Here is a 55529-nt window from a genome sequence, read left to right as displayed (position 1 = left end):
CGAGCTGCTGCGGGTCCGCCGCCGCAGCCGGGCGGCCCTGCAGGCGCGCCAGTTCGGTCTCCACGTACGCGCGCCGCGCGTCTCCCGCCGGCAGGTCCGCGATCAGGGCCTGGAGCTCGGCCGCGGCCTGGGACGCCTGGCCGGCCTCGGCCTTGGCGCGGGCGAGGTAGAAGCGGGCCCCGGCGTCGCCGGGCGCAAGCGCCAGCACCTGCCGGAAGGTCGCCTGGGCGTCGGCCTCGACCTTGCCGCCGGCGGCGATGACCTGGGCCTCGCCGAGCTGGCGCCAGGTGTCGACGTCGCCGGGCTCAAGCACCGTCGCCCGGCGCAGCGCGCTGACGGCGCCGGCGGGGTTGCCCGCGGCGTTCTCCACCATGCCCAGGAAGCGGAAGCCCTGCGCCTCGTTCGGACGCTTGGCGGTCGCCTCGCGCAGCACCGCCGCGAGTTCGGGCGGCGGCAAGGTCCGAAGGTCGCTGGCCTTCCACTCGGCGAGGCGGCGGGCGAAGGGCTGGTCGCCGAACCCTGGCGCGCCGAGCTGCAGATAGAGCCCCAGGGCCAGCGCCGGCGCGGCGCACACCACCGCAAGCAGCACGCCGCGGCTCTTCGGATCGGCGGTCCAGGGCGCCGTCGGCGCGTCGGTCGCGGCCAGGAGACGGCGCGCGGCCTCGGCCTCCGCGCCCTTGCGCTCGCCCTCGCCCATCAGCCCGCGCTCGACGAGGTCTCCGATCTCGGCGAGCTGGCGGCGATAGAGGACAGGAGCGGGGTCCGCGGCGGCCGCCGCGTCGGCGGCGCCTGCGGCGCGCATCAGGATCAGGCCCGCCGCGGCGGCGGCCAGGACGCCCGCCACGACCCAGAAGAGCAACATGGCAGCAGCGTCTAGCCGAAACCGCTCGCGTGCGCGAGCCGTCCGAACGCCGCGGGCCGTGCGATCGCGCCCGGTCGAGGCCGGTCGGGACGGGCCTAGCCCTGCGCGACCGCGGGTTCGGGATGTATGGTCGCGTGGATCCGACGGTGGATGAGCTCGGCGGCGGGGGCGCCCCGGATCAGGCGATCGAATGCGGCCGCGTGCTCCAGGAAGGCCTGGGCCTGGTGCAGGTTCTCGACCTCGTGGGTGCGGACCAGGTCCAGCACCTCCTCCACGTAGTAGTCGATGTGCTCGCCCAGCGTCTCGATCAGGCGGTTCCGCGTGGCGGAGAAGCCTCCGTAGTTGGCCGTGGCGCGCAGGTCTTCGGAGAACGACAGCAGCGTGATGGCGCGGTTCACCAGGCGCTCCTGCGGCGGGTCGGCCAGTTGCGGAACCGCCCGTCGCGCGCGCTGCCGCGGCACGTGCATGGGCAGCGCCTCGACGACCGCCTTCTCGGCCTCGTGCAGGCGGCCCTCAACCACGCTGGCGAGGCTGGCGCGCTGCTGGTGGATCCGGCGCCCCCAGCCCGTGTCGCGCGTCAGGTCGATGCAGGTCTCGAGCTCGACGATCTGCTGCACGATCAGCTCGGCCCGTCGCGCGGCGTCACGGCCGGCGGCCGGCCCATCGTCGGCCTTCAGGCCCGCGATATGGCCGAGGCCCGCGTCGATCTCGTCCAGCAGGGTCTCGGCGAAGCCCGCCAGTTCGGAATCGCGCAGGTACCGCTCGGTGGGCTTGTCCATCACCGCCGAGATCACCCGCAGCACCATCCACGGCTGCGCCATCTGGGCCGCCAGCATCTCGAAGAACAGCGGGCCCGCGTCGTCCGACACGGCCACCGCGTCCCGGTAGGCCAGCCGGGCGGCGGCCGAGGCGTCGGCGCCCGGGTGCGTCAGCCATCCATGCAGGCGCTCGGTGGCCCGCCGCACGACCGGGGCCACGTCGAGGCAGGTGGCGAGGGTGTCGCGGCCGCCGGGTCGGGCCTGCTCGCAGGCGTCGCCGGCCGCGGCGAACTCCGGCAGATCCGCAGCGCGCAGGCCGGCCGCCGCCGCCGCGGTGAGCGCGTCGGTGAGCTTCTGGACCTCATGCGGCGCGAGCTGTTCCTCGAACGCCGCGCGCACCTCGTCGATGGTCGGGCCGTGGTGCAGCCGCAGGCCGCGCCAGAGCTGCGCCAGCGCCCGCGCCGGGAAGGTGAGCTTCTTGGGGTCTTGGCCGGATCCCACGCACATCGGCGCGACCGGCTGCAGGATCAGGTTCCGCAGCGCGCGCTCGCGGTACTCGGACTCGACGAGCCGACGCACGGTGCCGAGCGCGCTGTCGGCGGCCGTCTCGGAAAGGGCCGCCTGCAGGCTGCCCACCACCGAGTCCGGCGCGGTCTCGACCAGCGTGCGGACGATCTGGATTTTGCGCTCGGACAGCCCGGGCATCGTCAACGGCCTCCGACGGAAGCGTCTTGCCGCGAGACTGGCCCGACCTCAGTTAAGGCTTTACGAAAACAGGATTTTCACGCTTCCGCCCGCGGGAGGTCGACGCTCACCAGCAGGCCGCCCAGGCGCGATTCCCCCAGCATGAGCTCGCCCCGGTACGCCCTCGCCAGCTCGTCGATGATGGAAAGGCCGAGGCCGGACCCCGGGGCGTTCTCGTCCAGGCGCGCGCCGCGCTGGACCATCGCCTCGCGCTGTTCGGGCGTGAGGCCGGGCCCGTCGTCCTCCACCGTGAGGCGCATGCGCTCCGGACCGGCGGCCTCGGCGCGCACCCGCACGCGGCGGCGGCCGAACTTGCCGGCGTTCTCCATGGCGTTGCCGGCGATCTCCATGAAGTCCTGCCGCTCGCCCAGGAAGCAGAGGTCGTCCGGCGCGTCCCAGTCGATCTCCACGCCCTTGGACCGGAAGATCTTCTCCAGGGTGCGCGAGAGCTCGTCCAGCACCTCGGCCACGGGGGTCCGCTCGCCCTGCCCCTGGCTGCGGGCGGCGGCGCGGGCGCGGCGAAGATGGTGGTCCACCTGCTGGCGCATCACGTCGGCCTGCCGCGTCACCACATCGGCGAGCGCCCCGGGGCGCTGGCTCGCCTCGGTGATCATCACCGAGATCGGCGTCTTCAGCGCGTGCGCCAGATTGCCCACGTGGGTCCGCTGGCGCTCCACGGTCTCCTGGTTGTGCGCCACCAGGGCGTTCAGCTCGTCGGTCAGCGGCGCCAGCTCGGTGGGATAGGCGCCCTGCAGCCGCTCGGCCTTGCCCCGGCGCACCTCGGCGACCTCGCTGCGCAGCCGGAACAGCGGCTCCAGCCCCACCCGGACCTGCACGAACACCGCCACGATCAGGCCGCCCGAGAGCAGGGCGAAGAAGATGGCCGTGGCCGTGAGGAAGTTGCGCACCTCGCGGTCGATGGGCAGCCGGTTCTCGGCCGCCACGAAGATGAGCGGCGTCTCGCGTCCCGGGATGGTCGTCCAGCGCGCCACCAGGCGCAGCCGTTCGCCCGGCTGCGGCCCCGGGCCGTCGAACGCGATGGGCTTCGAAGGCTGGGCCCTCAGGCGCGCGGGCAGGTCCGACGGCACGGTGAGCTCGGAGTCCCAGAGCGACCGCGAAGGCACCAGCGTCCGCACCCCGCCGCCGGGCTTGGGCTCGGTGATCGCCCAGTACCGTCCTGAATAGGCCCGCAGCGCCCGCAGGTCCGTCAGCGCCGGCGCCAGCACCTCGCCGCCCTCGACCGTCGAGCCCGAGATCAGGTTGTCGATCAGGTCCGAGAGCTGGGCGTCGAAGCGGCGCAGGGCCGCCTGCTGGAAGAGCAGCGCCAGCACGACGGCCGAGATCACCAGGGCGGCGAAGCTCCAGCCGACGGCCAGGATCACCAGCCGGCGTGCGAGGGACGGGCGCCCGAGGCGCGCCATCACGCCCCCGGCGGCGGTCACGTTCTCGCGGTCTCCGCGTCGACCTCGTCGGCCGGGCAGATCAGGCGATAGCCCAGCCCGCGGACCGTCTCGATGCGGTCGGCGCCGATCTTCTTGCGGACCCGCCCGATGAACACCTCGATGGTGTTGGAGTCGCGGTCGAAGTCCTGGTCGTACAGGTGCTCGACCAGCTCGGTGCGGCTGATCACGCGGCCCTGGTGCATCATCAGGTAGTGCAGCAGCCGGTACTCCAGCGACGTCAGGCGCAGCGGCTCGCCGTTCACGCTGGCGCGCGCGGCGCGGGGATCCAGCCGCAGGCCGCCGCACGAGAGGTTCGGCGTGGCGTGGCCGGCCGAGCGCCGCAGCAGCGCGCGCAGCCGCGCCAGCAGTTCCTCGGTATGGAACGGCTTGGTCAGGTAGTCGTCTGCGCCGGCGTCGAAGCCCGCCACCTTCTCGCTCCAGGCGCCCCGCGCGGTCAGGATCAGCACCGGCGTGGTCATGTTGTCCCGCCGCCAGCGCTCGAGGACCGACACCCCGTCCACCTTGGGCAGGCCAAGGTCGAGGATGACGGCGTCGTAGGGCTCGGTCTCGCCCAGGAACTGGGCCTCCTCGCCGTCCGGCGCGTGATCCACCGCATAGCCGGCGTCGGCCAGCGCCAGCTTCAGCTGCCGCGACAGGTCCGGATCGTCTTCAACAAGCAGGATGCGCACGTCGGCGTCCCTCTCCTCTGGGTTTTTGAGCCCCGGTCCCTACCCGCCCTGCCGGGCGATGACCTGCCCGGACTCGGCGTCCACGACGAAAACCACCACCCGACCGCTCTCCATCTGCCACTGGACGAAGTAGGCGGCTCGCCCGCCCGCCTCGCCCCGGGTGGTGTTCAGGTGACGGCCCGGATAGCGGGCGCTCAGCATGGCCAGAACGCGCGAAAGCGGCGCTTGGCGCCCGCGGGCCTCGCGGCCCTGGTCCTCGGCCCCCAGCACGGGCCGGCCGTAGTCCTGCCCGAGGGCGACGGACGGGACCGTCGTCGTGACCGCGCCCAGGAGGGCAAGGGCGAAGAGGCGTTTCATGCGACCCCTGTTACGGGAGCCGGACTGAACCCGGCCTGAACGCACCTCTAACCCCCTGTTAGGTGGAAGCCTAGCCGTCGAGGCGCTGCCGCGTCCCGAGATAGGCCCGCCCGACGCTTCAGCGCCGGCGGGGCGAATAGGGCCGCTTGGCCTGGATCTCCTCGGCGGCCTTCTCCAGCGCGGGATCCGGGGTCTCGGGCAGCATGACCACGAGGCGCGCGAAGAGGTCGCCGCGCTGGCCCTTCGAGTCGGACAGGCCTTTCCCCTTCAGGCGCAGGCGGGCCCCGGTGTTGGAGCCCTTCGGCACCGAGATGTTCACCGGCCCGTCCGGCGTGGGCGCCTCGACCTTGCCGCCGAGCACGGCGTCGTAGACGGTCACGGGCAGGTCCATGACGAGCACGTCCCCCTCGCGCCGGTAGATCGGATGGGGCGCGATGGCGATCTCGATGAAGGCGTCGCCGGGCCCGCTGCGCCCCGGCTGGCCCTGGCCCTTCAGCCGCAGCGTCTGGCCGTCCTGGGCGCCCTTGGGGATGGTGACGTCGATGGTGCGTCCGTCCGAGAACGCGATGCGCTGCTTGCCACCACGGATGGCGTCCACAAGGTCGATCTCCAGCCGGGCGCGGGTGTCGGCGCCGCGCTGGGAGAAGCCGCCGAAGCCGCCGCCCATGCCCCCGGGCCGACCCTGGCGGGCGCCGCCGAACATCTCGCCCAGGATGTCGCCGAGGTCGGCGCCCTCGAACGTCTCGGTCCGGAAGCCGCCCTGCCGGCCGCCGAACCCGCCGCCGGGCTGGCCGCCGCCCCACGGGCCGCCCGCGCCGAAGCCGCCCATGTGGACCTCGCGGCCGTCGGCGTCGATCTCGCCGCGGTCAAACTTCTTGCGCTTTTCGGGATCGCCCACGATGTCGAAGGCCGCCGAGACCTTCTTGAACCGCTCCTCGGCCGCCTTGTTGCCGGGGTTCTGGTCGGGGTGGTTTTCCTTGGCGAGCTTGCGGAACGCCTTGCGGATCTCGTCCGCACTCGCGGTGCGGGCCACGCCCAGTTCCTGATAGGGGTCGCGCGCCAAGCTCGTCAGAATCCCTGCTGAAAGTCCACGCTCACGGTGTGAGTACTAGATTGGGCTGTGGGTTCCAGCCCGCAAGGGTGACTGTGGCGGATTTGCCACAGGGCTATTCGTCGCCCCGCTCCACCACGAGGTCCCAGGCGGCGAAGTCCAGCGCGTCCTCCGGGTCCGCCAGCGCGGTCTCGTTGACGGTCTGCCCGCGCACCGAGATGCCGGCGCGGTGCACGCTCTCGGGATCGCCCGAGATCAGCGGATGCCAGTCGGCGAGGTCGCGCCCCTCGTGCAGCCGACGGTAGGCGCAGCTCTTCGGCATCCACTCCAGCGCCTCGATGTTGTGCGGCGTCAGCTTGATGCAGTCGGGCACCGTCCTGTGGCGGTGGGCGTAGTCGGAGCAGCGGCAGATCTGCGCGTCGAAGAGCTTGCAGTGCACGCGCGTTGGGATGACCTCGCCCGTCTCCTCGTCCTCGAAGCGCACGAGGCAGCAGAGACCGCAGCCGTCGCAGAGGCTCTCCCACTCCGCGACCGTCATCTGTTCGAGCGTCTTGCGCCGCCAGAAGGGTTCGCCGGCCATCCGCAGGGGTTTAGGCCGCACGCGCCGGCAACAGAAGCGCGAACTTCGCGCCTTCGGCCACGCGCGCCGGGCCTTCGCGCGCTTTGGGGTGGCCTCCCTGGCCCGGCCCCGCTATCTCCCGCCCCCCATGAGCCGCGCGCCCATCCTGGCCCTGAAGGACGTCCGTCTCGCCGACGGGCCGGCGATGCTGTTCGACGGCGTCGACCTGGGCCTGGAGCCGCGGGTCCGGGCCTGCCTGGTCGGCCGCAACGGCGCGGGCAAGTCGACGCTGCTGCGGATCCTGGCCGGCGAGGTCCAGGCCGACGCCGGGGAGCGCACGGTCACGCCCGGGACGCGCATCGCCTTCGTCGCCCAGGAGCCGGCCATCGTCGGCGCAACCGTTCTGGACTACGCGATCTCCGGCGGCGCGCCGGCGCACCAGGCCGAGGCGGCGCTGACGGACTTCGGCCTCGACCCCGCGAAGTCCACCCAGGGGCTGTCGGGCGGCGAGATCCGGCGCGCGGCGCTGGCCAAGGCCTTCGCCGAGGACCCGGATGTCCTGCTGCTGGACGAGCCCACCAACCACCTCGATATCCTGGCCATCGAGGTGCTCGAGGCCGAGATCGCCGCCGCCCGGGCCGCGACGCTGATCGTCAGCCATGACCGCGCCTTCCTGGACCGCGTGACCGGCCGCTGCTTCTGGCTCGAGCACCGCAAGGTGCGCCGGCTCGACCAGGGCTTTTTCGCCTTCGACGCCTGGGCCGAGAAGATCGAGGCGCAGGAGGCCGAGGAGGCCCGCCGCCTCGCCGTCACCATCAAGCAGGAGATGCACTGGCTGGCCCGCGGCGTCACCGCCCGGCGCACCCGCAACGAGGGCCGCCTGCGCCGCCTGAACGCCATGCGCGAGGCCAAGGCCCAGTGGATGAAGGACCAGCGCGGCCAGCTCAACATGGGCCTCGCCAGTTCGGGCGTCTCGGGCCAGCGCGTCGCCGAGGTGAAGGGGATCTCAAAGGCGTTCGGCGACCGGGTCGTCCTGAAGCCCTTCTCGACCCGCATCCTGCGCGGCGACCGGATCGCCATCGTCGGCCCCAACGGCGCCGGCAAGACCACGCTGGTGAAGCTGCTCCTGGGCGAGCTTCCGCCCGACGCCGGGGAGGTGAAGCTCGGGACCAACCTGGAGGTCACCTACATCGACCAGAGCCGCGCGGCGCTGGACCCCGAGATGACCCTGAAGGACGTGCTGACGCCCGGCGGCGGCGACCAGGTCATGGTGCGCGGCCGGCCCATGCACTACGCCGGCTACGCCAAGGACTTCCTGTTCCGCGAGAGCCAGTTCCGCCAGCCGGTCCGCACGCTGTCCGGCGGCGAGCGCAACCGCCTGCTGCTGGCCCGCGCGCTGGCCAACGCCGCCAACGTCATGGTGCTGGACGAGCCCACCAACGACCTCGACATGGACACGCTGGACCTGCTCGAGGACCTCCTGGCCGACTACGAGGGCACGCTGATCCTGGTGAGCCACGACCGCGACTTCGTGGACCGGCTCGCCACCTCCACCATCGGGCTCGACGGAACGGGCCGCGCGGTGGAGACGCCGGGCGGGTGGCAGGACTTCGTGGCCCAGAATCCCGGCTTCTTCGGCGCGCCGCGGGTGACCGCCCCCAAGGCCGCGCCGGCCGCGCCCCGCCCAGCCGCGCCCAAGCCGGCCGCCAAGCTGTCGTTCAAGGACCAGCGCCGGCTGCAGGAGCTCGACGGGCTCATCCACGACCTGCCGGGCAAGATCGCGACGCTGGAGACCGCGCTGGCCGACCCGGACCTCTATTCGCGCGACCCCGGGGCCTTCGACCGGTTCACCCGCGCCCTGCAGGCGGCCCAGGCGCAACTCGCCGCCGCCGAGGAGGAATGGCTCGAGCTGGAGGAGCGCCGGGAGGCCCTGGAAGCCGGCCGCTGAGCGCTTTCCTGTGGACGACCCGGAGCGACTGATTTCGCTGCGGAAACCGCGGGTCGTCGAACGGTTGTCCACCGGTTAGTCACCGGTTTCCGACAGTGCGGCGACACATCGGTGACGACGCCCGCTTGCGGGCGCCCGGGATCGGGCGCACCGTCCTCTTGCCGACAGGAACTGCGGCGCGGCGGAGGGAAGAGCTGGCGACAGCAGGACCCCGAGCAAGCGGGCGGAGCGGCAGGTCGAAGGGACAAGGAACCGGGGCGACCCGGAACCGGAACCGGAAGGTCTGGCGCCGGCGGCCAGGGAAAACCGCGGGGCGACCCGCAACCGAACTGGCGGTTGGCCTGAGGCGCAGATCCCCCAACGGATCTGTATGAGAGGGCGACGCTCCGGGCGACCGAAGCGCCGCCCTCTTGCTATGCGGGGCCGGCACTCGCCCCTTGGAACCTCCGCCGCAGCGCCCTACCCTTTCGACGGTCAGTCGAGGGGACTTCATGAAAGCGTTGCGTAGCCTGGTCCTGGCGGCCGCCGCCCTGATCGCCGCCTGTTCGCCCGCGAAGAAGGACGAGGCCGCGCCCGCCGCCGGAGCGCCGGTCACAATCCGGTTCGCCACCGACTGGCGCGCCCAGGCCGAGCACGGCGGCTTCTACCAGGCGTTGGCCTCCGGCGAGTACGCCCGGCGAGGTCTCAATGTGCAGATCGTGCAGGGCGGGCCGGGCGTGAACGTGCCTCAGCTGCTCGCCGCCGGCGCCGTCGACCTCGGCATGGGCTCCAACAGCTTCATCGTCATGAACCTCGCCCAGGAGGGCGTGCCGGTGAAGGCCGTCGCCGCCTTCATGCAGAAGGATCCCCAGGTCCTGATCGCCCACCCGGACACCGGCGTGGAGAAGATCGCGGACCTGAAGGGCCGCCCGATCCTCCTTTCGGACGCCTCCATCACGGCCTTCTGGGTCTGGCTGAAGGCGAAGTACGGCTTCTCCGACGACCAGGTGCGCAAGTACACGTTCAACGCCGCGCCGTTCCTGGCCGACAAGCGCTCCGCGCAGCAGGGCTATGTGACCTCCGAGCCCTACACGATCGAGAAGCAGGCCGGCCTGAAGCCCAAGGTCTTCCTGCTCGCCGACGAGGGCTACCCCGGCTACGCGACGATGGTCCTCGCGCCCGACAGTCTGATCGCGAAGAACCCCAAGGCGGTGCAGGCCTTCGTCGAGGCCTCGGCCAAGGGCTGGCGCGATTACCTCGGCGGCGATCCGTCCGCCGCCGATGCGCTGATCCGCAAGGACAATCCGGAAATGACCCAGGACGTCCTCGACCAGGCCCGCGAGAAGCTGAAGAGCTACAGGATCGTCGACGGGGACGAGGGCGCGCCCGTCGGGGCCATGAGCGACGCCCGCTGGAAGGCCTTCTTCGACGTCGCCTCGGCCCAGGGCGTGTATCCCGGGACCCTGGACTACAAGCGCGCCTACACCCTGCAGTTCGTCCCGAAGTGAGTGTCGCAAGGCGAGGTCGCGGTCTCCTCTGCCCCGCGCGCCGCGGGCGCGGCGAGAGGGAGAGGGCCGGGCGAGGGTGGCTCGGCCGATCCCATGGCGCCGGGAGCGACCCGATACCCCGCGGGGGGAGAGGATGAGTGTCGTCGCCCTCACCGCTGTCGAGGTCGACTACGACCGGGGGCGAGCGCTCGGACCGCTCGATCTGGCCGTCGGCGCGGGCGAGACTGTGGCGATCGTGGGCCCGTCCGGCTGCGGCAAGTCCACGGCGCTGCGGCTGCTCGCCGGGCTGGAGGCGCCCACGCGCGGACAGGTCGTCCGCGCCGCCGGCCGGGGCGAAACCGCGGTCGTGTTCCAGGCGCCCACCCTCGCCCCCTGGCTGTCGGCGCGCGCCAACGTCGCTCTGCCGCTCGAGCTGGCCGGCGTCCGCCGCGACGAGGCCTGCGCGCGCGCCGACGAGGCCCTCGGCCGCGTCGGGCTGGCCGGCGCGGAGGCCGCACGGCCGGTCCAGCTCTCCGGAGGCATGGCGATGCGCGTCAGCCTCGCACGCGCGCTCGTCACCGCGCCCAGGCTGCTGCTGCTCGACGAGCCCTTCGCCGCGCTCGACGAGATCACGCGGCGCACGCTGGCCGACGACGTCCTGGCCCTCTGGGCGGCCACCCGGCCCGCCATCGTGTTCGTCACCCACAACGTGGAAGAGGCCGTCTACATGGCCTCCCGCGTGGTGGTGCTGACCCGCGGCCCCGGCCGCATCGCCGCGGACGTCGAGGTGGAGGGACCCCTGCCCCGACCGCCGGGCTTCCGCACCGGGGCGGCGTTCCGCGCCACCGTCGAGACGGTTTCGGCCGCGCTGGCGGAGGGGAGCACCGGATGAACCGCGCCGTGAACCTGCTGGCGCCCTGGCTGCTGATCGCGGTGCTGCTGGCCGTCTGGGAGGCCGCCTGTCGTCTGCGGGACATCCCCGTCTATTTCCTGCCGCCGCCCAGCGCGATCGCCGACAGCCTCGTCACGGATCTGCCCAGCCTCGCCGCCGCGGCCTGGTACACCCTCTCCAAGGCGCTGGTCGCCCTGGTCATCGCCTCGGTCGTCGCCCAGATCCTCGCCCTGGCCGTCGTGGTCAGCGGGGTCCTGGAGCGCACCGTCCAGCCCATCGCGGTGGTCCTGCAGGTGACGCCGGTCATCGCCATCGCCCCGATCGTCAACATCTGGGCCGGCGTGGACCATCCCGAGCGGGCGCTGATCGGGCTGGCCAGCATCGTGGCGTTCTTCCCCGTCTACTCGGGCGCCGTCACCGGCCTGCGCTCTGCCGACCCCGACCTCGTGCGCCTGTTCGACCTCTACGACGCCGGCCGGCTGCAGAAGCTGCTTCGCCTGCGGCTCCCCTCGGCCGTGCCGTTCCTGCTGGAAGGCCACAAGGTGGCGGCCGGCCTTGCGATCGTGGGGGCCGTGGTCGCCGAGTTCGTTTCCGGCTCGGGCAAGGTCCAGGGCCTCGCCTGGCGGATCCTGGACGCCGGCAACCGCCTGCAGACGGCCAAGATGTTCGCCGCCCTCGTCGTCCTGGGGGCCATGGGCGTCGCGCTCTATGCCCTCCTGCAGGCCGCGGAGCGCGCCGGTCTCCGCTGGTGGCGGGGCCGCTGACCGCGCCCCGCGGGTCTAGTTGGTCGCCTGCTGCACCGGCTTGAGGTCGAAACGCACCGGCACCCGGACCTTGCCGCCCACGGTCGGCATTCCCTCCGCGCTCATCAGCGCCACGCGGAACTTCGGCGCGAGCGCCAGGATCGCCGGGCCGAACCCCTGTCCCGCGGGCTCCTCGCGGTCCACGACGCAGCCCGTCAGCACGCCGCCGGCCTGCACCTCGCAGACGAGCGTGACGCGGATGTTGTTGGGGCCGCCGGCGTCGCCTTTCGGCGCGGCCGCCTGCATGTCCTCGACGCTCGGCAGGGCGGTCCACCGAGGCGTCTTCACGTTGTGGCTCGTGGCCCTCGCCAGCTCGGCCGGGAAGGACATCGAGACGCGCACTTCGGTGTCCTTGCGCAGGCCCTCGGCGCGCATCCCGTGCGCGAGCTTCCGCGCCGCGGCGCCGAAGCCGTAGCCCCTCGGGGTCTCGCCCAGCACGTCGCAGTCCGTCATCTCGCCCGAGCGGTTGGACGTGCAGACCAGTTCGACCCCGCCGCCGACGCCCGCCGCCCTGGCCTTCTCGGGGAAGACCGCGGCCATCTGCTGGGCGGTCGGCGCGGCGATCCAGTTGGTCTCGGCGCGCGCCGCACCCCCGGCGGCCGTCGCGAGGGTGACGAGGAATGCAAGCTTGCGGGACATGGCGCGGATCCTCCGGGCGGAAGGATGCGCCCGACCGCCGCGCCTGTGAAGCCGGGCTAGCCGCGGCGCGGGGGTTCCCCGAGCCGCTCCATGGCGTCGTTCGCCAGCACCGAGAGCGAGCGCAGGCCATGGTCGCCGAACACGTCGAGGGCCGCGTCGAGGGCCATCATCGCGGCCGCCCGCTCTCCGGCGTCGCGGCCGGTCATGCCCATGCGGGCCTCGTAGAGCCGCGCCAGGTGAAGCTGCGCCAGCGCCCAGCCCACCGGATCGCGCCGCGGCGAGAGGTTCGAGAGCTCGATCTTCATCGCCGCCTCTGCGGCGTCCAGCACCGCGGCGTCGCCGGTCAGCTCCGCCTGCCGGGCCAGGCAGACGGCCCGCGATCCGGCGGCGACCCCGCGGAGGGGCAGCGTCGGCGCCTCGCGGAGCACGAGGCCGGCGCGGTCGTAGCAGGAGACGGCGTGCTCGAAGGCCCGAGGATCGCTGGAGGCTTCGCCCAGCGCCTGCAGCGCCTGGGCGAGGGCGATCTGGGTGCGGGCCCAGTCGAGGGGGCTGTGCTCACGCGTCAGGTTGTCGAGCGCCAGGGCCAGCGCCCCCGCGCCTGCGGCCAAGGCGTCGACGTCGCCGACCGCTTCGCCCTTCAGGGCCAGCGCCTGACCGTGCGCGATCTTCGCGCGGGCCCAGGTGAGCGGCTCGTAGGCGGGATCCAGGCGCTCGCCGGCGATGGCCGCCTCGCCCGCCGCAGCGTCCAGCAGGTCGGCGTCCTTCAGCCGCGCGCCGAACCCGCAGAGCAGGTCGGCGCGGATCAGGCGCGCCTCGGCGGCCAGCGCCCGGGCGGCGGTCACCCGCTTGGCGATGTTGTCGAGGGCCGAGATCGGCATCGTGAACCGCTGCGAGAACGCGGCGGCCCCGCGCGCGTCGAGCTTGTCCAGCACCCGGCGGCCTTCGATGGCGAGCAGTCCCACATCGGCCAGCGGCGCGGCGAGCCCGCCCTTCACGCTCGTGCGCGCCTCGCGGAAAGCCACCTCGGCGGCGGCGTTCAGCCCGGGGTCGCCGAAGATCTCTGCGCCCAGGAGGGCGGCGAAGGCCTGCTCGCAACGCGCCCGGGCCCAGCCGTCGCGGCGATGGGCCTGCTCGAAGCCGGCGGCGGCGGTCTCCGCGCCCGCGGCGGCCTTGCGCAACGCCACCGCGTCGCCGGTGCGCCGGGCGACCTCGCGCCAGACGATCGCGGCTTCCAGGCGGCGGCGCGGCTTGTCCTTGGCGCTGATGCGGCCGGCGGCCACGTCGCAGGCCTTGGCTTCCTGCGCCAGCAACTGGCAGTCCAGCAGTTCCAGGAGCGAGGAGTCGCCGCCCGTCAGCCCGTCCTGGGGCGCGCCCTTGGCGCGGTCGGACGCGAAGAAGCGTCGAAGCTCTCGACCCAGCTCGAACATTGACCCGCTCCGGCCCCCCGGCGTCCCACGATGGAACGCCCCTCACAGGCTTCGTCAGGTCTCAAGCAAAGCCGGAGCCGAAGGGTTTAACAAGCCGTTAATTCCGCAGATATGGTTAATGTGGCTTCAAAGAAACGTCAGAAAAACAAAGCCCTGATGCTTTGGGATCGTTAATTTCTGGCACGCTTCTTGCTTTGGCGCGGGGCGCGGCGCGGCCCGCAATCCTTCACGCGAGGATCGCCGCCTGTTCGGACGCCGTGACGGGGCGCCACGCGCCCGGGGCGAGGTCCTCGGGCAGCGCCAGGCCGCCGATGCGGTCGCGGTGCAGGGCGACGACGTGGTTGCCCACGGCGGCGAACATCCGGCGGACCTGGTGATAGCGGCCCTCGGTGATCGTCAGGTAGGCCTCCTGCGGGCCAATGGGCTCCAGGATCGCCGGCGCCAGCGGATCGGTGTCGCCGTCCAGCACCAGCCGCCCGCCTGCGAACGTCTCGGCCTCCCAGCCTTCCAGCGGCCGGTCCAGGGTGGCGCGGTAGCGCTTGGCCACGTGGCTCCTGGGCGAGATCACCCGGTGCAGGAACGCGCCGTCGTCGGTGATCAGCAGCAGCCCGGTGGTGTCCTTGTCCAGTCGCCCGATGGTGGACAGGCCCGGCATCCGCGCCCGCCAGCGGCGCGGCAGGAGCTCGTAGACGCTGCGCCCGGGCTCCTTGTGCGAGCAGACCACGTCCAGCGGCTTGTGCATGACCAGTGTCAGCGGCGCCGGCGGATCGACCGGGCGGTCCACGACCGTCATCCGCTGCGGGAGGTCGGCGGTCACGGGCACTTTCGCGCCGGGGTCCTTCAGCACCTCGCCGTCCAGGACCACCTGCCTGTGCCGCACGAGGTCGGCGATCTCCCGCCGGGAGCCGTAGCCCAGGTTGGCGAGCAGCCGGTCCAGCCTGGCCATGGGCGTCTTGCTCATCGGCGCGCCTCGAAGACCTTGTAGCCGCCGCCCTCGGCGCGCACGTCCACCGACGCGAACGCCTCGCGCAGCGGCGCTTCGTACGGCAGGTGCCGGTTGGCCACCAGCCAGCAGGTCCCGCCCTTGCGCAGCATGGCCGCTGCGGCGCGGACGAAGGCCACGCCCAGGTCGCGGTCCTCGGCGCCGCCGTCGTGGAACGGCGGGTTCATCACCACGAAGTCCAGTCCCTCCAGCCCGGCCTGACGCGCATCGGCCCATCGCAGCGTCACCCGCGGATCGTCCAGGTTGCGCCGTGCGCACTCCACCGCGCGGCGATCCAGCTCCACCCCCGTCAGCCGCGTGACGGCCGGCGAAGCCAGCACCCGCGCGGCAAGCACGCCCACACCACAGCCCAGGTCCGCGCCCTCCCCGGCCAGCGGCGGCAGCGCCTGGAGCAGAAGCGCCGAGCCCGGATCGAGGCGGTCCCAGCTGAAGACCCCCGGCTGCGACCAGAACCCCAGGGCCGGCACGATCCGCGGAGCCCCGGCGGCGATCGCCGCCTCCAGGCCCACCACCGCCTGCGGGCGCACGACCCGGCAGAAGCGATGGTGCCGACGCGCGTCCTCCGCCACCGTCACGCCGAAGGCCTCCAGGCTCTTGCGCAGACGCGAGCCGCCCTTGTCCTTGGGCGCCAGCGCGGTCAGGACGCCGCCCGGCCGCAGCACGCGCAGCGCCTGCGCCAGCACGGCGTCGCGCTCCAGCGTCCCGCCGGGGGCCAGCACCACCGCCGCGTCGATCGACCCGTCCGCCATGCCGGCGAGATCCGCAGAGCCGGGCGTCAGCGGCGACACCTGGAGCGCCCCGGCCGGAACCTCCACGAGCCCCGGCGCCGGCGCGCCGTAGAGGACGGCGCCGCTCACGGCGCTAGGCCCGCTCCTTGGAGCGCTCGAACCGCACCTTCGGGAAGCGCTCGCCCACGTAGCCGACCTCCCAGGCCGACTTCGCGAGGAAGACCGGCTGCGCGTCGATGTCGCTCGCCATGGCGCCGCGGTGCTTGCCGGCGAAGTCCTCGAGGTCGGCCTCGTCCCCGACGATCCACCGCGCCTCGGCATAGGGGCTGGGCTCGAAGATCACCTCGAGCTGGTATTCCTCGCGCAGCCGGTCGGCCATCACCTCGAACTGCAGCTGGCCGACGGCGCCCACGATGAAGTCGGCCCCGATGTTCGGCCGGAACAGCTGCGTCACGCCCTCCTCGGCCAGGCTCTCCAGCGCCTTCTTCAGGTGCTTGGCCTTGAGCGGATCCTTCACGCGCACCCGCTGCAGGATTTCCGGCGCGAAGTTCGGCAGGCCGGCGAAACGCAGGGTCCCGCTCTCCGACAGGCTGTCGCCCACCCGCAGCACGCCGTGGTTCGGGATGCCGATCACATCGCCCGCATAGGCGTCCTCGGCCAGCTCGCGGTCCGAGGCGAAGAACATCATCGGCGCGTTCACGCTCAGCTGCTTGCCGGTGTTCTGCACCTTCAGCTTCATGCCGCGCGTGAAGCGGCCCGAGCACAGCTTCAGGAAGGCGATGCGGTCCCGGTGGTTGGGGTCCATGTTCGCCTGCACCTTGAAGACGAAGCCCGTGACCTCGCGATCGCCGGGGGCCACATGGGTCTCGTCGCCGCCCTTGCGGGCCGCCACGGGCTTGGGCGGCGGCGCATAGGCGCCCAGGCCCTCCAGCAGCTGGTCGACCCCGAAGTGGCGCAGCGCCGAGCCGAAGAAAACCGGCGTCATGTGCCCTTCGAGGAACGACTGCGGGTCGAACGTCTTCAGTCCGCCCTGGGCCAGTTCGGCGTTTTCGGACAGTTCCTCCTGCTCGTCGGGGTCGAGGTAGCTGACCACCGCGTTGCCGCGGAAGGCGATGGGGTCGGGGTGGCCTTCCTCCTCGTCCTTGCCGCCGCGCTTGCTGGCGAACGGCAGGAACCTGTCGCGCCGCAGGTCCAGCATCCCCTTGAACCGCCCGCCCGACCCCGCGGGCCAGTAGAGCGGCGCGGGGTCCAGCGCGAGCTTCGAGGCGACCTCGTCCAGGAGCTCGAACGGGTCCTGCGCCTCGCGGTCCATCTTGTTGATGAAGGTGACGATCGGGATGTCCCGCATGCGGCACACCTCGAACAGCTTCAGGGTCTGGGGCTCGATGCCCTTGGCCGCGTCGAGCACCATCACCGCCGCGTCGGCGGCCGTGAGCGTGCGGTAGGTGTCCTCGGAAAAGTCCTCGTGGCCGGGGGTGTCCAGCAGGTTGAACATCAGCCCGTCGTGGTCGAACGTCATGACGCTGGCCGAGACCGAGATCCCGCGCTCGCGCTCGATCTTCATCCAGTCCGACCGGGTGCGGCGGTTCTCGCCGCGGGCGCGCACCTGCCCCGCCGCCCGGATCGCCCCGCCGGCCAGCAGGAGGTTCTCGGTCAGCGTCGTCTTGCCGGCGTCCGGGTGGGAGATGATGGCGAAGGTGCGCCGCCTCGCCGCCTGTGCGGCGATCCCGGTGCGGGAGTTGGCGGCCTCGGGAGAAGTGCTCATGGGGCGCCGCGCCTACCACGCGCACGCGCCGCGCGAAAGCGACGGGCCGCCCGATGCCTCTAGAAGGTGTAGCGCAGGCCCACGCGGACCTGCCGCGGCTCCATCGGGTGGAAGTGGAAATCCTCGACGCCTTCGTCCGGCTCGCCCGGCAGGCGCGAGGCGTAGAAGTAGGTGATGTCGTTGTCCTTGCTGTCGAAGAGATTGAGCACGTCGACGCGCGCCGCGAGCCGCCCGAACGTGCGCGTGTAGGCGAGGTTGACCACGGTCGAGGACCGCGATCGGGCGCTGTCGTCCTCGACCAGGGGCGCCGGCCCCAGGCGGCGCAGGGTCAGCTGGGCGATGTCCCGGGGCGTGAGGCGCACCGTCGCGCCGGCCGTCACCGCATACTCGAGCGCGTTCGGAATCCGCGCGCCGCCGGGCGGGTCGCCCCGGTAGCGGGCGCGGGTCGCCGCCGCCGAGAGGTCGAGGTTGACGCCGGGCCGCGGCGACCAGGTCATCAGCGCCTCCACGCCCAGGCGCTTCGTGCCGTCGGTGCTCTCGGTCTCGCCCGCGTCGCCCACATAGACGAGCTCGGACTCCAGCCGCAGCGCCCACAGCGCCAGGCTCGCCGCGAAGCCGGGCGTCTCATAGCGGGCCCCCAGCTCGGCCCCGTCGGCGGCCGCGAAGAGCGGCGCCTTGTCGGCCGGGTCGCCGGTCGAAGGGACCACGCGCTGCACCGCCCCGCGCGCATCGTTGGAATGGAAGCCGCGCCCGGCGTCGGCGTAGACCTCGACGGCCGGCGAGATCCGCCAGGCCAGCGTCAGCTTCGGGCTCACCTGCGCGTCGGTGGCGCGGCCCGAATTCAGCGGATTGTCCGAGTCGACATCCACGTGGATCGCGTCGGCGCGGAGGCCCAGCGTCGCGCGCAGCGGTCCGTCCGCCCACGTCGCCGCGCCCCAGACGCCGGCTGACAGTTCGCGCACCTCGTCGCGCCGATCGGTGGAGAGGCGGCGGCGCGCCTTCGTCCGGTAGAGTCCGACCGAGCCGATGTCGTCCAGCCGCGTCTCCGCGCCCGCCCGCAGCGTCAGGGTCCCGGACGGCCGCCACGTGGTGAAGCCCGACGCGCCCGCGATCCAGCGCTTCTCGGCCTGCTCGAACTGGTCGCCGTTCACCGGGTCGTCGAGGAAGTAGGTGAAGTTCGACCAGAGGTTCAGCGTGTAGCGCTGGGCATAGATCACCAGGTCGCTGTCGGCGTCGGGACGGCGACGCGCCGAGAGGATGAAGCGGCTGGTCTTGCCGCCGTCGGTGTCGTCGATGAGGCCGAAGCGCGACAGAGTCCCCGCCTCCACCGCCCGTCGCGGGATCTGGTCGGTGGAGTCCCAGCTTGCGTCGTAGGCCAGCGCGGTCAGCGACCACCCGCCGGCGGCGACGCGGCCGAGGGCGCTCACCTTGCGCAGGTTCTCGTCACGCGCCCAGGGCCCGTCGGCGGTGGTCAGGTCCAGCCCCAGCAGGCCGGCCCCGAGGTCGACGCCGACGACCGCCCGGCCGAAGCGGTGCTCGCCGACCTGGGTTTCCACGAAGCTCGCCGGCAGCCGCTCGAAGGTCCGGAAGGCGGCCGTCCCCGCCGCCGAGAAGTCGCCGGCGTCCGCGAAGTACGGGCCCTTTCGGTAGTCGATCGTCTGGACGAACTCGGGCGTCACGCCGTTCACGTCCAGATAGCCCTGGCCGTGGGCGTGCGTGCGCAGGTTCAGGGGCACGCCGTCCAGCGAGATCGAGAAGTCGGTGCCGTGGTCCAGGTTGAAGCCGCGCAGGAAGAACTGGTTGGCCTTGCCCGACCCCGAGTGCTGGGTGGCCGCCAGGCCCGGGATGACCTCGGCCAGCTCGCCCGGGCGCAGCAGAGGGCGGTCGGCGTAGGCGCCGTACGAGACCTCGCCCTCGCTCGCGCTGGCCGCCACCCCGACGCGGCCCTCCCGCTTGCCCCACACATAGACCTCGTCGATCTCGGGGCCGGCGGTGGGGATGGCCTCGTCGGCGTACAGGGGCGCCGCCCCCAGGACGCCGCCCGCCAGCGCGCATAGCAGCCGGACACGATTCAAGGCCTTCCCCCGCGTAGGAACTTTCGATCCATCTTTCATACGATGTGGCGGTGGGTCCAGCCGACGGGGAGGACTGGGCCCATGCCCCGCGCCTATGATGCGGCGGTCAGGAGATTCCCATGCAGCGTGTGACCGTTTCGCTCGAAGAGGACCTCGCCGAGGCCTTTGACGCCCTGGCGGCGGAGCAGGGCTACGGCAGCCGGTCCGAGGCCGTCCGCGACCTGGTGAGGCGTGCGATCGCCGAGCGGCGCGACGAGGCCGCCGACGGCGACTGCGTGGCGAACCTCAGCTACGTCTACAATCATCACGTCCGGGCGCTGGCCCAACGCCTGACCGAGATCAGCCACGCGCATCATGACCAGGTGGTCGCCACCTTCCACGTCCATCTCGACCACGATCACTGTCTGGAGAGCATGATGCTGAAGGGCCGGACCGCCCGCGTCCGCGCGCTGGCCGACGCCATCCGCGCCGAACGCGGCGTCAGGTTCGGCCAGCTCAACCTGATCGCCGTGGAGCCGAACGGCAGCCACGCCCACGAGGGTCGCCACGACCACGGGGCGCACCAGCACGGGGCCCACGAGCACCTGCGACCGCGGATCGGCTGAGGCGCGCCGGGATCACTTGCCCCCGGACAGCCCGGCGGCCCGTTCGGCGGCGGCGTTGTAGTAGAAGAGCGCCTGGCCCGCCGCCTCCGCATCGCCGGCGCGCGTCACCCGCAGATAGGTCGCCCAGTGCCCGTAGGCGTTGCGGCAATGGGAGTCGCGGTCGTTGATCGCCGCCGAATAGCGGAAGGTCAGGTAGTTCTCCTGGGTGTAGCCGGCGCACGCGGCCAGCGGCGTCAGCCAGTCGAGGCGACCGTGCCTGGCCATCAGCGCCTCTTCGAGCGTCGGCTCCTTCTTCGGCGGCGCCGCGTCCACCGGCCCGTAAGCGCCCTCGCGCACCGCCTTCTCGACCTCCTCGGCCTGCCGGATCATCTGCGCGCGATCGTCGGGCCCGAGGCCCGGCGTCGCCTGAGCGCTGGCGCGGATCCGCGCGGCCATGTCCAGCATCTGCTGGGCGGTGCTCTGGGCCTGGGCCGCGGCAGGAAGGCAGAGGGCGGCGGTCAGGGCGAGGGACAGGACGCGCAAGGCGGGGGCTCCGATGATGGCCAGGAACCCCATCTACGGCCCGGGGACGGATTCGGACGAGCCCGTTCAGGTGGCCGCCGCGCGCCGGCGGCGGGCCTTGGGCGGCGGCGCCGGGGCCGCGAGGGCCGCGGCGGGCACCTCGATGTCGATCGCCAGGGTCGAGACCTGCGTGCCGCGATCCAGCTTCACCTCCACATGATCCCGGTCGATGGGGATGTGGCGCGCGATCACCTCCAGGATCTCCTGCTTGAGCACCGCGGCGAGGTCCGCGCCGCCCGAGAGCGCGCGCTCGTGGGCCAGCAGCACCTGCAGCCGCTCCCGCGCGACCGGCGCCGTCTGCCGCCGCCGGCTGAAGAGGTCCAGCAGGCTCATGCGGCGGCCCTCTTGCCGAAGAGGCGGCTGAGGAGGCCGGGCTTCTCCTGGCGCGGCATGCGGAGCGGGATCGTCTCGCCCATGAGCCGCCGGGCCGCCTCGTCGTAGGCCCGCGCCGCCGGCGAGTCGGGATTGTGCAGCGTCACCGGGCAGCCGAGGTTCGAGGCGGTCAGCACGTCCGGGCTCTCCTGCACGATCCCGAGCAGCGGGATCGCCAGGATCTCCAGCACGTCGTCGACGCTCATCATGTCGCCGCGCGCCGCGCGCGCCGGGTCGAAGCGGGTGAGCAGGAGCTGTTTCTCCACCTTTCCGCCCGTTTCCGCGCGCCGGGTCTTGGAGTCCAGCATCCCGATGATCCGGTCGGAGTCGCGCACCGAGGAGACCTCGGGGTTGGTGACGACCACGGCGGTGTCGGCGAAGCGCATGGCCAGGGTGGCGCCCTTCTCGATGCCCGCCGGGCTGTCGCACACGATCCAGTCGAAGCTCTCGCGCAGCTCTTCGATGACCCGGCCGACGCCCTCCTCGGTGAGCGCGTCCTTGTCGCGCGTCTGGGAGGCCGGCAGCAGCGCCAGGTTGTCCAGCCGCTTGTCCCGGATCAGCGCCTGCGGAAGCTTGGCGTCGCCCTGCACCACGTTGACCAGGTCGAAGACCACGCGACGCTCGGCCCCCATCACCAGGTCGAGGTTGCGCAGGCCCACGTCGAAATCGATGACGACGGTCTTCTGCCCCGCGCGCGCCAGCGACGCCGCTATGGCGGCCGACGATGTGGTCTTGCCGACCCCGCCCTTGCCGGAGGTGACGACGACGACGTTGGACATGGCGGTGACTCCTGGCGCGGGTTCAGTCGAGGGCCGAGAACGAGAGCGCCCCACGGTCGCAGCGCACCTGGACGGCGCGGCCGTGCAGGTCGGGACCCCAGTTCTCTGCCGTGCGGTAGAGGCGGCCGACGCCCACCATCTCGGCTTCGAACTGGCGGCAGAAGATCCGCGACTCCTCGGCCTTGAGCCCGGCGATCGCGCGGCCGCGGAGGCGGCCGTAGATGTGCACGTTGCCGGCCGCGATCACTTCGGCGCCGGAGGCGACAGGCCCGACCACGACGACGTCGCCCTCGTCGAAGACGATGGACTGGCCCGACCGCACCGGGCGGTCGATGAGCAGCGCACCCGGCGCGGGCGCAGGGGCCGCGCTCCGCGCCTCAAGGGTCGTGTCGCGGCCGTGCAGGCTGGTCGGCATGTCGCCCCAGCGGGTGCCGCGAAGCAGGCCCGGCGGCACGCCCTCGACGCCGACGAGGCGCAGGTTCCGGGCGGCCAGCCCGTCCAGGACGATCGGCAGCGACTGGGGGCCGACGGCTTCGGCGACGCCGGCCAGGTCGGCCACCACCGGGCGGCCCTCGAAGAAGCCGGGCGCGCCCTCGAGCTGGCGGTCCAGCGCGGCGAACCAGTCGCCGAAGGGGAACTCCGGCGCGACCACGATCGCCATGAAGCTCCGTCCCCGGACGCGGATCGTCGGGAGCGCCAGCGCATCGCCGTCCATGGCCGCCCTTCCTGAGTGTCGGGATCGGGCGCGCCCCGGCGCGCCCTGGAGGCGGCTATCCGCACCGAGTCGTGCGGCATTCCTGCGGCTTGACCACGCCGCATTGCCGCCTTGCTGCGGCAAAGCTGGCGGATGGCCTCAGCGGCGGATCTGCTCGCATCTGCACTGCGCCGGCGCCTTGTCGGGGCGCCAGCGGACCAGCCGCGCGCCATGCCGGAAGCGGCCGCCCGTCACCTGGTCGTAGGCCACCTCGACCACCAGTTCAGGCCGCAGCGGGACCCAGTCGCCGCTTCGCCCGGTGCTCCAGCGGCTGGGACCGCCCGGCGCGTCGCCGGTGAACCCCTCGCCCTGCAACGCCAGCAGCCGCGCCGTGAGCTCGGGCCGGTCCGCATGCCGGATCGTCGAGGTGAAGCCCACATGGTTCAGCCGCCCCTGGCCGTCGTACAGCCCCAGGAGCAGCGAGCCGACCGCCTTTGTCCCCTCCGCGTAGCGGAAGCCGCCCACCACGCAGTCGGCCGTGCGGATGGTCTTGATCTTCAGCATCGCCCGCTCGCCGGGCGCGTACGGCCCGTCCAGGCGCTTGGCGACCACGCCGTCCAGTTCCGCCGACAGGTCCTTCAGCCAGCCGCAGGCCTTCTCGCGATCCGTCGTGCCCGGCGACAGCCGGATCACCGCCGCCTTCCCGAACCGCTGCACCAGCGCCTCCAGGGCCTTGCGGCGCTCGGACAGGGGCGCCGACACCAGCGAGCGGCCGGCCTTGTCCATCAGGCAGTCGAACAGCGTCAGCGAGGCCGGCTGTTCCGCCGCCAGTTTCCGCACGCGGCTCTCCGCCGGGTGCAGCCGCATCTGCAGCGCTTCGAAGCTGGGCGTCCCGTCCACGTCGATGGTCAGTTCGCCGTCCACCACGAACCGGGGGACCGGCAGCGCCTTCAGCGCCTCGACCATGTCCGGAAAGAACCGGTTCAGCGGCTTGCCCGACTTGGCCTTCAGCAGCACCTCGTCACCGTCGCGGAAGGCCAGGCACCGGAACCCGTCCCACTTCGGCTCGAACCGCCAGCCGGGCCCCGTCGGGGCCTCGTCGACCAGCTTCGCTTCCATGGTGGCGAGATCCAGCGGCACGGGCAGGTCGGCGAGCGGCATGCCGGTGAAAGGCCGCCGCGCGCTCCGCGTTCCCCGTGCGCGCCGCCGCGTGGCTATTCGCCGGCCTTCACCTCGGCGGCGGCCTTGTTCAGGTCGGGCGCATTGGGGGAGCGCATGGCCACGCCGGCCTGCATGCCCTCCTGCAGCGCCTTGGCGGCGCCCTCGTGGGACATGATCTTGGCCAGCACCGCCTGCCCCGCGCGCTCGAACCATTCGCGGTTGTCGATCACGTACTGGCGCGAGGTCCGATAGCCCTCGAGCAGGCCCTGCACCTCGGGGATGACGTAGCGCGCCACCAGTTCCCAGCTGCGGTTGGTGTTCTCGCGGTTGGCCCAGTCGTGGACGAAGCCCAGCACCACGCCGAAGCCGCCGGCCGAGTCGTGCAGCTTGCGGATCGCGGCCACCAGGTCGTCGGGCGTGCCGATCACCGCCGCCGCGCCGGGCGAGAAGGCGGTCTGCTCCACGGCCTCCTCCGGCGTCTTGAACGCCGCGGCGCCGGGCCGCATCAGCGTGCCGACGGTGTACTCGTTGTGCCAGTGCATCAGGCCCTGGGCCGACTCGGCGATGGCCTGCTCCCGCGTCTCGGCGATGTGCCAGCTCATCAGCACGCGCCAGTTCTTGCGGTCGACCGTCTTGCCGGACTTCCGGGCCGCCTCCTCGGCGAAGCCCCACTGCGTCGGCAGCGCCGCCAGGCCGGCGTCCGAGTTGGAGCCGATCGAGAGCACGCCCAGGCCGTACTTGCCCGCCAGCGTCATCCCGGAGGGGCTGATCGACGACGCCGCGACGATCGGCATCTCCTCCTGCAACGGGAAGAGCTGCAGGCGGGCGTCCTGCAGGGTGAACCAGTCGCTCTTGTGGCTGACACGCTCGCCGGCGAACAGGCGCTGGATCACGCCGATGGCCTCGTCCTGGCGGTCGCGCTGGGTCATCGGGTCGATGCCGAGCATGTGCGCGTCGGACGGCAACGCCCCGGGGCCCGTGCCGAAGATCACCCGGCCACCGCTCATGTGGTCCAGCTGGACCATCCGCTGGGCCACGTTGAAGGGGTGGTGGTACGGCAGCGAAACCACGCCCGTGCCCAGCCGGATGCGGTGCGTGTGCTCGGCCACGCCCGCCAGGAACATCTCGGGCGAGGCGATCACCTCCCAGCCGGTCGAGTGGTGCTCGCCCACCCAGAACTCGTCGTAGCCCAGGGCGTCCAGGTGCGCCGCGAACTTGATGTCGTTGCGCATCTGCAGCATCGGGTGCTCCCCGATGGGGTGATGCGGAGCCAGGAACGCGCCGAACTTCATGCGGGCCATGGTGATCCCCTCCCAGTCTTTCACGGGAGTCGTAAGTGACGACCGATCACTTGGCCACTCTGACCTTGCGGCAGGCGGCGGTGATCGTCAGACGGCGTCCTCGACCTTCAGGGTCTCGCGCAGTTCGCGCTTCAGGAACTTGCCGTTGGCGTTGCGCGGGATCGGGTCGCCCAGCAGCCAGATGTAGCGGGGCACCTTGTGCTTGGCGATCTGCGCGCCGACGGCCTCGCGCACCTCCTCGGCCGTGAGCGACTTGCCCGGCTGCACCACCACGGCGGCGCCGACCTCCTCGCCCAGGCGGTCGTCCGGCACGCCGAAGACGCAGCACTCCGCCACCTGCGGCAGGTGGTGAACCGCCGATTCGACCTCGGCGCAGTAGATGTTCTCGCCGCCGCGCAGGACCATGTCCTTCTTGCGGTCCACCAGGAAGATGAACCCGTCGTCGTCCAGGTAGGCCACGTCGCCGGTGTGCAGCCATCCGTCGGTGATCGAGTCGGCCGTGGCCTCGGGGCGGTTGATGTAGCCCTTGATGACCGAGGCCCCGCGCACCCACAGCTCGCCGGGCTGGCCGGGCGGCAGCGCCTGGCCGTCGTCGCCCACGACCTTGACCTCGAAGGTCGGCATCGCGCGCCCGCAGCTCGCCGGCTTGTCCACGAAGAAGTCGCCCGAGATCGAGGTGATGATCCCCGACGTCTCGGTCATGCCGTAGCCGGTGTTCGGCCGGGCGGTCGCCACCGTCTTGTCGATCTTGCCCACGAGGTCCGGCTGCAGCTGCGCCCCGCCGCCGCCCACGCTGAGCAGGCTCGAGGTGTCGTACTTGTGGAAGTCCGGATGGGTGACCAGCTCGCGGGCCATCACGGGCACGCCGCCCGCCGAGGTGCAGCGCTCGCGCTCGATCAGCTTCAGCGCCTCGACCACGTCCCACTTGTACATCAGCACCATCTTGCCGCCGGCCGCGGTGGCCGCGTAGGCGCCGCAGTTGTTGGCCGTCACGTGGAACAGCGGCGTGGTCACCAGGCCCGACGGGATCGGGACCGGCGCATTGGGGTCGGGAACCACGCCCGTCGCCCGCTGCGTCGCCAGCGCGGTCACCTGTCCGGCGAACATCATGTTCATCAGGTTGTTGATGCAGCTGCGGTGCGTGAGCTGCGCGCCCTTCGGGAAGCCCGTGGTCCCGGAGGTGTAGAAGATGCAGACGTCCTCGTCCGGATCGATCGCCACCTCGGGCATCGCCCCGCCGTGGGCGACCACCTGCGACCAGGGAACGGCGCCGGCCGGCGGATCCGCCCGCACCGCCACCAGCGTGGCCCCGCCCAGCATCTCGGGCTGCTCCATGAGGCGGCCGATGCGTTCGGCGTCGGCGAACAGCACCTTGGGCTGCGCGTCCTTCATGCCGTAGGCCATCTCGGGAGCCGTCCACCAGGCGTTCATGCCGACGCAGGCCACGCCGATGCAGGCGCAGGCCCAGTAGATCAGCATCCATTCGGGGTAGTTCCGCATCGCGATCGCGACGCGGTCGCCCGGCTTCACGCCCTGGGCCAGCAGCCAGTTGGCGGTCGAGGCGACCAGCCTGTGCGCCTCGGCGTAGGTGATGCGCTCGTCGCCGAACACGAGATAGTCGCGGTCCGCGAACTGCGCCGTCGAGAGCCAGAGCGCGCGCACGTTCGGCGGCGCGTTCTTGAAGGCGCGGATCGTCACGCCGCGCACCTCGACCTCGACCACTTCCATCGGCGCGCCGGGCCCCGTCAGCTCGGCCCAGGCCTTGTTCAGTTCGGCGTAGTGCATTCCCGCTCCATCCCCTGAGAACTCTGCCGGCGTCTACCGCGCCGGTCGCCGCCAACCTAGCTAGCCTTTTTCGACAGGCTCAACGAGGAAATGGCGGCCTTCCTTATCTTCGATCTCGACGATCCATATGTCTGGGTCGATACGGACCGCGCGCTCGATGTAGCGGTCGAGGTCGGCCTCGGCCCGGCTCGCGGCGGGCTCCATCCAGACCCGGTCGCCGTCGCCGCGCGTCGCCTCCGCCAGCAGCCGCGCCGTCCCGTCCGACCGGTTCAGCACCTTCACCAGGACCGCGCCCGCCCGGGGATCGCCCTTGCGCGCCACGACGGCGAAGCCCCCGCCGATCTCGACCCGGCGGATGAGCGCGCCGACCCAGATGTCGGTGGAAAGCAGCATCGCCCGCCATATGCGCGAGCCGCAGCATGCTGTCACGCGGGCGCCGCAAAGACGAACGGGCGTTAACCGTCTCCGTCCATAGGACCTCAACCCTGTACGGCTAAGCCTCCGCCTATCCAGACGGCCGTTCTCAAGGCCGCGGAACGATGGTGGACGGCAAAACGCATGAGCTCGCGCAGAAGCGCTGGGCCGACGTTTCGGATGGGGTTTGCAGGGCTCGCCGCGGCGATCGCGGCCCCCGCGATCGCGCTGGCGCAGCCGGCGGACCTCTTCTTCGAGCGGACGGTGATGACCGCGGCGGACAGCCGTTGCGGCCTCTTCACGCCCGAGGTGTCCTCCGCCCTCGCCGCCGGCGCGGCCCAGGCCCGCGGCGCGGCGCTCCGCGCCGGCTCCGACCCCCGGTCCCTGCAGGTCGTCGAACGCAACGCGCGCGCCCGCGCCGCCCAGATCGACTGCGCAAGTCCGTTGGTCGCCAGCCAGGCCGCCCGCATCCGCATGGCCTTCGCCGGGTACCAGCGGGTGACGCGGATGGTCTATCCCGGCGACCTGACCGAGTGGCGCGCCGACCGCGGCGTCGGCCGCAGCGCCCGCTGGCGGCTGTCGCAGAGCGCGGACTTCGGCTCCAACCGCATGATCTTCGGCCTCGCGGGCCGGCAGGACGTCCAGAGCGCCCTGGTGGCCGTGGCCGGCTTCTCCGACAAGGCGACGCCCTACTCGGCCCGCCTCGTGATGCGCGACACGCAGCGGACGCTGGGCCCCTACCTGCTGGGCGGACGCCAGCCCCTGTCGCGCAAGCTGCCGCCCGCCTCGGCGACGCGCGCCTGGTTCGCCGAGGCCCGCGGCGGCGCCGAGGCCGAGCTGCTGCCCAAGGGCTACGGCGGGGGCTGGGCCTTCCGGTTCCCGAACACCGCCGTCCAGGCGCTCAGCGAACTCGATCCGCGCGAGGCCGTGGCCGTGGAGTTCCTGTTCGCGGGCGGCCGCACGCGCACCGCCTATGTGGAAGTCGGAGACTTCGCCGCCGGCCGCGCCTTCCTGCAGCTGGCGAGCCGCTAGCGGCTAGGCGGCGTCCCACGGGCCGATAGCGACCCGCAGCGTGCGGCCCTAGACCTTCCGCCGCAGGGGTTGTTGTCCCGCCGGCTTCTCAACCAGAACGGGCAGACGGACGGTCACGGTGGTGCCCTGGCCGACCTCGCTCTCGACGCTCATCTCGCCGCCGTGCAGCCGCGCGAAGGCCCGCACCAGCGACAGGCCGAGGCCGGTGCCCTCGGTCCGCTTCTCGGCCTCTCCCACCTGCTCGAAGGGCCGGCCCAGCCGCGCCAGGTCGTCGCGGGCGATGCCCACGCCGGTGTCGGCGACCACCAGCTCCAGCGTGTCCCCGTCGCCCTGCACCGTCACCGTCACCGAGCCGCCGCGGGGGGTGAACTTCAGCGAGTTGGAGATCAGGTTCAGGGCGATCTGCTTGACGGCGCGCTTGTCGGCGTCGGCGGGCAGCGCGGCGATCGGCAGGACCCCGCGCAGGTGGACGCCGGCGCGATCGGCCTGGCCCCGCATCAGCCGCAGCACCGCCGAGATGGCGTCCCGCGCATCGAAGGTCTCGATGTGCAGTTCGAACCGCTCGGCCTCGATCTTCGACATGTCGAGGACGTCGTTGATCAGCTCCAGCAGGTGCGTGCCGCTCTCGTGGATCAGCTCGGCGTACTCGGCGTAGCGGTCGCCCAGGGGCCCGAACAGCCGCTGCCGCATGATGTCGGAGAAGCCCATGATGGCGTTGAGCGGCGTGCGCAGCTCGTGGCTCATGTTGGCCAGGAAGCGCGACTTGCCGGCGTTCTGCTGCTCGGCGGTTACGCGCTCGGCCTCCAGCCGCCGTTCGCGGGCGAACTGCTCACGCGCGTCCCGCAGGGCCGCCACCAGCCGCCCGTCGCCCGCCTGGCGCACCGTCAGCTCGAAGGGGCTGTCCGCATCGTCGGCCCGGGCGAGATAGACGCTGGCGCGGCCGTCGCGCGCCGCCTCGTGAAGGGCGCCGGCCAGGGCGGGCAGGTCCGCCTCGGCCACCAGGTGGCCCAGGCTGCGTCCTTCGAGCGATCGAGGCTCGTGGCCGCCCACGGGCGCCCCGGCCGCCGTCAGCACCCGCCCGGCGCGGTCCAGGACCGCCAGCAGCAGCGGCTGCGCCTCGAGGATCGCGATGATGTCGGCCGCGCGGGCCGTCCGCCGCTGGTCGCGGGCGACCGAGCCCTGCAGGTCCACCAGCCCCCAGGCGAAGCCGAGGGTGACCGTGCCGAGGCTCAGCAGGCCCAGCCAGGGGGCCGCGGCGGCGTCCGCCTGCGGCAGGGTCATGAGCGCGCCGTCCAGGGCGGTCACGGCCGCGGCGGCGAGGGATACGGCCGCGCCGAGGGCCAGGGTCTCGCGGGCGCGGAACGCCGTGGCCGCGGCGGCGGGGGCGAGGCACCAGGCCGCCAGCGGGCCGGCGGTCCCCCCCGTGAGGTGCGCCGCGACCGCGCCCGCCGCGCCCCACATGAGGATCGCCGCAGTCCGGCCTGCAGGCCCGAGCGTGGAGAGGAGCGCGCCGGCGATCGCGGCCGCGCCGCCCGCGGCCAGAGCCAGCAGTTCGGGGCCGATGCGCAGGCCCTGGAGCGAGAGTCCGGCCATGGCGGCCGCCGTCGCGAGCGCCCAGGCCGCATGCCAGAGCATGCCCGGCGCCGCGCCGCCGCGCCCCGCTGGCTTCGCCGATGTCGAACGCGCCCCGCTCATGCCCTGACCCTATACGGCCCCGTCAGGTCCGGCCCGCGAAAGTAGCCGCGGACGCAGATTCGCACGAGGGCCGCCGGGACAACGCCGTTCCCGCAAGACTTTCGTAAACGCCTTGGGCGAAGTTGCGGGCCTCGACTGACCACCAGGCGCATCGCCGTTCGATGGCTGAAACGGCCGACATCCCCGCCCGCGTTCGCGCCCGCGCCCGCCTCGAAGCGGCCATGGACGAGCAGAAGCGATCGTTCCTGCGCGTGGTGAGTCATGAGCTTCGCACGCCTCTGAACTCGATCCTCGGCTTCTCGGAAATTCTCAATGCGGAACTGTATGGGCCTCTCGGGGCTCCGCAGTACAAGGAATATGCCGAGATCATCCACCAGAGCGGCCAGCGGCTGCTGAAGCTGGTCAACCAGGTTCTCGAGATCGCCCGCCTGGAAGGGCGCACGATCGACTTCGACCCGGCGGTCGAGCCTCTGGAGACCGCGCTCGAGGACGTGCTTCCGGCCCTCTCCGCCGAGATGGCGGCGCGGGGCGTGACGCTGGAGGTCGCTCAGCCCGACGCTCTGCCTTCGGTCATGGCCGACCATCGGGGCCTGCGGCAGGTGCTCTCGCAGCTGCTGCACAACGCCGTCGCCTTCTCCCCCGAGGGCGGGGTCGTGCGCGTCTCGACCGCGCGCATCGGCGACATGGTCGAGATCCGGATCTGCGACGAGGGCGACGGCGTCGACGCCGCCGAGATCCACCGGCTGATGGCGCCCTTCGAGCAGGGGGAGAACGCGCTGACGCGAAAGTCCGAGGGCGCGGGGCTTGGCCTGCCGATCGCCGACCTGACGTGCCGGGCCATGGGCGGGCGGCTCAAGCTCGCCTCGCAACCCGGCCGCGGCCTCAGCGCCATGGTGCGCCTGCCGGCCGGCTGAGGTTGCGCCGCGGCCCCGGGCCCCTTAACTGCCGCGCCCATGGCCGCCATCGACGACGCCCTTTCCGAACTCGCCGACGAGTTCGACCTCCTGGGCGACTGGGAGGAGCGGTACCGCTACGTGATCGAGATGGGCAGGGACCTGGCCCCGCTTTCGGACGCCGAGCGCAGCGACGAGACCAAGGTCCGCGGCTGCGCCAGCCAGGTCTGGCTCGTCACCGAGCCGCAGGCCGACGGGACCCTGCGCTTCCGGGGCGATTCCGACGCCCACATCGTGCGCGGGCTCATCGCCATCCTGCTGCGCCTCTATTCCGGCCGCAGCGCCTCCGAGATCCTGGCCTTCGACGCGCGGGCGGCGTTCGACAAGCTGGGCCTCTCGGGCGCCCTCTCCTCGCAGCGCTCCAACGGCCTTGCCTCGATGGTGGCCCGCATCCGCCGCGACGCCGAACAGGCGCGGGCCGCCTGACGTCCGCATCCATCGCCGCCGTTGCGGCCGTAGCGCATCCTGCGCGAGGCTGAAGCTTCAGCGGGGAGGCGATCTTGATTCACCGACGTCAGCTTCTGGTCCCGGCGCTGGCCGCCGCCCTGGCCGGCCCGGCCGCGGCTCAGCCGCGCTATCGCCCGCCGCGCACCCGCCACGGCCATCCCGAGCTGGACGGGACCTGGACCAACGGCACCTACACCGAGTTCGAGCGGCCGCGAGAGCTGAAGACCCTCGTCGTCCCGCCGGACGAGGCGCGCGCCTGGGAGGCTCGCCTGGCGCCCACCGGCGGGGTCAATGTCCCGAACGACCCGGTGGGCCAGGCCCAGTCCGAGTTCCCCGAGGTGGGCACGGGCCTGATGCGCGTGCGCGGCGAGATCCGCAGCTCCGTCATCGTCGACCCCGAGGACGGCCAGCTGCCCTACAGCGACGAGGGCATGGCCCGGCTCGGCATCCGCAAGCACTACCGCCGCTGGTCCTACGATCACGTGGAGCAGCGGCCCGAGAACGAGCGGTGCCTCACCGCCGGCAACGCCGGGGCGCCGCTCATCGCCGAGCAGGACGCCAACCTCATCCAGATCGTGCAGACCCGCGACGAGATCGCCCTGGTGGCCGAGCGCTACCACGACGTCCGCATCGTCAGGCTGGGGCCCGACGCGCCCACCGCGAAGCCCGGCTGGTTCGGCCACTCGCAGGGTCGCTGGGAGGGCGACACGCTCGTGGTGGTCACGCGGGGATTCCGCCCGGGCGTCACGCGCCGCACCGACGACGTGTTCCTGTCCGACGCCGCCGTGGTGGTCGAGCGCTTCACCCGCACCGGCCCGGCCGAGATCCACTATGCGTTCACGGTCGAGGATCCGGCGCTCTACAGCCGGCCGTGGCGGGGCGAGGCCGTGCTGACGCCGGCGCCCGGGCGCATCTTCGAGTACGCCTGCCACGAGGGGAACTACGCGCTGACCAGCATCCTGGCCGCCGCGCGGCAGGGCAACCAGCCGTCATCCACGCCGCCCAAGCCCGCGCCCTGAGCCGGGGCGCGATACGCGTCGCCGCGTTCGCCGACTGGATCGAGTCCGGCCCCCGTCAGAGCACGTGGCGCCGGCGCCACTGGTCGCGGGTCATCTCCCAGTAGACCGAGCGGCGGATCGTGCCGTCGGGGCGCACCGCGTCGCGCTCGCCCATCCTGACGAAGCCGGCCGCGTCGATGCCCTTCTGGACGCGCAGGTTGTCCAGCGCCGCCGTCAGGCACATCAGCCGCACGCCCAGCGTCTCGAAGATCCACCCGAACATCCGCGCCATGCCCGCGCTGCCCGTCCCGCTGTTCTGCAGGTCGGCCCGCACGCCGCCCGCCAGTTCCGCCGAGGCGTGCTCGGGCCACACGGCCACGTGCGAGTAGCCCGCCACCTGCCCGGCCTCGTCCAGGTTGACGATCAGCAGCGCCTCGCCGGCCTGCATGCGCGCCTGGTTCTCCGCCACCCAGCGGGTGACGCTCTCCGGCGTCACGGGCTTCGGCAGGTCGTAGATCCAGCCCGACACGCGCTCGTCCGCGAGCAGGGCCACCAAGCCCGGCACGTGCTTCATCTCGGCCCGCTCGCGCCGGCCGGGCAGCGCCGCCACGTCGGCGGTCCGCACGGCCTGCCGGATGGCCTCGGCCTCCTCGCGGGAGGCGTGGATGACGGTCTTCGGGGGCGCGCTCACGACGCCGCCAGGCGCTCGAGCGCCGCGCCGTCCAGCCGTCGAACGGTCCAGTCGGTCATCGCGCCCGCGCCCAGCGAGTCGTAGAAGGCGATCGAGGGCGCGTTCCAGTTCAGCACCGCCCATTCCAGCCGCCCCAGGTCGGCCTCCATGCAGCGCTGCGCCAGGCGGCGCAGGAGCGCCTTCCCGGCCCCGACGCCGCGGGCCTCGGGCCGCACGAACAGGTCTTCCAGGTAGATCCCGGCCCGGCCCCGGAAGGTCGAGTAGTTGTAGAACCACAGCGCGAAGCCCACGGCCTGGCCCTGATGCTCGGCGATGTCGCAGAAGCACCGCGGATTCTCCCCGAACAGATCCCGGCGGATGTCGGCCTCGGTGGCCTCCACCTCGTGCAGCAGCCGCTCGTACTCGGCCAGATCGCGGATGAACTGCAGGATCAGCGGCGTGTCGGCGACGGTGGCGACCCGCACCTTCACCGCCGGCCTCGCGCCGGACGCGTCGGCCACGTCAGGAGACCTTGCCGAAGTCGGGCGCGCGCTTCTCGCGGAAGGCGGCGAAGGCCTCGCGGGCCTCCGGGCTCTTCAGCTGGTTGGTGAAGTGGCCGCCCTCCTCCTGGATGCGGTCCAGGTAGGCCTGGGCGTCCCGCATCAGCGCCTTGGTGATGGCCACCGAGGCCGGCGGCTTGGCGGCGATGGCGTCGGCGGCGGCCCGGGCCCGCGCCCGCAGCTCGGCCGCGGGAACCACCGCGTTGGCGATCCCCCAGGCCTCGGCCTTGCGCGCGTCCACCGCCTCGCCCAGCACGAACATCGAGAACGCCCGCGCGTGCCCGATCCGCGTGGGCAGCAGCATCGACGAGGCCGCCTCGGGCACCAGCGCCAGGTTCACGAACGGCGTCGTCAGCAGCGCGTCCTCGGCCAGGAACACCAGGTCGCAGTGCAGCAGCATGGTCGTGCCCACGCCCACCGCTCGGCCGTTCACGGCGGCGACGATCGGCGTCTTCGCGCGGGCCAGCGCCATGATCAGCGCGCTGCCGCCGCGCCGCTCGCCCGCCGGCGTCTCGCCCGAGTTCACGGCCGCGAAGGCGCCCAGGTCGTTGCCGGCGGTGAACATGTCGCCGTTCGCCTGGATCAGGATGCAGCGCACCGACGGGTCGTCGCCGGACGCGTCGATCGCGTCCCCCAGCGCCGCGTACATCTCGCCCGTCAGCGCGTTCTTCTTGTCGGGCCGGTTCAGCGTGAGCGTCAGCACGCCGCCGGACTTGTCGACGATCACATGTTCGGTCATGGCGGTCCTCCCGGAAGCGTGGCCGCGCACGCTAGCGACCCGCGCCCCCCAAGCCAACATCCGGCGAGCGTGGTCACCTCCCCGCGACGCAGCGGGGTTCGCGATGGGACCGGCTCTCAGCTGGTCGCCCTGAGCCACCGGGAACACAGGTCGCCCAGGGCGTCCGCGCGCTGCTCGACGTCGGCCCGGTCCTGGAAGACGATGACGCCTCGGTCGGACGCGGGCCAGCGCGCCAGGCCATGTCTGTCGTCGAACTTGAAGCCGCCCGGTTCCCTGGACCTGGCGCCGCGATGGACGACCACCCGGACACCGCCCTTGCGCTCGAGCCCGAGGGTTATCCGGTCATCACCGCCCAGCGCAAAGCTTGGCGCATTCCACTTCACGCTTTCGGTGAGGCCAGAGTGGCAGGCCGCGACGACGGACCGAATGGCGTCGACCGTCTCGCGAGTCTCGCGGTCGAGCCCCGCCCTGAACTTCTCGATATCGGCCGCCATGGTGACTTCGGGCCTAAGCGGTCGCCGCGCGGTACCAGTCCACGCCGGACGCGTCGCGCTCGCGCACGACCTGGCCCCGGCTCATCAGGCAGTTGAGGTGAGCCAGGCTCTCGCCCGTGGCCATCCCCAGCAGGTATTCGTCGATCCGCCGGCGGAACAGGACGTGGAAGACGTCCACCGCCCGCTTCGGCTCCTTCAGCAGGTCGAGCAGGCGCGTCAGCCCCCGCTCGTGGCCGCCCACCAGGTGATCGATCCGCGCGTGCAGGCCGCGGAACGGGTCGTTGTGCGCCGGCAGCACCAGCACGTCGTCCGGCACCTGGCTCTTGATCCGCTTCAGCGAGGTCAGCCAGTCGGTCAGAGGGTCGCCGTCCGGCTCGGTGGGGAAGACCGACACGTTCGAGGAGATCTTCGGCAGCACCTGGTCGCCCGAGATCATCAGCTTGAGGTCGGGACAGTAGAGGCAGGCGTGCTCGGGGCTGTGGCCCGAGCCCACCACCACGCGCCAGACGTGGTCGCCGATGCGGATCTCGTCGCCGTCGTTCAGCCGGTGGAAGCTGTCGGGCAGCGCGTAGAGCCCCCGGCCGAAGCCGCCGAACTTGGCGCGGTAGTTCTCCAGCGCCTCCTCGTCCCAGCCCGCCGCGCGGAAGAACCGGATGGCGTCTTCGGGCGCCTCGCGCCCCGTGTCCGCCGCCAGCGAGCGGCAGGTGATGTACTCCAGCCGCGTGATCCACAGCCGCGCGTCGAACTTGCGCGTGAGGTAGCCGGACATGCCGATATGGTCCGGGTGCATGTGGGTCACGAACACCCGGGTCACCGGCCGGCCCTCCAGCGGCCCCTTCAGCGCCGACCGCCACGCGTTGCGGGTCTCGAGCCCGCTGATGCCGGTGTCGGCGATCGCCCAGCCGGGACGCCCGTCGGCGAAATGGTCCTCGATCGCCCAGACGTTGATCCAGGCCAGCGCGCCGCCCAGCGGCATGCGCAGCCACTTCACGCCCGGGGCGATGTCCACCGCCTCGCCAAGCTTGGGCGCATGTTCGAACGGATAGGTCAGCTTCGGCCTGTGGCTTTCCCAGGCCGCTTGTTCGATCCCGTCGCGCAACGCCAAGGCTCCCACTGCTGCAGCGCGCATTATCCGGCGGCGCCCCTGCGGAGGGCAACCGTTCCGTCCGCGGCGTGGGCGCGCGCCGGTTTTGGGTTGGCCTGCCCCGGCGGCGGGCCCATGATGGCCGCGACGCGCGACGCGGCGCCCCCGTGACCTGCGAGGAGAGAGTCCCACGATGTTGTCGCTGATCCTGGCGGCCGCGCTGCTCCAGGCCGACGCGTCGCCCGCGGCTCCCGTCACGGTCGCGCCGGTGACGTCCGAGGGCGCCCAGATCGTCTACGGCCTCGTCGAGGGCAAGGGGCAGGCGAAGTCCAAGCGCGTCTGCTTCAACGACGCCATGCTCGGCTCGAAGATCCCCACGAAGCGCTGCATGGACCGCGAGGAGTTCGAGCGCCGCCAGCGCGACAACCGCGAGTTCACCCGCAAGATCCAGGACGACGCCCGCGCGCCGACCTTGCGCTAGGCGCGCGCTCCGGGCCGCCGTGGACGCGCGTCCGACTCGCCCCTATTCCTGGACGCGGTAGGCGCGCCGGCGCCGCCGGACGCAACCTGGGGGATGCTTCCGCCATGACCACGTCACGCCGCAAGGCGGCCAACCGCACGCCGCTGCTCGTCTTCGGCGGCCTCGCCCTGGCGGCCCTCGCGGGCGGCGCCCTCTGGATCATGAAGGACGTCGAGCGCGCCCGCCGGGAGGCCGAGGCGGCGGCCCGGATCGTCCCGACCCTCCCGGCCGGTCGCCTGCAACTCGTCAGCTCCACCATGCAGGAGGCGGTCTACGTCTCGCTCGATGACGTCCGCCGGACCGCCGACGGCGCCGTGTCGGCCACCGTCCTGAAGGTGGGCCGCAAGCCTGACGGCGTCGAGGGCTCGGCGATGCTGACCCGCCGCGAGAGCGTCGATTGCGGCGCGCGGCGCATCTACGAGGGACGTATCGGCGCGTTCGACGCCGAAGGCCGGCTGAAGACCGCGACCAACGGCTATCCCGGGGGCCGTCCCGCCGAGCCCGGCGACTACGAGGTCCCGGTCCTGTGCGAGCAGGCGAAGGGTCGGATCGTCGCCACCTGGCGGCAGGCCCAGCGCGAGGTGCAGGCCCTGCCCGACGCCGTCGCGGCCCGCGCCGAGGCCGACCGGCGCGACGCCGACGCCTGGGCCTGGCTCTGCGCGGCCGGGGTGCGCAACCGGTGGCGGAGCCGCACGCCCGCCGACTGCGCGCATGCGCTGACGCTGCGCCCCGACGACCACGCCACGCGCCTCGACCGGGCGTACATCCTGCTCAAGATCGGGCGAAAGGCCGAATCCGACGCCGAGTTCGCGCGCGTGCTCGCCGCCGATCCGAAGAACGCCACCGCCCTCTACGGGCGAAGCCTCAGCCACGCCCTGCGCGGCGACGAGGGCGCCAGCCGCCGTGACCGGGGCGCCGCGCTGGACCTGGACGAGGACGTGCCGAACTGGGTGGCCCAGACCTACGACCTGCAGGTCAGCCGCGAGTACCGCGTCCGCTGAGCGGGCGGGCGGGAAAGCTTGACCATGATCAATTCGCGGGGCCGCGCCCGACGCTAGTCCTTCCGCCGAAGCAGAAGGAGAGCCCCATGCCGACGGAAGTCGTTCCCATCATCGGCGGCATCGTCGCGATGTTCGTCACCTTCATGGTCGTCCTCGGCGGCGTCAGCCTCTGGACCGGCCAGGGCAAGTAGGACCTTTCCGCCGCGCTTTTGTCGGGAATCGGGGTCCATCGTGCGTCCTCCGGGACGCATGAGAAGGGAGCCCGATGCTCTACGCGCTGCTGGCCTACCATGAGGAACACGTCGTCCAGGCGATGGACGAGGCGGCCGACAACGCCCTGATGGCGAACCTCGAGGCCGTCCACGGCCGGTGGACGGCCGCCGGGACCCTGGGGCCGGCCGCCCGCCTGGGCGCGACTACGCGCGCCGCCACCGTTCGGGGGCAGGGGCGCGGCTTCGTCACGGACGGCCCCTTCGCGGAGACCAAGGAAGCCCTGCTGGGCTTCTACGTCGTCGAGGCCGAGAGCCTCGCGGCCGCGGTCGAGCTCGCCCGCGACCTGAAGGCCGCCAATCCCAGCGCCGCCTACGAGGTCCGCCCGATCGTGCTCTTCCGGCCCGGCGCCCCCTTCCCCCTGACCGACGCCGGCCTGGGCGACGTCAGGCCGTAGCCGGCGGCTTCAGGGCCTCGGCGGCCTCGCGCCGCTTCCGCGCCGCCGCGCGCACCGCGTCCAGCAGCTCGGCCCCGCCCAGGCTGCCCTCGGCGTCCGCCTGCGCGCCGCCCAGCGCGTACTCCGGCGGCACGGTCTCGGGGCCTTCGCCCGGCGGCAGCGGCGGGGTGTAGTAGCCAAGGGCGTAGTTGCTCATCGCGTAGCCGACCAGGGCCGCCAGCTCGGGCTCCAGCCCCGCGGCGACCTGCGGCGGGCACGAGAGGTACATGTTCTCCTCCTGCCGCAGCCAGCCCAGCGAATAGGTGATGTTCAGGCCCCAGCGGTCGGCGCCGCCGTCGCCCGGATCGTCCAGGACGTTCGCGCCGCCCGCGTGGAACACGGTGCCGGTGTAGACGAGCACCGATCCCTTGCGCATCGTCGCCCGCCCGATCTCCTCCGGGGCCGCCACGCGGTCGTCCGGCCAGGCCTGCGAGCCCGGGCACACCTGCGTCGCCCCGTTCGCCTCGGTGAAGTCGGTCAGGGCCCAGATGGTGTTGAGCTGCGGCTCGATGGCCAGCGGCAGGTGCTGGCCCCACGCCCAGCGGTCGCGGTGGATCGCCTGCCCCGGCTGGCCCGGCATGATCCGGATCAGCTGCGCCAGATGCAGGTGGTAGCGGTGGCAGTTCGGCTTCAGCAGGGCGTCGCACTGCGCCAGGATCCGCGGGTCCATCACCAGCGGCCGGATGCGGGGCGAACGCGCCACCAGCGCCCCGGTGCGCGTCGTGCGCGCCCCGGTGAAGCTGTCCCGGCCCGGCGGCGTCGCGTCCACGTACGGCTTCAGCTCGGCCACCAGCGCGTCCACGGCGGCGGCGGGCAGCGCGTCGTCCAGGATCAGGGCCCCGTCGCGCGCCAGCACGGCGAAGACGTCGTCGGCCGGCGCATCGGCCGGCAGGTGGGTGAGCTGGGGCATCGCGCGTCCTCCTCGGCATGATCCTGCCTCATCCGAGGCCGCGGCGGGAGGCCCCTCGTGGCGTTTCGCGGAACGCGGATCGTCCGGCCGGCTGGGGCGTTGGGGCTCCATGCCCCGCCTCACGGCCCTCGCCGCGCTGCCGCTGGCCCTCGGGATCGCCGCCTGCGGACAGACGTCGGCCCCGAGCGGACCGGAGCCGGCGCGCGCGGCCGACGCCGCGGCGCCCGGCCCCGTGCAGGTAGGCGAGGCCTCCTACTATGCGTCCGAGCTCGCCGGGCGGCCGACGGCCAGCGGCGAGCCGCTGAAGCCCGAAGCCATGACCGCCGCCAGCCGGTCGCTGCCGCTGGGCACGGACGCCAGGGTGACCAACACCGAGACGGGCCGCTCGGTCGTCGTGGAGGTCAACGACCGCGGGCCCTATGCGAAGAACCGCATCATCGACGTCACGCCCAAGGCCGCCGAGCGCCTCGGCATGAAGGCCGACGGCGCGGCCAGGGTCGTCGTCCAGCCGCTTCCCGCCGACGCCGTCCCCTGAGCGGCGGATCGCGCGGGCCGTCGGCGGCTAGCGGAGGAACGTCGCCGCCACATAGGCCGCCAGCAGCAGCCCCAGCACGATGATGATGGCCCGGCCCGCCAGCCTGTTGCGCGATGCCGGCTCCATCAGGCCGGCTCGTAGTTGAGGATCGGGGCCAGCCAGCGCTCGGCCGTGGCCAGGTCCCAGCCCTTGCGCCGGGCGTAGTCGGCGACCTGGTCCTTCTCGATCCGCCCCACGCCGAAGTAGTGCGCTTCGGGGTGGGCGAAGTAGAGGCCGCTCACCGCCGCGGGCGGGTTCATGGCGAAGCTCTCGGTCAGCTCGATCCCCGTGGCCGAGGTCGCGTCCAGCAGCCGGAACAGCGTGGCCTTCTCGGTGTGGTCGGGCTGGGCCGGATAGCCGGGCGCCGGGCGGATGCCGCGGTACTGCTCGGCCACCAGGGCGTCGATGTCGAACGGCTCGTCCGGCGCGTAGCCCCAGAGTTCGGTGCGCACGCGCCGGTGCAGCGCCTCGGCGAAGGCTTCGGCCAGGCGGTCGGCCAGCGCCGTGAACAGGATGGCCGAATAGTCGTCGCCCGCGTCCTTGAACGCCTTGGCCTGGGCCAGCTCGCCGTGGCCGGCGGTGACCGCGAAGCCGCCGATCCAGTCGGGCCGCGTCCCCACCGGGGCGACGAAGTCGGAGAGCGCCACGTTGCGCTGGTCGCCCGACTTCAGCATCTGCTGGCGCAGCGTGTGCAGCCGGGCGAGCTCGGTGCTGCGGCCCTCGTCGGCGTACACCACCACGTCGTCCCCGTCGGCGTTCGCCGGCCAGAAGCCCACCACGCCGCGCGCCTCCAGGAGGCCCTCCTGGACGATGCGGTCCAGCATCCGGCGCGCATCGGCGTAGAGGTCGCTGGCGGCCTTGCCCACCACGTCGTCCTCCAGGATCGCCGGGAAGCGGCCCACCAGCTCCCAGCTCGCGAAGAAGGGCGTCCAGTCGATGTGGCGCACCAGCTCGCCCAGGTCATAGGGCGCGAAGGTCCGCGTTCCCAGGAAGGCCGGCTTCGGCGCGGAATAGGCGCTCCAGTCCGGCGTGAAGGCGTTGTCGCGCGCCTCCTGGATCGTCGCCCGGGCGCGGGCGCCCTGCCCGCGCGCGAACTGCTCGCGCACCTTCTCGTAGTCGGCGGCGGTCTCGGCCAGGAACCGCGACTTCTCGGTGGGCGACAGCAGGTTCGAGACCACGCCCACCGCCCGGCTGGCGTCCAGCACATAGGTGGTCGACCCCGACGGATAGCGCGGCGAGATCTTCACCGCCGTGTGGGTCTTCGAGGTCGTCGCGCCGCCGATCAGCAGCGGCATGGTCATGCCGCGGCGCTCCATCTCGGAGGCCACGAACACCATCTCGTCGAGGCTGGGCGTGATCAGGCCCGAGAGGCCGACGATGTCGACCTTGTGCTTCTCGGCCTCGTCGAGGATGCGGTCGGCCGGGACCATGACGCCCAGGTCGATGACCTCGTAGTTGTTGCACTGCAGGACCACGCCCACGATGTTCTTGCCGATGTCGTGGACGTCGCCCTTGACGGTCGCCATCAGGATGCGGCCCGCCTGCTCGCGCGGCTTGCCCTCCTTCTCGGCCTCCATGAAGGGCATCAGGTAGGCCACGGCCTGCTTCATCACCCGCGCCGACTTCACCACCTGTGGCAGGAACATCTTGCCCGCGCCGAACAGGTCGCCGACGACGTTCATCCCGTCCATCAGCGGGCCTTCGATGACGTGCAGCGGGCGCTCGGCCGCCTGGCGCGCCTCTTCGGTGTCGGCCTCGATGAACTCGGTGATGCCGTGCACCAGGGCGTGGCTGAGCCGCCCCGCCACCGGCTGTTCGCGCCAGGTGAGGTCCGGGCCCTTGGCCTCGGACTTGCCGCCCTTGTACTTCGGCGCCAGCTCGACCAGCCGCTCTGTGTTGCTGACGTCGGGCAGGCGATGCGGACGGTTCAGGATCACGTCCTCCACCGCCTCCCGCAGCTCGGCCGGGATGTCGTCGTAGACCGGCAGGTCGCCGGCGTTGACGATGCCCATGTCCATGCCCGCGGCGATCGCGTGGTACAGGAACACCGAGTGGATCGCGCGCCGCACCGGCTCGTTGCCGCGGAACGAGAAGCTGACGTTCGACACGCCGCCCGAGATCCGCGCGTACGGACACTGCGTCTTGATCCGCCGCGTCGCCTCGATGAAGTCGACCGCGTAGTTGTCGTGCTCCTCGATCCCCGTGGCGACGGCGAAGATGTTGGGGTCGAAGATGATGTCCTCGGGCGGGAAGCCCACCTTCTCGAGCAGGAGGTCGTAGGCCCGCTTGCAGATCTCGACCTTGCGGTCGGCGGTGTCGGCCTGGCCCACCTCGTCGAAGGCCATCACCACCACGGCGGCGCCGTAGCGCAGGCACGCGCGCGCCTGCTCCAGGAACTTGGCCTCGCCCTCCTTGAGGCTGATCGAGTTCACGATCGCCTTGCCCTGGACGCACTTCAGGCCGGCCTCGATGACCTCCCACTTCGAGGAGTCGATCATCACCGGCACGCGGGCGATGTCGGGCTCGGCGGCGACCAGGTTGAGAAACGTCCGCATGGCCGCCACGGAATCGAGCAGGCCCTCGTCCATGTTGACGTCGATGACCTGCGCGCCCGCCTCGACCTGCTGGCGCGCGACGCTCAGCGCCTCGGGATAGTTCCCCTCCGCCACGAGCTTGCGGAATTTCGCCGAGCCGGTGACGTTCGTCCGCTCGCCGACGTTGATGAAGGTGGGGCGCATCAGCTCACAGACTTGAGGGATCGGATCAGGAAGTAGGTGGCGCCGTTCGGGGCCGGCGCCGAGTAGCCGCCCTCCGCCTCCAGCACGCGCGCGGCGATGGCCGTCAGCATCCAGCCCAGGCCGGGCAGGTCGTCGCTCAGCAGCACTTCGGTGGTCAGCTCCTCGATCCCGTTCTGGGCGCCGAAGTCGCGCACCTGCCGCATGGCCGCGACGCTGGAGTCAGGCCATTGGACGTTGGCCCAGCCCCACAGCCAGTTCCGGGCCGAGATCGTGCCCACCACCTGGATGTCGGCGACCACCCGCGGCCCCTCGGCGTCCGAGAACGTCAGCGTGCCTGCGGCGGTGTCGTAGTCGTAGCGCAGCCACGAGCCCAGCCGGTAGGCCTCGTCCATGCGCTGCTGTCGGGACGTGAAGGCGGCGAACGCCTCCTCGCACCAGGCGTCGTACCAGTCTGGCGCTTTCATCAGGCGAGCTCGAAGGGCTCCAGGCCCGCCAGCCGCATGGCCTTCGGGCGTTCCGGCACGGCGCGCGGCTTCAGGCCCCTGACGGCGTCGGCCACGTGGCGGATGTGGTCGGGCGTCGTGCCGCAGCAGCCGCCCAGGATGTTGACCAGCCCGTGCTCGGCCCATTCGTGCAGCTGGTGGCCCGTCTGGTGGGGCTCCTCGTCGTACTCGCCCATGGCGTTCGGCAGCCCGGCGTTCGGATAGGCCGACACCAGCGTGTCCGCCACCCGGGCCAGCTCGGCGATGTGCGGCCGCATCAGGTCGGCGCCCAGGGCGCAGTTCAGGCCGATGGCGAACGGCTTGGCGTGGCGCACCGAGTTCCAGAACGCCTCGACCGTCTGCCCCGACAGCGTCCGGCCCGAGCGGTCGGTGATCGTCCCGGAGATCCAGATCGGCAGCGGCTCGTAGCCCTCGTCCTGCAGGTCCAGGATCGCCTTGATCGCGGCCTTGCAGTTCAGCGTGTCGGTGATCGTCTCCACCAGGAACAGGTCCACGCCGCCCTCGTGCAGCGCGCGCACCTGCTCGGCGTAGGCCTCGTAGACCTGGTCGAAGGTCACCTTGCGCGCGCCCGGGTCGTTCACGTCCGAGCTCATGGACAGCATCACCGGCAGGGGCCCGATCGAGCCCGCTACGAACCGCGGCTTGCCCGGCTCCCTGGTGGTCCAGCGGTCGGCGACCTCGCGGGCGATCCGGGCCCCTTCGAGGTTGATGTCGCGCACCGCGGCCTCCATCCCGTACTCGGCCTGGCCGATCGAGGTGGCCGAGAAGGTGTTGGTCTCCGAGATGTCGGCGCCGGCGGCGAAGTACTGGTCGTGCAGGTCGGCGACGATGTCGGGCCGGGTCACGCACAGGAGGTCGTTGTTGCCCTTCAGCTGCCCCGGCGCGGCCTTGAAGCGCTCGCCGCGGTAGTCGGCCTCGTCCAGGCCGCGCTTCTGGATCATGACGCCCCACGAGCCGTCCAGGATCAGCACCCGCTCCCGGGCGGCGGCCTTCAGGGCCGCGATGCGGTCGGCTCTCGAGCTCGGGGACGTCATGCGGCGGCTTCCTTGGGTTCGGCGGGGGGCGCCTCGCGCACGCCCAGGACCCGGCAGATCGCATAGACCAGGTCGGCGCGGTTCAGCGTGTAGAAGTGGAAGTCGTTGAAGCCCTCCTCGGCGAGGCGGGCGCACATCTCGGACGCCACCGAGGCGGCCACCAGCTTCCGGGTCTCGGGGTCGGCGTCCAGGCCCTCGAAGTGGTTGGCGAGCCAGGCGGGGATCTCCACCCCGATCCGGGCCGACATGTTGGCCAGCCCCTCGAAGCTCGAGACGGGCATGATCCCGGGCAGGATCGGGACCTCGACGCCGGCGCGCCGGATGCGGTCGACGAACCTCAGGTAGCCGTCGATGTCGAAGAAGAAGTTGGTGATCGCGCGCGTGGCGCCGGCGTCCACCTTGGCCTTCAGCACCTCGATGTCGTGCTCGACTGACGGGCTCTCGGGGTGGATCTGCGGATAGACGCCCACGCTGACCTCGAAGTCGGCGATGGCCCGGATCCCCGCCGTCAGCTCGGTGGCGTTCTGGTAGCCGTCCGCCCGCGGCGTGTAGGCGCCGCCGAGCGAGCCGGGCGGATCCCCGCGCAGGGCCACGATGTGGCGGATGCCGGCGTCCCAGTAGTCGCGGATCACCTCGTCCACCTCGGCCCGGCTGGCCTCGACGCACGTCAGGTGCGCGGCGGGCTTCAGCGTCGTCTCCTTCAGGATGCGGACGACCGTGCGGTGCGTGCGCTCGCGGGTGGAGCCGCCGGCGCCGTAGGTCACCGAGACGAACTCGGGGTTCAGGGGCTCGAGCCGGCGGATCGCCTCCCACAGGCTCTCCTCGCTCTTCGGCCCCTTCGGCGGGGAGAACTCGAACGAGACCCGCGGGCGCGGGCCGATGCCGGCGCCGGCGCGCGCCACGGGCCCCAGCGCCGTCCCGTCGGTGCGTCTGCGGTTCGGGATGATCATGCGGCGCTCCGCAGCTGGGTGGGCGCGCGGCGGGCGGCCCAGATCTTCACGGTCAGCCCGTCGGCCCGATTGGGCGGCAGGGCGGTCAGGTCGGCGTTCGGCAGGTCGGCTTCGGCCAGCCAGCGGCCCATCTCTTCGTCGGAAAATCCTAACCGGCGGTGTTGATGCTGCTCGCGGAGGAACTCGTGCTTGTGGGGCGCGAAGTCCACGATGATCAGCTTGCCGCCGGGGGCGACGATGCGGCCCGCCTCCTTCACCGCCGAGGCGGGATCGCCCAGATAGTGGAGCACCTGGTGGACGACCACGAGGTCGGCCGAATGCTCGGGAAGCCGGGTGTCCAGGATGTCGCCGTGGCGCAGCTCGACGTTGGCCAGGCCCGCCTCGGCCACGTTGCGGCGCGCGATGTTCAGCATCTGCTGCGACAGGTCCAGGCCGATCGCCTGCTCGGCCTGCGGCGCCAGCAGGGTCAGCATCCGCCCGGTGCCGCTGCCCAGGTCGACCAGGCGGCGCAGGCGGCCCCGGCCGGCCGCCTTCAGCACCCGCGCCTCGACGTCGGCGTCCGACACGTACAGCGAGCGGATCTCGTCCCAGCGGGCGGCGTTCTCGGCGAAGTAGGCCTGCGCGGCCTCGGCGCGCTCGGCCTGCACGTCGTGCAGCTTGCGCCGGTCGCGCGCCAGGCCCGGATCGTCGGGGTTGACCCGCGCCAGCACCTCGCCGATCACCTCGCGCTGCCGGCCCGAGCCGGTCAGGCGGTAGAACACCCAGGCCCCGTCCGGGAACCGTTCGACCAGCCCGGCCTCGCCCAGCAGCTTCAGGTGCCGGGACACGCGCGGCTGGCTCTGGTCGAGGACGCGGCACAGTTCGAGCACCGCAAGCTCCTCGCGCTCGAGCAGCGCCAGGATGCGCAGCCGGGTCGGCTCGCCCGCGGCGCGGAGCACGTCGACCGTCTGTTTCGCCGAGAGCAGCATCGCACATAAAGATATCTTTATATGTGATCGGGTCAAGCCTTGTCGCGCGCTCGGGCCCGGGCTAGGCGTGGCGGCGGGAGGTCGGGATGCGGCGCATCCTCGTGATCGGCAACTCGGGCGGCGGCAAGTCGACCCTGGCGCGCCGGCTGGGCGCGAAGCTGGGCCTGCCCGTCATCCACCTCGACGTGCTGTTCTGGAAACCGGGCTGGGTCGAAAGCGACGACGCCGAGTTCGAGGCCCGGATCGCAGCCTACCAGCAGGAGGACGCCTGGATCGCCGACGGCAACTTCGGCGGCTCGTGGAGGCTGCGCATGCCCGCCGCCGACACCATCGTCTGGATCGACCAGCCCGTCTGGCTGTGCCTCGTCCGCGCGATCCGGCGCGTCTTCCAGTACCGCGACGGCTCACGGCCCGACATGGCCGAGGGCTGCCGCGAGAAGATCGACCTCAAGTTCTACGGCTTCATCCTGACCTACAACCGCAAGGTCCGCCCGCGCCTGGAGCGCGCCCTCGCCGACCACGGCGCCCACGCCCGCCTCGTGCGCCTGCGCAGCGACCGCGAAATCGAAGCCTTCCTCCAGACCCCGGCTTCGCCGCCCGCGGAACACCGGACGGCATAGATTCCGCGCCACCCCGGCCGAGCGGCCGCGCCGTCACCCGACCTTCGGGCGCGCAGGCTCCTAGATCCGCGCCGCCTCGACGGTGTCGCCGCTCGGCGGCTGGTCGCGGTCCGCGGCGCGGGCTTCGGCGAAGGCCTCGATCATCCGGGCGCAGAACGCCGGCAGGTCGTCGGGCTTGCGGGACGTGACCAGCCCCTGATCCACCACCACCTCCTGGTCCACCCATTCGGCGCCGGCGTTGCGCAGGTCGGTCTTCAGCGACGGCCAGGACGTCACGCGCCGCCCGTCGACGCCGCCGGCGTCGATCAGCGTCCACGGACCGTGGCAGATCGCGGCGATCGGCTTGTCGGCGTCCACGAAGGCCCGGACGAAGGCGATGGCCTCCTCGGAGAGCCGCAGCTGGTCGGGATTGATCACCCCGCCCGGCAGCACCAGCCCGTCGTAGTCCTCGGGGCTGGCCTGCGACAGCCCGCGGTCGACCGCGACCGTCCCGCCCTTGTCGTGATGCCGGTAGCCCTGGATCTCGCCGTCCTTCGGCGAGATGACCTCGGGCAACGCGCCGGCGTCGCGCAGCGCCTCCAGCGGCCGGGTGAGTTCGACCTCTTCGAAGCCGTCGGTCGCGAGGATCGCGATGCGGCAGCCTTCAAGGCGGGTTTCGGCCATGGGGAGTCTCCTGGCGGTTTGGCGGACGGGAGCTTCCTAACCCCGGGGCCGGGAGGCGGTTCCAGACCGCGCCCGGAAGACGCCGTCAGGTCCCGAAGATCCACCCGCTGGGTAGCGACGACAGCGTCACCCCCACCAGCACCATGCGGTTGCCGCCGCCGAAGTCGATGACCGTGTCGGCGTCGATCTGGCTCACGGTGTACGATCCGCCGCCGTCCACCAGCACCCGGTCGCCCTCGCCGGCGTTGAAGTCGGTCACCCGGTCGACGCCCGCCGCGGCGAAGGCGATGAAGATGTCGGCGCCCAGGCCGCCCTCCAGGGTGTCGGTCCCCAGGTCGCCCGCGACGATGTCATTGCCGTCGTCGCCGCGCACCAGGTCGTCGCCCTGCCCGCCGCGCACGGTGTCCGCGCCCAGCCCCCCGCCGATCGAGTCCGAGCCGATGTTGCCGTAGACGATGTCGTTGCCGGCGTCCCCGAACACGATGTCGTCGTCCTTGCCGCCGACCACCCAGTCGTTGCCCTCGCCGCCGTAGAGGCTGTCGCGGCCCATGTTGCCGTTGATGTCGTCGAAGCCGGCGCCGCCCTGGACCACGTCGTCGCCGTCCTCGCCGCGCAGGTAGTTGCGGCCGTCGCCGCCGGCGATGGAGTCGTTGTCGGCGCCGCCGTAGACCTGGTCGTCGCCGAAGCTGCCGAACACCGTGTCGGCGCCCGCGCCCCCGGTGATGCAGTCGTCGCCAGCCCCGCCGTCGTAGCGGTCCGCCCCGGCGCCCAGCGTGCGCACGTCGGCGCCCGAGGACCCCGTCTCCTGCAGGCCGCCGTCAAGCGTGCCCGACATGAAGCTGAAGCGGGTGATGTCCGACTGGCTGGCGCCCACCAGGCGCACCGCGTGCCCGCCGATCTTGGAGAACAGGAACACGTCGTTCCCCACCTTGATCGAGGCGTAGTCGAAGCTGCGGCCATAGGCGGCCAGGGCCTGGTTGTAGGCGCCCTCGTAGGTGTCGTCGACGCCCTGGAACAGCGCCGAGAACCCCGGCGGATTGCCTCCCGCCACCAGAAACCGGTCGGCCGCCGTCCAGTCGGTGATCACGTCCAGGTTGGCGATGCTGGTGAGGCCCGCCACGTCCGAACTGTCCGAGCCCGACAGGCGGTAGATGTCCACGCCCCCGCCGCCCGTCAGCGTGTCGGCGCCCCCGCCGCCCGACATCGTGTCGCCCTCGGCGCCGCCGATCAGCACATCGTTGTCGTTGGTCCCGGTGATCTCAGCCACGGCGAAGCCCCCCTGGGTGCGCTGCGAAGCTGGACAATGCCCCGCACGCCGTCAACCGCGGGTGAACAACCGCCACGACGCCCGGACCCCCGTCATCCGCTTTCCGCGCAGCGGAACACCGGGCCCTTGGACTCCGTCACTCCGGATGAAGCGGGGGCGGCCCGCGGGCCCTCCGGCCGCGCGGGTGGATCAGGCCCCGAAGATCCAGCCGGGCGTGAGGCTCGACATCTGGACGCCGACCAGGACCATCCTCCCGCCGCCCGTCATGTCGATCACCGTGTCGGCTCCGACCTGGGTCACCGTGTACTGCGTGCCCGGATCGAGCTGCACGCGGTCGCCCTCGGCGAGGCTGAAGTCCAGCACGCGGTCGAGGCCGGCGTCGCCGAAGGTGTGGAAGTTGTCGGCGCCCGCCCCGCCGATCACGGTGTCGTCGCCCTTGTCGCCCGACATGTAGTCGGCGCCGTCGCCCCCGAAGATGAGATCGCCGTCCTGGCCGCCGCGGACGATGTCGTTACCGGTCCCGCCCACGCAGGTGTCGTTGCCGAGGTTCCCGTAGACGAGGTCGTCGGCCGCGTCGCCGAACAGGAGGTCGTTGTCCTTGCCGCCGACCACCCAGTCCGCGTCGGCGCCGCCCGAGGCGGTGTCGTTGCCCATGTTCCCGTTGATGTCGTCGAAGCCGTTGAAGCCCACGATGTAGTCGTCGCCTTCGTCGCCTCGCAGATAGCTGGTGGCCGTGTCGAGGTTGATCCCCGGCTGGGCCAGGAAGGCATAGATCTGGTCGTTGCCGAGGCCGCCGAAGATGGTGTCGTTGCCGCTGCTCCCGGCGAGCAGGTCAGCGCCCGCGTAGCCGCGGATCAGGTCCGGGCCCACGAAGCCGCCGAGCCGGTCGCTGCCGGCCAGGATCGTCGAGAAGGCCTCCTGGGTGGCGTTGGTCTGGACCCAGCGCCCGAACTGCGTCGCCGAGATTCCGGGGCTGGCGAACATCTGCGTCGCGAAATCCTCCTGGACGAAGATGATCTGGGTGACCGAGCCGTCGAGGATCTGCGAGTTGGAATCGTACACGAAGCCGGAGCCCACGAGGTCCAGGATCGGGAGGTAGAACTCGCCCGTGAAGATGTCGCCTTCGATGCGCAGGTGGGTCGAGGTGGCGGCGACGATGTCCGCGCCCAGCAGGTTCGAAAGCCGCGCCACGTCCATGTTGCCGCGGATCTCGGCGCTGGTGGAGAAGGCGGCGATCGGGACCGGGGCGGGCAGGGTGGGCGTGGCCGGGACCGCGGCGGTCGGGGAGGTAGGCGTCGTGGGGGGCGTCGTCGGCGGCGGGGCCGTGGGTTCGGCCGGCCCCATCGGCGCGGTGGGAAGCGTCGAGGCCGCGCCCAGGTTCGCGCCCGAGATGTCGTCCAGCCCGCGGCCCGCGAGCAACACCGCATCTTCCGCCGTTCCGCCGTCGCCGGCGGTGTCGATGTAGACGATGACGCCCTGCGGGGTCTGCACCGCGACGTAGCGGGCCCCCGCGGCGATCAGGCCGTTGGCGTGGGTGCGCCCAGCGTCCGGCGCCGAGGTCTCCTGGTAGGCGCCGGCGCTGTTGTTGATCGTGATCCGGTCGTCGCTCGACCAGTCCGAGATGACGTCGGGGCTGGCCGGCGAGCTGTCGCCCTGGTTGACGACGAAGGTGTCGGCGCCGGCCCCGCCCTCGATCGTGTCGGCGCCCCGGCCGCCCTGCAACTGGTCGTCGCCGAAGCCGCCGCGGAGGGAATCGTTCCCCTCGCCGCCCCCGAGGTTGTCTGCGCCGTCCCCGCCGATCGCCAGGTCCCGACCCGCGCCGCCCGTGAAGGCGTCTGCGCCGCCGCCGCCCAGGAACAGGCGCGATCCGTCGCTGAACAGGGCGCCCGTCTGGCCGGTGAAGCCGGCGCCGAACGTCACGGTCATCCCGCCCGAGGTGACGACCGTCTGCCCGCCGCCCGAGAAGATGGTGAGCGAGGCGGCCGTCACCCCGCTCGGAAAGCTCACCGTGTCGGTGGCGGAATTGAAGGCGAGCGCCTGCGCGCCCGTGATCGAGTCGAACGAATAAGCCGCCACTGGAACACCCCCCGGTACTGACGGCCAAGCTGACGTGCACGTTGCGGGCGGTCAACTTCACTCGCCCGGCGCGCGTCAGCGGCCCCCTCGCGGAGGGCGGATCCGGCGACGCTCAGCCCGCCACCAGCCAGCCCTGCGGCAGCGTCGCCATGTTCACGCCGGCGAGCACCACCTGGCCGCCGCCGGCCGTGGCGATCACCGTGTCGTCGCCGTCCTGGTAGACCTCGTACGACACCCCGGCCTCGAGCCGGACGGTGTCGCCTTCGTCGGCGCTGAACCACATGATCCTGTCGCGGCCCTCGCCCCCGGCGAACATGAACGCGTCGGCCCCGAGGCCGCCGTCCATCGTGTCGTTGCCCGCGTCGCCCGACAGCGTGTCGTCGCCGTCGTCCCCGCGCAGGATGTCGCTGTCGTCGCCGCCGTGGATGCTGTCGTCGCCCAGGCCGCCGCCCACCGTGTCCGCGCCGATGTCGCCGAACGCCAGGTCGTCGCCGGCGCCGCCGAAGACCACGTCCTCGTCCTTGCCCCCGCGCACCCAGTCGTTTCCGGCGCCCGCCTCCAGCGTGTCGCGACCCATGTTGCCGTTGATGTCGTCGAACGCCTCGCCGCCGGCCACGGTGTCGTCCCCGGCGTCGCCGCGCAGGTAGTTGCGGCCCTCGCCGCCTTCGATCCGGTCGTCGTCGTCGCCGCCGTAGACGGCGTCGTCGCCCTGGCCGCCCATCAGCGTGTCGGCCCCCGCGGCGCCCAGCACCGTGTCGTCGCCGCCGCCGCCGTCGTACAGGTCGTCCTGGATCGAGAGCGCCTGCGTCTCGCCCGCGCCGCCGCCCTGCTGGGACGGTCCGTCGTCGTCGGCTGCGAAGCTCGCCTCGGTCACGACGTCCGGGTCCACGCCCTGCAGCCTGACCACCGAGGCCGTCGCGCTCGCGAACACGAAGACGTCCGAGCCCACCTTGATCGAGGCGAACGCGAACCCCTCGTCGAACGCCTCCAGCGCGGCGAGGTAGGCCGCCTCGTAGTCGGCCGCGACGCCCGCGAAGAGGGTGTCGGCGTCCGGCGCGCCCGCGCCCACGAACGACAGGCGGTCCGCCGGCTCGAAGTCGGCGACCACGTCGACGCCCTCGATATCGGCCAGTCCGTCGGTGGCCACGCTGTCGCCGTCCCCGACGACGAACAGGTCCTCGCCCGCGCCGCCCTGCAGCAGGTCGCCGCCGGCGCCGCCCCGGATCGTATCGGCCCCCGCGCCGCCCGTCAGGGTGTCCGCATCATCCGTGCCGATGAACTCGGCCATGGTCCCGTCCCCGTCCGCTCGTTCTGAGCCGATGCGACAGGCTGCCGCGGGCGGGCTTTAGGTTTGGTGAATCGGGCCTCTCCACCCCCAGGCGGAATGCTCTCCCCCCTGGGGGAGCTCGCGAAGCGGGAGGAGGCCCGGCCGCAGCGCCTGCGCCCCCTCCACCCCGCGCTCAGGGTCAAGGGCGGCTGCGGCCGCCTACCGGGTGAACTTCTGGAACTTGATGCGGTGGGGGATCAGGCTGTCGGCGCCCAGGCGGCGCTTCTTGTCGTCCTCGTAGGCTTCGAAGTTGCCCTCGAACCACTCCACGTGGCTGTCGCCCTCGAAGGCCAGGATGTGGGTGGCCAGGCGGTCCAGGAACCAGCGGTCGTGGCTGATCACCACCGCGCAGCCCGGGAAGTCCTCCAGCGCCGCCTCCAGCGACTGCAGCGTCTCCACGTCCAGGTCGTTGGTGGGCTCGTCGAGCAGGATGACGTTGCCGCCCGAGGCCAGCGTCTTGGCCAGGTGCACGCGGTTGCGCTCGCCGCCCGAGAGCAGGCCCACCTTCTTCTGCTGGTCGCCGCCCTTGAAGTTGAAGCTGCCGACGTAGGCGCGGCTGGGGATCTCGCGGGTCCCCACCTTCATCACGTCCAGGCCGCCCGAGATCTCCTCCCAGACGTTCTTGTTCGGGTCCAGGCTGTCGCGGCTCTGGTCCACATAGGCCAGCTGCACGGTCTCGCCCAGGCGCACCTTGCCCTCGTCGGGCTGCTCCTGGCCGGTGATGATCTTGAACATGGTCGACTTGCCGGCGCCGTTCGGGCCGATCACGCCGACGATGCCGCCGGGCGGCAGCTTGAAGGTCAGGTCCTTGAACAGCAGCTTGTCGCCGTAGGCCTTCTCCAGGTTCTCCACCTCGATGACCACGTTGCCCAGGCGCGGGCCCGGCGGGATCTGGATCTGGGCGAAGGTCTGCTTCTGCCGCTCGGCCTCGTTCTGCAGCTGCTCGAAGGCGGCCAGGCGGGCCTTGGACTTGCTGCGCCGCGCGCTGGGCGAGGTGTGCACCCAGGCGAGTTCGCGCTCCATGATGCGCTTCTTGCCCGCCTCCTCGCGCTCTTCCTGGGCGACGCGCTTGGCCTTCTGCTCCAGCCAGCTCGAGTAGTTGCCCTCGTAGGGGATGCCCTTGCCGCGATCGAGCTCCAGCGTCCACTTGGTGACCTGGTCCAGGAAGTAGCGGTCGTGGGTGACCAGGATCACGCAGCCCGGGAAGGCCTCCAGGTGATGCTGCAGCCAGGCCACGCTCTCGGCGTCCAGGTGGTTGGTCGGCTCGTCCAGCAGCAGCATGTCGGGCTTCGACAGCAGCAGGCGCGCCAGCGCCACCCGGCGCTTCTCGCCGCCCGACAGCTTGTCCACCGGCCAGTCGTTCGGCGGGCAGCGCAGCGCGTCCATCGCCATCTCGATGCGGCTGTCGATGTCCCAGAGGTCGCCCGCGTCCAGCTTCTCCTGGAGCGCGGTCATCTCCTCCATCAGCTCGTCCGAGTAGTCCTCGCCCAGCTTGTTGGCGACCTCGTTGTACTTGTCGAAGATCTGCTTCTCTTCGCACCAGGCGATGACGTTGCCCCAGACGTCGAGCTTCTCGTCCAGCTGCGGCTCCTGCTCCAGGTAGCCGCGCTTGACGCCGTCGGCGGCCATGGCCTCGCCCGAGAAGTCCTTGTCTATGCCCGCCATGATCTTCAGCAGCGTCGACTTGCCCGAGCCGTTGACGCCGACGACGCCGATCTTGGCGTCGGGATAGAAGCTCAGCCAGATGTTCTCGAATAGCTTCTTCGGGCTTCCGGGATAGGCCTTCGTCAGGCCTTGCATCTGGAATATGTACTGCTGCGCCATGGGGCGTCGGGCTCGCTGAAGGTCTTGTGTGGGAAAGTCGCGGCGGGAGATAGCGAGGCGCCGGCCCCGGCGCAACGCGGAACCGGAACGCCCGTCCCGCGTTGGCCCTGGATCAAGGGCGGGGGGAAGCGTCGGCGGGCCGCGACACAGGGGCGCCGGGCGGCTCGGACTATCGGATGGGTGACGTGCAGGACAGAGACCACGCCGCCCGTCGCCTGATCGACTCGGTCAGCGACCAGGCCATCTACATGCTCGACGTCCAGGGCTGCGTGACCAGCTGGAACCCCGGCGCGGAACGGCTGCTCGGGTACGCCGAGGACGAGATCCGCGGGCGTCATTTCTCCCAGTTCTTCACGCCGCAGGACCGCGCCTCGGGCGCGCCCGGCGAGATCCTCGAGACCGCCGCCCGCGAAGGGCGGGCCGAGGTCGAGGGGTGGCGTCTTCGCAAGGACGGGGCGCGCTTCTGGTCGCTCGGCACGCTGCACGCGGTCCGCGGCGAGACGGGGGCCCTCGTGGGCTACGCCAAGGTGAGCCGCGACGTGACCGCGCGGCGCGAGGCCGAGGAGCGCCTGGCCGCCAGCGAGCGGCAGTTCCGCACCCTGGTCTCGGGCGTCGTCGACTACGCCATCTTCATGCTGGATCCGGGCGGGGTCGTCGCCAACTGGAACACCGGCGCCCAGCATATCAAGGGCTACTCGGCCGACGAGATCGTCGGCCGGCACTTCTCCACGTTCTACACGGACGAGGACCGGGCCGCGGGCGTCCCCGCCCGGGCCCTCAGGACCGCCGCGGACCAGGGCCGCTACGAGGCCGAGGGCTGGCGGCAGCGCAAGGACGGCAGCCTCTTCTGGGCCTCGGTGATCATCGATGCGATCCGCGAGGAGAACGGCGCCCTGATCGGGTTCGCCAAGATCACGCGCGACATCACCGAGAAGCGGCAGGCGCAACTCGAACTCCAGCGGGCCCACGACCAGCTGGCGCAGAGCCAGAAGATGGAGGCCCTGGGCAAGCTGACCGGCGGCGTCGCCCACGACTTCAACAACCTGCTCATGGTGGTCGCGGGCCAGGCGCAGCTGCTGCGTCGCAAGGTCGGCGACGATCCCCGGGCGCTGCGGGCCCTGGACGCCATCGAGGCGGCCGCCCGCCGGGGCGAGGACCTGACGCGGCACCTCCTCACCTTCTCGCGCCGGCAGCGCCTGACGCCCACCGCCACCTCGCTCAGCGAGCGCGCGCCCGGCATGCGCGACCTGATCGCCGCCAGCCTGCCGAACACCATCCGCCTCGACGTGCGGCTGCCCGACACGCTGTGGCCGGTGACGGTCGATCCCAGCGAATTCGAGCTGGCGGTGCTGAACCTGGCGGTCAACGCCCGCGACGCAATGGCCGAGGGCGGCCGGCTCACCCTCACCGCCGAGAACCGCACCTGCGACGGCCGCGGGCCCGACGCGCTCGAGGGCGACTTCGTGGCGCTCACGGTGGCCGACACCGGCGCCGGCATCGCCCCCGACATCCTGCCGAAGATCTTCGACCCGTTCTTCACCACCAAGCCGCCGGACAAGGGCACGGGGCTCGGCCTCTCGCAGGTCTTCGGCTTCGCGCGCCAGTCGGGGGGCCTCGTCACCGTGGAGAGCGAGCTCGGCCGGGGCGCGCGGTTCACGCTCTACCTGCCGCGCGCCGGGGGTCCGCCGCAGCCGCGGGTCGACGACGAACCCACGCCGCACCTCGGCAGCGCCCGCATCCTGCTCGTGGAGGACAACCCCGAGGTGGCCGACGTGGCCGCGCGGATGCTGGAGGAGCTCGGCCACGAGGTCCGCCTCACCGGCAGCGGCGCCGCGGGGCTGCAGGCGCTCGAGACGGGCGAGCCCATCGACCTGGTCTTCAGCGACATCGTCATGGCGGGCGAAATCGACGGCCTCGACATGGCCCGGCGACTGCGCCACGCCCGCCCCGGCCTGCCCGTGCTGCTGGCCACGGGCTACTCCGAGGCCGCCGAGCGGATCGGCGACGAGTTCCCCATCCTGCGCAAGCCCTACCGCCTGCCGGAGCTCAACCGCGCCCTGGCCAAGCTCCTCGCCCCCCGCGCGCCGCCCTGCTGACCCTCCGCCGTTCCAGATGAAGCGCGGCGCGCCGCCCGCGGGCCGCACCCCACCTAGGGCGCGTATGGGTCCCGGTCTTCGCCTGCGGCGAAACCGGGATGACAGCCGTGGGGACATGATGCTCCCCCCCTGGGGGAGCTCGCGAAGCGAGAGGGGGCTCCTTCACCCCGCTCCCAACCCCAACCCCCTGTCATCCCGGT

Annotated in this window: 53 protein-coding genes (1 of these 53 running past the window's edge); 15 read left to right on the top strand and 38 right to left on the bottom strand. The window is 72.1% G+C overall.

The window, feature by feature from the left end:
* From ccmI to JNK30_RS08910, 7 genes are all read right to left on the bottom strand, one after another.
* Positions 1–862: the 5' portion of a c-type cytochrome biogenesis protein CcmI gene (ccmI, locus tag JNK30_RS08940; protein ID WP_293481767.1), read on the bottom strand. 215 nt of this gene lie to the left of the window's left edge; the window shows 862 of its 1077 coding nt (coding positions 1–862); its start codon is at positions 860–862; its stop codon lies off the left edge, out of view.
* A 95-nt stretch (positions 863–957) separates the two neighbouring features.
* A complete protein-coding gene (locus JNK30_RS08935; protein WP_293481765.1) occupies positions 958–2325 on the bottom strand; it encodes a hypothetical protein in 1368 nt (455 codons plus the stop codon).
* Between the two features lie 77 nt (positions 2326–2402).
* On the bottom strand, positions 2403–3785 hold the full coding sequence (locus JNK30_RS08930; protein WP_293481797.1) for an ATP-binding protein: 1383 nt from the start codon (positions 3783–3785) through the stop codon (positions 2403–2405).
* A gap of 17 nt (positions 3786–3802) precedes the next feature.
* Positions 3803–4495, bottom strand: a complete 693-nt coding sequence (locus tag JNK30_RS08925) for a response regulator transcription factor (protein WP_293481763.1) — start codon at positions 4493–4495, stop codon at positions 3803–3805.
* A 39-nt stretch (positions 4496–4534) separates the two neighbouring features.
* Complete coding sequence (locus JNK30_RS08920) at positions 4535–4852, bottom strand: hypothetical protein (RefSeq protein ID WP_293481761.1); 318 nt, start codon at positions 4850–4852, stop codon at positions 4535–4537.
* Between the two features lie 118 nt (positions 4853–4970).
* Entirely contained in the window at positions 4971–5915 is a 945-nt protein-coding gene (locus tag JNK30_RS08915; protein ID WP_293481759.1) for a J domain-containing protein, read from the bottom strand.
* A gap of 103 nt (positions 5916–6018) precedes the next feature.
* Complete coding sequence (locus tag JNK30_RS08910; protein WP_293481757.1) at positions 6019–6483, bottom strand: YcgN family cysteine cluster protein; 465 nt, start codon at positions 6481–6483, stop codon at positions 6019–6021.
* Between the two features lie 127 nt (positions 6484–6610).
* Between JNK30_RS08910 and JNK30_RS08905 the strand changes: the two genes are divergently transcribed.
* The 4 genes from JNK30_RS08905 to JNK30_RS08890 all read left to right on the top strand — a co-directional run bounded on the left by JNK30_RS08905 (position 6611) and on the right by JNK30_RS08890 (position 11532).
* On the top strand, positions 6611–8410 hold the full coding sequence (locus JNK30_RS08905; RefSeq protein WP_293481755.1) for an ABC-F family ATP-binding cassette domain-containing protein: 1800 nt from the start codon (positions 6611–6613) through the stop codon (positions 8408–8410).
* 491 nt (positions 8411–8901) lie between these two features.
* On the top strand, positions 8902–9897 hold the full coding sequence (locus JNK30_RS08900; protein ID WP_293481753.1) for an ABC transporter substrate-binding protein: 996 nt from the start codon (positions 8902–8904) through the stop codon (positions 9895–9897).
* Positions 9898–10030: 133 nt separating this feature from the next.
* Positions 10031–10768: an ABC transporter ATP-binding protein gene (locus tag JNK30_RS08895; RefSeq protein ID WP_293481751.1), complete on the top strand. Its 738-nt coding sequence runs from the start codon at positions 10031–10033 to the stop codon at positions 10766–10768.
* Positions 10765–11532, top strand: coding sequence for an ABC transporter permease (locus JNK30_RS08890; protein WP_293481749.1), 768 nt, complete (start codon positions 10765–10767; stop codon positions 11530–11532). Before JNK30_RS08895 ends, JNK30_RS08890 begins: the two co-directional genes overlap by 4 nt.
* A 15-nt stretch (positions 11533–11547) precedes the next feature.
* On the opposite strand, the gene JNK30_RS08885 is transcribed toward JNK30_RS08890, so the two are convergent.
* The 6 genes from JNK30_RS08885 to JNK30_RS08860 form a co-directional block, all read right to left on the bottom strand.
* Positions 11548–12210, bottom strand: coding sequence for a hypothetical protein (locus tag JNK30_RS08885; RefSeq protein ID WP_293481747.1), 663 nt, complete (start codon positions 12208–12210; stop codon positions 11548–11550).
* Between the two features lie 56 nt (positions 12211–12266).
* Positions 12267–13637, bottom strand: a complete 1371-nt coding sequence (locus JNK30_RS08880; RefSeq protein WP_293481745.1) for a hypothetical protein — start codon at positions 13635–13637, stop codon at positions 12267–12269.
* A 226-nt stretch (positions 13638–13863) separates the two neighbouring features.
* Positions 13864–14598, bottom strand: coding sequence for a 16S rRNA pseudouridine(516) synthase (locus tag JNK30_RS08875; RefSeq protein ID WP_293481743.1), 735 nt, complete (start codon positions 14596–14598; stop codon positions 13864–13866).
* A complete protein-coding gene (locus JNK30_RS08870) occupies positions 14595–15497 on the bottom strand; it encodes a class I SAM-dependent methyltransferase (RefSeq protein ID WP_293481741.1) in 903 nt (300 codons plus the stop codon). Before JNK30_RS08870 ends, JNK30_RS08875 begins: the two co-directional genes overlap by 4 nt.
* Before the next feature lie 4 nt (positions 15498–15501).
* The gene (locus JNK30_RS08865) at positions 15502–17133 is read right to left on the bottom strand and encodes a peptide chain release factor 3 (protein WP_293481739.1); all 1632 of its coding nucleotides are present in this window, start codon (positions 17131–17133) and stop codon (positions 15502–15504) included.
* Between the two features lie 59 nt (positions 17134–17192).
* Positions 17193–19208 (bottom strand): TonB-dependent receptor, encoded by a 2016-nt coding sequence (locus JNK30_RS08860; protein ID WP_293481737.1) that lies wholly within the window; start codon positions 19206–19208, stop codon positions 17193–17195.
* 119 nt (positions 19209–19327) lie between these two features.
* Here JNK30_RS08860 and nikR point away from each other — a divergent pair, with 119 nt between their 5' ends.
* Positions 19328–19813, top strand: a complete 486-nt coding sequence (gene nikR, locus JNK30_RS08855) for a nickel-responsive transcriptional regulator NikR (RefSeq protein ID WP_293481735.1) — start codon at positions 19328–19330, stop codon at positions 19811–19813.
* A 12-nt stretch (positions 19814–19825) separates the two neighbouring features.
* Here the strand turns inward: nikR and JNK30_RS08850 are convergent, their stop codons facing one another.
* The 8 genes from JNK30_RS08850 to JNK30_RS08815 form a co-directional block, all read right to left on the bottom strand.
* A complete protein-coding gene (locus JNK30_RS08850; protein WP_293481732.1) occupies positions 19826–20335 on the bottom strand; it encodes a hypothetical protein in 510 nt (169 codons plus the stop codon).
* Between the two features lie 66 nt (positions 20336–20401).
* Entirely contained in the window at positions 20402–20707 is a 306-nt protein-coding gene (gene minE, locus JNK30_RS08845; protein ID WP_293481730.1) for a cell division topological specificity factor MinE, read from the bottom strand.
* Positions 20704–21525, bottom strand: a complete 822-nt coding sequence (gene minD, locus JNK30_RS08840) for a septum site-determining protein MinD (protein WP_293481728.1) — start codon at positions 21523–21525, stop codon at positions 20704–20706. The genes minE and minD overlap by 4 nt, the downstream gene beginning before the upstream one ends.
* Positions 21526–21547: 22 nt before the next feature.
* Entirely contained in the window at positions 21548–22240 is a 693-nt protein-coding gene (minC, locus tag JNK30_RS08835) for a septum site-determining protein MinC (protein WP_293481726.1), read from the bottom strand.
* Positions 22241–22378: 138 nt separating this feature from the next.
* Complete coding sequence (locus tag JNK30_RS08830) at positions 22379–23380, bottom strand: ATP-dependent DNA ligase (RefSeq protein WP_293481724.1); 1002 nt, start codon at positions 23378–23380, stop codon at positions 22379–22381.
* A 53-nt stretch (positions 23381–23433) separates the two neighbouring features.
* Positions 23434–24705, bottom strand: coding sequence for an LLM class flavin-dependent oxidoreductase (locus tag JNK30_RS08825; RefSeq protein WP_293481722.1), 1272 nt, complete (start codon positions 24703–24705; stop codon positions 23434–23436).
* Positions 24706–24768: 63 nt separating this feature from the next.
* Positions 24769–26466 (bottom strand): class I adenylate-forming enzyme family protein, encoded by a 1698-nt coding sequence (locus tag JNK30_RS08820; RefSeq protein ID WP_293481720.1) that lies wholly within the window; start codon positions 26464–26466, stop codon positions 24769–24771.
* Between the two features lie 60 nt (positions 26467–26526).
* The gene (locus JNK30_RS08815) at positions 26527–26859 is read right to left on the bottom strand and encodes a DUF1491 family protein (RefSeq protein ID WP_293481718.1); all 333 of its coding nucleotides are present in this window, start codon (positions 26857–26859) and stop codon (positions 26527–26529) included.
* A 201-nt stretch (positions 26860–27060) separates the two neighbouring features.
* On the opposite strand from JNK30_RS08815, the gene JNK30_RS08810 reads away from it, so the two are divergent.
* Positions 27061–27912 (top strand): hypothetical protein, encoded by an 852-nt coding sequence (locus tag JNK30_RS08810; protein WP_293481716.1) that lies wholly within the window; start codon positions 27061–27063, stop codon positions 27910–27912.
* A gap of 48 nt (positions 27913–27960) precedes the next feature.
* Here the strand turns inward: JNK30_RS08810 and JNK30_RS08805 are convergent, their stop codons facing one another.
* Positions 27961–29607, bottom strand: coding sequence for a HAMP domain-containing sensor histidine kinase (locus tag JNK30_RS08805; protein WP_293481714.1), 1647 nt, complete (start codon positions 29605–29607; stop codon positions 27961–27963).
* Positions 29608–29768: 161 nt separating this feature from the next.
* Here JNK30_RS08805 and JNK30_RS08800 point away from each other — a divergent pair, with 161 nt between their 5' ends.
* From JNK30_RS08800 to JNK30_RS08790, 3 genes are all read left to right on the top strand, one after another.
* Positions 29769–30521 carry a HAMP domain-containing sensor histidine kinase gene (locus JNK30_RS08800; RefSeq protein WP_293481712.1) on the top strand — a complete coding sequence of 251 codons (753 nt, stop codon included), beginning with the start codon at positions 29769–29771 and terminating at the stop codon, positions 30519–30521.
* A gap of 39 nt (positions 30522–30560) precedes the next feature.
* A complete protein-coding gene (locus tag JNK30_RS08795; protein WP_293481710.1) occupies positions 30561–30986 on the top strand; it encodes a SufE family protein in 426 nt (141 codons plus the stop codon).
* Between the two features lie 74 nt (positions 30987–31060).
* Positions 31061–32026: a hypothetical protein gene (locus tag JNK30_RS08790; RefSeq protein WP_293481708.1), complete on the top strand. Its 966-nt coding sequence runs from the start codon at positions 31061–31063 to the stop codon at positions 32024–32026.
* A gap of 55 nt (positions 32027–32081) precedes the next feature.
* Here JNK30_RS08790 and JNK30_RS08785 read toward each other — a convergent pair whose 3' ends face one another.
* The 5 genes from JNK30_RS08785 to JNK30_RS08765 form a co-directional block, all read right to left on the bottom strand.
* On the bottom strand, positions 32082–32696 hold the full coding sequence (locus JNK30_RS08785) for a GNAT family protein (RefSeq protein ID WP_293481706.1): 615 nt from the start codon (positions 32694–32696) through the stop codon (positions 32082–32084).
* On the bottom strand, positions 32693–33196 hold the full coding sequence (locus JNK30_RS08780) for a GNAT family N-acetyltransferase (protein WP_293481704.1): 504 nt from the start codon (positions 33194–33196) through the stop codon (positions 32693–32695). The genes JNK30_RS08785 and JNK30_RS08780 overlap by 4 nt, the downstream gene beginning before the upstream one ends.
* Position 33197: 1 nt before the next feature.
* Complete coding sequence (locus JNK30_RS08775; protein ID WP_293481702.1) at positions 33198–33974, bottom strand: enoyl-CoA hydratase-related protein; 777 nt, start codon at positions 33972–33974, stop codon at positions 33198–33200.
* A gap of 116 nt (positions 33975–34090) precedes the next feature.
* On the bottom strand, positions 34091–34468 hold the full coding sequence (locus tag JNK30_RS08770) for a DUF1801 domain-containing protein (protein WP_293481700.1): 378 nt from the start codon (positions 34466–34468) through the stop codon (positions 34091–34093).
* Positions 34469–34481: 13 nt separating this feature from the next.
* The gene (locus tag JNK30_RS08765) at positions 34482–35567 is read right to left on the bottom strand and encodes an MBL fold metallo-hydrolase (RefSeq protein WP_293481698.1); all 1086 of its coding nucleotides are present in this window, start codon (positions 35565–35567) and stop codon (positions 34482–34484) included.
* 178 nt (positions 35568–35745) lie between these two features.
* On the opposite strand from JNK30_RS08765, the gene JNK30_RS08760 reads away from it, so the two are divergent.
* The 3 genes from JNK30_RS08760 (at position 35746) to JNK30_RS08750 (ending at position 37740) form a co-directional block, all read left to right on the top strand.
* Positions 35746–36033: a hypothetical protein gene (locus JNK30_RS08760; RefSeq protein ID WP_293481696.1), complete on the top strand. Its 288-nt coding sequence runs from the start codon at positions 35746–35748 to the stop codon at positions 36031–36033.
* 104 nt (positions 36034–36137) lie between these two features.
* On the top strand, positions 36138–37073 hold the full coding sequence (locus JNK30_RS08755) for a hypothetical protein (RefSeq protein ID WP_293481694.1): 936 nt from the start codon (positions 36138–36140) through the stop codon (positions 37071–37073).
* A gap of 265 nt (positions 37074–37338) precedes the next feature.
* Positions 37339–37740 (top strand): YciI family protein, encoded by a 402-nt coding sequence (locus JNK30_RS08750; RefSeq protein ID WP_293481692.1) that lies wholly within the window; start codon positions 37339–37341, stop codon positions 37738–37740.
* Here the strand turns inward: JNK30_RS08750 and JNK30_RS08745 are convergent.
* Entirely contained in the window at positions 37730–38689 is a 960-nt protein-coding gene (locus JNK30_RS08745; protein WP_293481690.1) for a phytanoyl-CoA dioxygenase family protein, read from the bottom strand. The two genes, JNK30_RS08750 and JNK30_RS08745, sit on opposite strands and share 11 nt — an antisense overlap.
* A gap of 109 nt (positions 38690–38798) precedes the next feature.
* Here JNK30_RS08745 and JNK30_RS08740 point away from each other — a divergent pair, with 109 nt between their 5' ends.
* Positions 38799–39224, top strand: a complete 426-nt coding sequence (locus tag JNK30_RS08740) for a septal ring lytic transglycosylase RlpA family protein (RefSeq protein ID WP_293481688.1) — start codon at positions 38799–38801, stop codon at positions 39222–39224.
* Positions 39225–39349: 125 nt separating this feature from the next.
* Here JNK30_RS08740 and metH read toward each other — a convergent pair whose 3' ends face one another.
* The 5 genes from metH to JNK30_RS08715 are packed head-to-tail and all read right to left on the bottom strand — an operon-like array spanning position 39350 to position 45456.
* Positions 39350–42001 (bottom strand): methionine synthase, encoded by a 2652-nt coding sequence (gene metH / locus JNK30_RS08735; RefSeq protein WP_293481686.1) that lies wholly within the window; start codon positions 41999–42001, stop codon positions 39350–39352.
* Positions 42001–42465 carry a DUF6882 domain-containing protein gene (locus JNK30_RS08730; protein ID WP_293481684.1) on the bottom strand — a complete coding sequence of 155 codons (465 nt, stop codon included), beginning with the start codon at positions 42463–42465 and terminating at the stop codon, positions 42001–42003. The genes metH and JNK30_RS08730 overlap by 1 nt, the downstream gene beginning before the upstream one ends.
* Positions 42465–43538 carry a homocysteine S-methyltransferase family protein gene (locus JNK30_RS08725; protein WP_293481682.1) on the bottom strand — a complete coding sequence of 358 codons (1074 nt, stop codon included), beginning with the start codon at positions 43536–43538 and terminating at the stop codon, positions 42465–42467. The genes JNK30_RS08730 and JNK30_RS08725 overlap by 1 nt, the downstream gene beginning before the upstream one ends.
* Positions 43535–44488: a methylenetetrahydrofolate reductase [NAD(P)H] gene (gene metF / locus JNK30_RS08720; RefSeq protein ID WP_293481680.1), complete on the bottom strand. Its 954-nt coding sequence runs from the start codon at positions 44486–44488 to the stop codon at positions 43535–43537. The genes JNK30_RS08725 and metF overlap by 4 nt, the downstream gene beginning before the upstream one ends.
* Complete coding sequence (locus tag JNK30_RS08715; protein ID WP_293481678.1) at positions 44485–45456, bottom strand: metalloregulator ArsR/SmtB family transcription factor; 972 nt, start codon at positions 45454–45456, stop codon at positions 44485–44487. Before JNK30_RS08715 ends, metF begins: the two co-directional genes overlap by 4 nt.
* Positions 45457–45542: 86 nt before the next feature.
* Between JNK30_RS08715 and JNK30_RS08710 the strand changes: the two genes are divergently transcribed.
* On the top strand, positions 45543–46076 hold the full coding sequence (locus tag JNK30_RS08710) for a hypothetical protein (RefSeq protein ID WP_293481676.1): 534 nt from the start codon (positions 45543–45545) through the stop codon (positions 46074–46076).
* A gap of 60 nt (positions 46077–46136) precedes the next feature.
* On the opposite strand, the gene JNK30_RS08705 is transcribed toward JNK30_RS08710, so the two are convergent.
* The 5 genes from JNK30_RS08705 to ettA form a co-directional block, all read right to left on the bottom strand.
* Positions 46137–46739: a type 1 glutamine amidotransferase domain-containing protein gene (locus JNK30_RS08705; protein ID WP_293481674.1), complete on the bottom strand. Its 603-nt coding sequence runs from the start codon at positions 46737–46739 to the stop codon at positions 46137–46139.
* 85 nt (positions 46740–46824) lie between these two features.
* Entirely contained in the window at positions 46825–48006 is a 1182-nt protein-coding gene (locus JNK30_RS08700) for a calcium-binding protein (RefSeq protein ID WP_293481672.1), read from the bottom strand.
* A 189-nt stretch (positions 48007–48195) separates the two neighbouring features.
* A complete protein-coding gene (locus JNK30_RS08695) occupies positions 48196–50082 on the bottom strand; it encodes a hypothetical protein (RefSeq protein WP_293481671.1) in 1887 nt (628 codons plus the stop codon).
* A gap of 112 nt (positions 50083–50194) precedes the next feature.
* A complete protein-coding gene (locus tag JNK30_RS08690) occupies positions 50195–51370 on the bottom strand; it encodes a calcium-binding protein (protein ID WP_293481670.1) in 1176 nt (391 codons plus the stop codon).
* A 198-nt stretch (positions 51371–51568) separates the two neighbouring features.
* Entirely contained in the window at positions 51569–53233 is a 1665-nt protein-coding gene (ettA, locus tag JNK30_RS08685; RefSeq protein WP_293481669.1) for an energy-dependent translational throttle protein EttA, read from the bottom strand.
* 185 nt (positions 53234–53418) lie between these two features.
* Between ettA and JNK30_RS08680 the strand changes: the two genes are divergently transcribed.
* The gene (locus JNK30_RS08680; RefSeq protein WP_293481668.1) at positions 53419–55329 is read left to right on the top strand and encodes a PAS domain-containing sensor histidine kinase; all 1911 of its coding nucleotides are present in this window, start codon (positions 53419–53421) and stop codon (positions 55327–55329) included.
* Positions 55330–55529 lie beyond the last annotated feature (200 nt).

It is taken from the genome of Phenylobacterium sp., from assembly GCF_016793225.1.
Lineage (GTDB): Bacteria > Pseudomonadota > Alphaproteobacteria > Caulobacterales > Caulobacteraceae > Phenylobacterium.
Note: the sequence above shows the minus strand (reverse complement) of the source record. Positions and strands in the feature narration are given on the sequence as shown.

Bases quoted from the DNA above. Each gene is read 5' to 3' on its own strand.
- JNK30_RS08935 (WP_293481765.1), bottom strand. From the start codon at position 2,325: ATGCCCGGGCTGTCCGAGCGCAAAATCCAGATCGTCCGCACGCTGGTC.
- JNK30_RS08930 (WP_293481797.1), bottom strand. From the start codon at position 3,785: ATGGCGCGCCTCGGGCGCCCGTCCCTCGCACGCCGGCTGGTGATCCTG.
- JNK30_RS08920 (WP_293481761.1), bottom strand. From the start codon at position 4,852: ATGAAACGCCTCTTCGCCCTTGCCCTCCTGGGCGCGGTCACGACGACG.
- JNK30_RS08910 (WP_293481757.1), bottom strand. From the start codon at position 6,483: ATGGCCGGCGAACCCTTCTGGCGGCGCAAGACGCTCGAACAGATGACG.
- JNK30_RS08905 (WP_293481755.1), top strand. From the start codon at position 6,611: ATGAGCCGCGCGCCCATCCTGGCCCTGAAGGACGTCCGTCTCGCCGAC.
- JNK30_RS08900 (WP_293481753.1), top strand. From the start codon at position 8,902: ATGAAAGCGTTGCGTAGCCTGGTCCTGGCGGCCGCCGCCCTGATCGCC.
- JNK30_RS08895 (WP_293481751.1), top strand. From the start codon at position 10,031: ATGAGTGTCGTCGCCCTCACCGCTGTCGAGGTCGACTACGACCGGGGG.
- JNK30_RS08890 (WP_293481749.1), top strand. From the start codon at position 10,765: ATGAACCGCGCCGTGAACCTGCTGGCGCCCTGGCTGCTGATCGCGGTG.
- JNK30_RS08885 (WP_293481747.1), bottom strand. From the start codon at position 12,210: ATGTCCCGCAAGCTTGCATTCCTCGTCACCCTCGCGACGGCCGCCGGG.
- JNK30_RS08880 (WP_293481745.1), bottom strand. From the start codon at position 13,637: ATGTTCGAGCTGGGTCGAGAGCTTCGACGCTTCTTCGCGTCCGACCGC.
- JNK30_RS08875 (WP_293481743.1), bottom strand. From the start codon at position 14,598: ATGAGCAAGACGCCCATGGCCAGGCTGGACCGGCTGCTCGCCAACCTG.
- JNK30_RS08865 (WP_293481739.1), bottom strand. From the start codon at position 17,133: ATGAGCACTTCTCCCGAGGCCGCCAACTCCCGCACCGGGATCGCCGCA.
- nikR (WP_293481735.1), top strand. From the start codon at position 19,328: ATGCAGCGTGTGACCGTTTCGCTCGAAGAGGACCTCGCCGAGGCCTTT.
- minE (WP_293481730.1), bottom strand. From the start codon at position 20,707: ATGAGCCTGCTGGACCTCTTCAGCCGGCGGCGGCAGACGGCGCCGGTC.
- minD (WP_293481728.1), bottom strand. From the start codon at position 21,525: ATGTCCAACGTCGTCGTCGTCACCTCCGGCAAGGGCGGGGTCGGCAAG.
- minC (WP_293481726.1), bottom strand. From the start codon at position 22,240: ATGGACGGCGATGCGCTGGCGCTCCCGACGATCCGCGTCCGGGGACGG.
- JNK30_RS08830 (WP_293481724.1), bottom strand. From the start codon at position 23,380: ATGCCGCTCGCCGACCTGCCCGTGCCGCTGGATCTCGCCACCATGGAA.
- JNK30_RS08820 (WP_293481720.1), bottom strand. From the start codon at position 26,466: ATGCACTACGCCGAACTGAACAAGGCCTGGGCCGAGCTGACGGGGCCC.
- JNK30_RS08815 (WP_293481718.1), bottom strand. From the start codon at position 26,859: ATGCTGCTTTCCACCGACATCTGGGTCGGCGCGCTCATCCGCCGGGTC.
- JNK30_RS08810 (WP_293481716.1), top strand. From the start codon at position 27,061: ATGGGGTTTGCAGGGCTCGCCGCGGCGATCGCGGCCCCCGCGATCGCG.
- JNK30_RS08805 (WP_293481714.1), bottom strand. From the start codon at position 29,607: ATGAGCGGGGCGCGTTCGACATCGGCGAAGCCAGCGGGGCGCGGCGGC.
- JNK30_RS08800 (WP_293481712.1), top strand. From the start codon at position 29,769: ATGGCTGAAACGGCCGACATCCCCGCCCGCGTTCGCGCCCGCGCCCGC.
- JNK30_RS08795 (WP_293481710.1), top strand. From the start codon at position 30,561: ATGGCCGCCATCGACGACGCCCTTTCCGAACTCGCCGACGAGTTCGAC.
- JNK30_RS08775 (WP_293481702.1), bottom strand. From the start codon at position 33,974: ATGACCGAACATGTGATCGTCGACAAGTCCGGCGGCGTGCTGACGCTC.
- JNK30_RS08770 (WP_293481700.1), bottom strand. From the start codon at position 34,468: ATGGCGGCCGATATCGAGAAGTTCAGGGCGGGGCTCGACCGCGAGACT.
- JNK30_RS08760 (WP_293481696.1), top strand. From the start codon at position 35,746: ATGTTGTCGCTGATCCTGGCGGCCGCGCTGCTCCAGGCCGACGCGTCG.
- JNK30_RS08755 (WP_293481694.1), top strand. From the start codon at position 36,138: ATGACCACGTCACGCCGCAAGGCGGCCAACCGCACGCCGCTGCTCGTC.
- JNK30_RS08750 (WP_293481692.1), top strand. From the start codon at position 37,339: ATGCTCTACGCGCTGCTGGCCTACCATGAGGAACACGTCGTCCAGGCG.
- JNK30_RS08745 (WP_293481690.1), bottom strand. From the start codon at position 38,689: ATGCCCCAGCTCACCCACCTGCCGGCCGATGCGCCGGCCGACGACGTC.
- JNK30_RS08740 (WP_293481688.1), top strand. From the start codon at position 38,799: ATGCCCCGCCTCACGGCCCTCGCCGCGCTGCCGCTGGCCCTCGGGATC.
- metH (WP_293481686.1), bottom strand. From the start codon at position 42,001: ATGCGCCCCACCTTCATCAACGTCGGCGAGCGGACGAACGTCACCGGC.
- JNK30_RS08730 (WP_293481684.1), bottom strand. From the start codon at position 42,465: ATGAAAGCGCCAGACTGGTACGACGCCTGGTGCGAGGAGGCGTTCGCC.
- JNK30_RS08725 (WP_293481682.1), bottom strand. From the start codon at position 43,538: ATGACGTCCCCGAGCTCGAGAGCCGACCGCATCGCGGCCCTGAAGGCC.
- metF (WP_293481680.1), bottom strand. From the start codon at position 44,488: ATGATCATCCCGAACCGCAGACGCACCGACGGGACGGCGCTGGGGCCC.
- JNK30_RS08715 (WP_293481678.1), bottom strand. From the start codon at position 45,456: ATGCTGCTCTCGGCGAAACAGACGGTCGACGTGCTCCGCGCCGCGGGC.
- JNK30_RS08710 (WP_293481676.1), top strand. From the start codon at position 45,543: ATGCGGCGCATCCTCGTGATCGGCAACTCGGGCGGCGGCAAGTCGACC.
- JNK30_RS08705 (WP_293481674.1), bottom strand. From the start codon at position 46,739: ATGGCCGAAACCCGCCTTGAAGGCTGCCGCATCGCGATCCTCGCGACC.
- JNK30_RS08690 (WP_293481670.1), bottom strand. From the start codon at position 51,370: ATGGCCGAGTTCATCGGCACGGATGATGCGGACACCCTGACGGGCGGC.
- ettA (WP_293481669.1), bottom strand. From the start codon at position 53,233: ATGGCGCAGCAGTACATATTCCAGATGCAAGGCCTGACGAAGGCCTAT.